Origin of the sequence: Galbibacter sp., assembly GCF_048266365.1 — a bacterium.
Lineage (GTDB): Bacteria > Bacteroidota > Bacteroidia > Flavobacteriales > Flavobacteriaceae > Galbibacter.
In genome coordinates this window covers 1-57671 of the sequence record NZ_JBLWZP010000013.1, presented here as the reverse complement: position 1 = coordinate 57671, position 57671 = coordinate 1, and the positions used below count along the sequence as shown (strand labels likewise).

The 57671-nt window shown below is 38.6% G+C and carries 47 protein-coding genes, 1 tRNA gene and 2 pseudogenes (1 of these 50 running past the window's edge); 25 read left to right on the top strand and 25 right to left on the bottom strand.

The window, feature by feature from the left end:
- Together ACN0TV_RS15050 and ACN0TV_RS15045 are read left to right on the top strand one after the other, a co-directional pair.
- Nucleotides 1-1416, top strand: the end of a protein-coding gene (locus tag ACN0TV_RS15050; protein ID WP_417363856.1) for a DUF4450 domain-containing protein. 2202 nt of this gene lie to the left of the window's left edge; only the last 1416 of its 3618 coding nucleotides appear in the window; its start codon lies off the left edge, out of view; it ends in the stop codon at nucleotides 1414-1416.
- Nucleotides 1417-1423: 7 nt separating this feature from the next.
- Entirely contained in the window at nucleotides 1424-3565 is a 2142-nt protein-coding gene (locus ACN0TV_RS15045; protein WP_417363854.1) for a hypothetical protein, read from the top strand.
- Nucleotides 3566-3620: 55 nt separating this feature from the next.
- On the opposite strand, the gene ACN0TV_RS15040 is transcribed toward ACN0TV_RS15045, so the two are convergent.
- On the bottom strand, nucleotides 3621-5405 hold the full coding sequence (locus ACN0TV_RS15040) for a rhamnogalacturonan lyase (protein WP_417363852.1): 1785 nt from the start codon (nucleotides 5403-5405) through the stop codon (nucleotides 3621-3623).
- Between the two features lie 355 nt (nucleotides 5406-5760).
- Here ACN0TV_RS15040 and ACN0TV_RS15035 point away from each other — a divergent pair, with 355 nt between their 5' ends.
- The 4 genes from ACN0TV_RS15035 to ACN0TV_RS15020 all read left to right on the top strand — a co-directional run bounded on the left by ACN0TV_RS15035 (nucleotide 5761) and on the right by ACN0TV_RS15020 (nucleotide 10658).
- Complete coding sequence (locus ACN0TV_RS15035; RefSeq protein WP_417363850.1) at nucleotides 5761-6582, top strand: 3-keto-disaccharide hydrolase; 822 nt, start codon at nucleotides 5761-5763, stop codon at nucleotides 6580-6582.
- A 16-nt stretch (nucleotides 6583-6598) separates the two neighbouring features.
- Nucleotides 6599-8035, top strand: coding sequence for a Gfo/Idh/MocA family protein (locus ACN0TV_RS15030; protein ID WP_417363848.1), 1437 nt, complete (start codon nucleotides 6599-6601; stop codon nucleotides 8033-8035).
- Between the two features lie 482 nt (nucleotides 8036-8517).
- Complete coding sequence (locus ACN0TV_RS15025; protein WP_417363846.1) at nucleotides 8518-8679, top strand: hypothetical protein; 162 nt, start codon at nucleotides 8518-8520, stop codon at nucleotides 8677-8679.
- A 65-nt stretch (nucleotides 8680-8744) separates the two neighbouring features.
- Entirely contained in the window at nucleotides 8745-10658 is a 1914-nt protein-coding gene (locus ACN0TV_RS15020) for an ATP-binding protein (protein ID WP_417363844.1), read from the top strand.
- A 15-nt stretch (nucleotides 10659-10673) separates the two neighbouring features.
- Here ACN0TV_RS15020 and ACN0TV_RS15015 read toward each other — a convergent pair whose 3' ends face one another.
- From ACN0TV_RS15015 to ACN0TV_RS14990, 6 genes are all read right to left on the bottom strand, one after another.
- Nucleotides 10674-13634 (bottom strand): DNA polymerase III subunit alpha, encoded by a 2961-nt coding sequence (locus tag ACN0TV_RS15015; RefSeq protein WP_417363842.1) that lies wholly within the window; start codon nucleotides 13632-13634, stop codon nucleotides 10674-10676.
- Nucleotides 13634-14848, bottom strand: a complete 1215-nt coding sequence (gene dinB / locus ACN0TV_RS15010) for a DNA polymerase IV (protein WP_417363840.1) — start codon at nucleotides 14846-14848, stop codon at nucleotides 13634-13636. The genes ACN0TV_RS15015 and dinB overlap by 1 nt, the downstream gene beginning before the upstream one ends.
- A 132-nt stretch (nucleotides 14849-14980) precedes the next feature.
- The gene (gene msrB, locus ACN0TV_RS15005) at nucleotides 14981-15472 is read right to left on the bottom strand and encodes a peptide-methionine (R)-S-oxide reductase MsrB (RefSeq protein WP_417363885.1); all 492 of its coding nucleotides are present in this window, start codon (nucleotides 15470-15472) and stop codon (nucleotides 14981-14983) included.
- 43 nt (nucleotides 15473-15515) lie between these two features.
- Nucleotides 15516-16160: a peptide-methionine (S)-S-oxide reductase MsrA gene (gene msrA, locus ACN0TV_RS15000; RefSeq protein ID WP_417363838.1), complete on the bottom strand. Its 645-nt coding sequence runs from the start codon at nucleotides 16158-16160 to the stop codon at nucleotides 15516-15518.
- Between the two features lie 199 nt (nucleotides 16161-16359).
- Nucleotides 16360-16869, bottom strand: coding sequence for a GNAT family N-acetyltransferase (locus tag ACN0TV_RS14995; RefSeq protein WP_417363836.1), 510 nt, complete (start codon nucleotides 16867-16869; stop codon nucleotides 16360-16362).
- A 23-nt stretch (nucleotides 16870-16892) separates the two neighbouring features.
- Nucleotides 16893-17327 carry a GNAT family N-acetyltransferase gene (locus ACN0TV_RS14990; protein ID WP_417363834.1) on the bottom strand — a complete coding sequence of 145 codons (435 nt, stop codon included), beginning with the start codon at nucleotides 17325-17327 and terminating at the stop codon, nucleotides 16893-16895.
- Between the two features lie 77 nt (nucleotides 17328-17404).
- Between ACN0TV_RS14990 and ACN0TV_RS14985 the strand changes: the two genes are divergently transcribed.
- On the top strand, nucleotides 17405-17848 hold the full coding sequence (locus tag ACN0TV_RS14985) for a MarR family winged helix-turn-helix transcriptional regulator (protein ID WP_417363832.1): 444 nt from the start codon (nucleotides 17405-17407) through the stop codon (nucleotides 17846-17848).
- Here ACN0TV_RS14985 and ACN0TV_RS14980 read toward each other — a convergent pair.
- From ACN0TV_RS14980 to ACN0TV_RS14935, 10 genes and pseudogenes are all read right to left on the bottom strand, one after another.
- Complete coding sequence (locus ACN0TV_RS14980) at nucleotides 17845-18861, bottom strand: LLM class flavin-dependent oxidoreductase (RefSeq protein ID WP_417363830.1); 1017 nt, start codon at nucleotides 18859-18861, stop codon at nucleotides 17845-17847. The two genes, ACN0TV_RS14985 and ACN0TV_RS14980, sit on opposite strands and share 4 nt — an antisense overlap.
- 290 nt (nucleotides 18862-19151) lie before the next feature.
- Nucleotides 19152-21686 (bottom strand): cellulase N-terminal Ig-like domain-containing protein, encoded by a 2535-nt coding sequence (locus ACN0TV_RS14975; RefSeq protein ID WP_417363828.1) that lies wholly within the window; start codon nucleotides 21684-21686, stop codon nucleotides 19152-19154.
- Between the two features lie 47 nt (nucleotides 21687-21733).
- On the bottom strand, nucleotides 21734-23314 hold the full coding sequence (locus ACN0TV_RS14970) for a carboxylesterase/lipase family protein (RefSeq protein ID WP_417363826.1): 1581 nt from the start codon (nucleotides 23312-23314) through the stop codon (nucleotides 21734-21736).
- A 765-nt stretch (nucleotides 23315-24079) separates the two neighbouring features.
- A complete protein-coding gene (locus ACN0TV_RS14965; protein ID WP_417363824.1) occupies nucleotides 24080-25447 on the bottom strand; it encodes an NAD-dependent succinate-semialdehyde dehydrogenase in 1368 nt (455 codons plus the stop codon).
- A gap of 9 nt (nucleotides 25448-25456) precedes the next feature.
- Nucleotides 25457-27115 (bottom strand): acetolactate synthase large subunit, encoded by a 1659-nt coding sequence (locus tag ACN0TV_RS14960; RefSeq protein ID WP_417363822.1) that lies wholly within the window; start codon nucleotides 27113-27115, stop codon nucleotides 25457-25459.
- Nucleotides 27116-27301: 186 nt separating this feature from the next.
- Entirely contained in the window at nucleotides 27302-28288 is a 987-nt protein-coding gene (locus ACN0TV_RS14955; RefSeq protein ID WP_417363820.1) for a BtrH N-terminal domain-containing protein, read from the bottom strand.
- A complete protein-coding gene (locus ACN0TV_RS14950; RefSeq protein WP_417363818.1) occupies nucleotides 28285-29631 on the bottom strand; it encodes an MFS transporter in 1347 nt (448 codons plus the stop codon). The genes ACN0TV_RS14955 and ACN0TV_RS14950 overlap by 4 nt, the downstream gene beginning before the upstream one ends.
- A 287-nt stretch (nucleotides 29632-29918) precedes the next feature.
- Nucleotides 29919-30132: pseudogene (locus ACN0TV_RS14945) on the bottom strand (helix-turn-helix transcriptional regulator); the annotation flags it as partial.
- A 433-nt stretch (nucleotides 30133-30565) separates the two neighbouring features.
- Nucleotides 30566-30639: transfer RNA gene (locus tag ACN0TV_RS14940), tRNA-Arg, on the bottom strand.
- Nucleotides 30640-30929: 290 nt separating this feature from the next.
- Complete coding sequence (locus tag ACN0TV_RS14935) at nucleotides 30930-31307, bottom strand: YidH family protein (RefSeq protein ID WP_417363816.1); 378 nt, start codon at nucleotides 31305-31307, stop codon at nucleotides 30930-30932.
- Nucleotides 31308-31617: 310 nt separating this feature from the next.
- On the opposite strand from ACN0TV_RS14935, the gene ACN0TV_RS14930 reads away from it, so the two are divergent.
- The 3 genes from ACN0TV_RS14930 to chrA are packed head-to-tail and all read left to right on the top strand — an operon-like array spanning nucleotide 31618 to nucleotide 33887.
- Nucleotides 31618-32259, top strand: a complete 642-nt coding sequence (locus ACN0TV_RS14930) for a putative quinol monooxygenase (RefSeq protein WP_417363814.1) — start codon at nucleotides 31618-31620, stop codon at nucleotides 32257-32259.
- A gap of 36 nt (nucleotides 32260-32295) precedes the next feature.
- The gene (locus ACN0TV_RS14925; protein ID WP_417363812.1) at nucleotides 32296-32751 is read left to right on the top strand and encodes a DoxX family protein; all 456 of its coding nucleotides are present in this window, start codon (nucleotides 32296-32298) and stop codon (nucleotides 32749-32751) included.
- Between the two features lie 20 nt (nucleotides 32752-32771).
- A complete protein-coding gene (chrA, locus tag ACN0TV_RS14920) occupies nucleotides 32772-33887 on the top strand; it encodes a chromate efflux transporter (RefSeq protein ID WP_417363810.1) in 1116 nt (371 codons plus the stop codon).
- Between the two features lie 130 nt (nucleotides 33888-34017).
- Here chrA and ACN0TV_RS14915 read toward each other — a convergent pair whose 3' ends face one another.
- The 3 genes from ACN0TV_RS14915 to ACN0TV_RS14905 form a co-directional block, all read right to left on the bottom strand.
- The gene (locus ACN0TV_RS14915; RefSeq protein ID WP_417363808.1) at nucleotides 34018-34509 is read right to left on the bottom strand and encodes a hypothetical protein; all 492 of its coding nucleotides are present in this window, start codon (nucleotides 34507-34509) and stop codon (nucleotides 34018-34020) included.
- Between the two features lie 417 nt (nucleotides 34510-34926).
- Complete coding sequence (locus ACN0TV_RS14910; RefSeq protein WP_417363806.1) at nucleotides 34927-35670, bottom strand: LytR/AlgR family response regulator transcription factor; 744 nt, start codon at nucleotides 35668-35670, stop codon at nucleotides 34927-34929.
- 51 nt (nucleotides 35671-35721) lie between these two features.
- A complete protein-coding gene (locus ACN0TV_RS14905) occupies nucleotides 35722-38847 on the bottom strand; it encodes a histidine kinase (protein ID WP_417363804.1) in 3126 nt (1041 codons plus the stop codon).
- Between the two features lie 350 nt (nucleotides 38848-39197).
- Here ACN0TV_RS14905 and ACN0TV_RS14900 point away from each other — a divergent pair, with 350 nt between their 5' ends.
- Nucleotides 39198-39572 (top strand): group I truncated hemoglobin, encoded by a 375-nt coding sequence (locus ACN0TV_RS14900; RefSeq protein WP_417363802.1) that lies wholly within the window; start codon nucleotides 39198-39200, stop codon nucleotides 39570-39572.
- 11 nt (nucleotides 39573-39583) lie between these two features.
- Entirely contained in the window at nucleotides 39584-40969 is a 1386-nt protein-coding gene (locus ACN0TV_RS14895) for an FAD-binding oxidoreductase (protein WP_417363800.1), read from the top strand.
- A gap of 230 nt (nucleotides 40970-41199) precedes the next feature.
- On the opposite strand, the gene ACN0TV_RS14890 is transcribed toward ACN0TV_RS14895, so the two are convergent.
- The 5 genes from ACN0TV_RS14890 to ACN0TV_RS14870 form a co-directional block, all read right to left on the bottom strand.
- Entirely contained in the window at nucleotides 41200-41730 is a 531-nt protein-coding gene (locus ACN0TV_RS14890) for a HipA N-terminal domain-containing protein (RefSeq protein WP_417363798.1), read from the bottom strand.
- Nucleotides 41731-41789: 59 nt separating this feature from the next.
- Complete coding sequence (locus tag ACN0TV_RS14885; RefSeq protein ID WP_417363796.1) at nucleotides 41790-41996, bottom strand: helix-turn-helix domain-containing protein; 207 nt, start codon at nucleotides 41994-41996, stop codon at nucleotides 41790-41792.
- Between the two features lie 362 nt (nucleotides 41997-42358).
- Nucleotides 42359-42925: a hypothetical protein gene (locus ACN0TV_RS14880; RefSeq protein WP_417363794.1), complete on the bottom strand. Its 567-nt coding sequence runs from the start codon at nucleotides 42923-42925 to the stop codon at nucleotides 42359-42361.
- Between the two features lie 237 nt (nucleotides 42926-43162).
- Nucleotides 43163-43603 (bottom strand): site-specific integrase, encoded by a 441-nt coding sequence (locus tag ACN0TV_RS14875; RefSeq protein WP_417363792.1) that lies wholly within the window; start codon nucleotides 43601-43603, stop codon nucleotides 43163-43165.
- A gap of 120 nt (nucleotides 43604-43723) precedes the next feature.
- Entirely contained in the window at nucleotides 43724-43963 is a 240-nt protein-coding gene (locus tag ACN0TV_RS14870) for an Arm DNA-binding domain-containing protein (RefSeq protein WP_417363791.1), read from the bottom strand.
- 740 nt (nucleotides 43964-44703) lie between these two features.
- Here ACN0TV_RS14870 and ACN0TV_RS14865 point away from each other — a divergent pair.
- The 13 genes and pseudogenes from ACN0TV_RS14865 to ACN0TV_RS14805 all read left to right on the top strand — a co-directional run.
- Nucleotides 44704-45111: a hypothetical protein gene (locus tag ACN0TV_RS14865; RefSeq protein WP_025743398.1), complete on the top strand. Its 408-nt coding sequence runs from the start codon at nucleotides 44704-44706 to the stop codon at nucleotides 45109-45111.
- A gap of 96 nt (nucleotides 45112-45207) precedes the next feature.
- Nucleotides 45208-46044, top strand: coding sequence for a DUF932 domain-containing protein (locus ACN0TV_RS14860; protein ID WP_417363789.1), 837 nt, complete (start codon nucleotides 45208-45210; stop codon nucleotides 46042-46044).
- Nucleotides 46045-46159: 115 nt separating this feature from the next.
- Nucleotides 46160-46597 (top strand): hypothetical protein, encoded by a 438-nt coding sequence (locus ACN0TV_RS14855; protein ID WP_025743396.1) that lies wholly within the window; start codon nucleotides 46160-46162, stop codon nucleotides 46595-46597.
- 94 nt (nucleotides 46598-46691) lie between these two features.
- Nucleotides 46692-47876 carry a TolC family protein gene (locus ACN0TV_RS14850; protein WP_025743395.1) on the top strand — a complete coding sequence of 395 codons (1185 nt, stop codon included), beginning with the start codon at nucleotides 46692-46694 and terminating at the stop codon, nucleotides 47874-47876.
- 17 nt (nucleotides 47877-47893) lie between these two features.
- A complete protein-coding gene (locus tag ACN0TV_RS14845; protein ID WP_081740528.1) occupies nucleotides 47894-48136 on the top strand; it encodes a hypothetical protein in 243 nt (80 codons plus the stop codon).
- A gap of 20 nt (nucleotides 48137-48156) precedes the next feature.
- Entirely contained in the window at nucleotides 48157-49659 is a 1503-nt protein-coding gene (locus tag ACN0TV_RS14840) for an efflux RND transporter periplasmic adaptor subunit (RefSeq protein ID WP_025743393.1), read from the top strand.
- A 12-nt stretch (nucleotides 49660-49671) separates the two neighbouring features.
- Nucleotides 49672-52755 (top strand): efflux RND transporter permease subunit, encoded by a 3084-nt coding sequence (locus tag ACN0TV_RS14835; RefSeq protein WP_417363785.1) that lies wholly within the window; start codon nucleotides 49672-49674, stop codon nucleotides 52753-52755.
- A 959-nt stretch (nucleotides 52756-53714) separates the two neighbouring features.
- On the top strand, nucleotides 53715-54050 hold the full coding sequence (locus tag ACN0TV_RS14830; RefSeq protein ID WP_008992779.1) for a single-stranded DNA-binding protein: 336 nt from the start codon (nucleotides 53715-53717) through the stop codon (nucleotides 54048-54050).
- Nucleotides 54051-54131: 81 nt separating this feature from the next.
- Nucleotides 54132-54512 carry a DUF6876 family protein gene (locus ACN0TV_RS14825; RefSeq protein ID WP_025743391.1) on the top strand — a complete coding sequence of 127 codons (381 nt, stop codon included), beginning with the start codon at nucleotides 54132-54134 and terminating at the stop codon, nucleotides 54510-54512.
- 11 nt (nucleotides 54513-54523) lie between these two features.
- Complete coding sequence (locus ACN0TV_RS14820) at nucleotides 54524-54721, top strand: hypothetical protein (protein WP_008992777.1); 198 nt, start codon at nucleotides 54524-54526, stop codon at nucleotides 54719-54721.
- A 531-nt stretch (nucleotides 54722-55252) separates the two neighbouring features.
- Entirely contained in the window at nucleotides 55253-55801 is a 549-nt protein-coding gene (locus tag ACN0TV_RS14815; protein WP_027126753.1) for a BfmA/BtgA family mobilization protein, read from the top strand.
- Nucleotides 55801-56829 (top strand): MobB family relaxase, encoded by a 1029-nt coding sequence (gene mobB / locus ACN0TV_RS14810; RefSeq protein WP_008992775.1) that lies wholly within the window; start codon nucleotides 55801-55803, stop codon nucleotides 56827-56829. Before ACN0TV_RS14815 ends, mobB begins: the two co-directional genes overlap by 1 nt.
- Nucleotides 56830-56831: 2 nt before the next feature.
- Nucleotides 56832-57671 (top strand): annotated as a pseudogene (locus ACN0TV_RS14805) (type IV secretory system conjugative DNA transfer family protein); the annotation flags it as partial.

The following is a 57671-nucleotide window of genomic DNA, read 5'->3' as shown; positions in this document are numbered from 1 at the left end:
TACTACAAAATTACCCCAAGCACACATAACCCTATGGCATTAAAATTAACCATAGCTGCAAAAAAACAAGAAATAGAATACATTAAAATAAACCAACAACTTAGCAGGAATTGGAGCGTAGACACCAATGCTCTAGTAACACCTAAGTTAATCATCTATGCGCCCTATCAACAGGAGTATACCATTGAAATCAAATGGAAAGGTGAAGACATCCATAGGCTCAACTACACTTCAAATTTTACCATCGGAAATAATTTTGATCTGTCGAATGATCAATTGACCTTTAAAGATTTTTATGATCCTCAGTCTGTATTTAAATCGAAACAACTTCAAAAACATCACCTAAGTGGAGCCCTTCAAAGTACCTTGGGTAACAAGACTTTCTTTTTAAAGCTCCAACAAGGAAACTTTCAGTGGTGGGAACCCATTGATATTCAAATCAACCAAGACATAGAAATAACAGCAACAACAGCAACAAACAAAGGATCCCTAATTGAGTATAAGAGCAATAAAACCTCTATCCCTGAACTAGAATTTATAGTAAACAAAAACACCATAAAATCATCCCCAGAGAAAGGGACGCTTTCCTTAGAGGCGGACGAACTCGTTTCTGGGACTAACAGCCTATATATTAAAGGTTGTACTGCACCAGTTTATAAAGTGCAAAATTGGAAAATTAAGGCAAAAGAAAGTGATGAATTTCAGACTATTGACCTAAGTTCGTATTACAACAATAAGGTAAATCGAATTTTTAAGGAGCAGTACAGCTCTCCAAGAGTGAACTCTCCTACCCTTCAACTACCGTTACAGGGTATTGGAAATTGGTGTTACCCTAATATACGGCCTGATATAGATGCTTCAGGACTGAAAGATCTGGCTGCAAAAAACAAGGGATCTGTATATTTTCAAAACATTCCGTTTGCCATAGCGCCGAAAGAAAATAATGATATCGTCTTTACATCGATGTGGGATAATTATCCCGAGAGTGTAACGGTTCCTTTAAAAGGAAAAGCTCGCCATATGTATTTATTAATGACGGGAACCACAAACCCAATGCAATCACATCTGACAAACGGGCGTATCACCATACATTACAAGGACGGGAGCAGCTCACAGCTCTTACTTAAAAACCCTGAGAATTGGTGGCCGATCGAACAAGATTACTACACCGATCACTATGCCTTTAAGATTTCAGCTGATTCTCCCCTTCGACTTCATTTGAAAACAGGAGAATTCCATCTTAAGTTTAAGGATTATACCAGTATAAAAGGATTTACCGACTACGCAATTGACGGAGGTGCTGCCACCGTACTGGATCTGAGTATTGATCCCTCTAAAGAGCTCGATCATTTAGAACTAACAACCTTAGCCAACGAAGTTATTATTGGCATAATGAGTATCACGCTATTAAAGTAAAAGAACTATGAAAACGTTATCTCGATTAACCATCAAAATCACCCTACTACTGTGTGTAGTAAGCTCTTGCTTTTACGCTCAGAAAATTGACCGAAAAGCACTGGTGAGCCGGCACAATGTAAAAATAACTTCAGTCGATACTCTAGCCTCGCTTAGTGTTGGCAATGGTCAATTCGCCTTTACGGTGGACGCCTCAGGATTACAAAGCTTCCCAGAACATTATCAAGCGGGAATCGCATTGGGAACACAATCCTCTTGGGGTTGGGATCGATTCAAGAACCCCAATGATTATACCTTTGACTTGACCAATAGAGCCTATGATCAATACGAAAGAAAGGTGCCGTATTCCGTACAAATTAAAACTCCGGAACGACGAAATAATGCAGTGAATTGGTTTCGGGAAAACCCCCATCGCTTGCAGTTGGGGAACCTCGGTTTTGAGATTACCAAAAAAGATGGTCAACCCGCAACACAAGAGGATATACAAGAAATTCATCAAAAACTGGATTTATGGACCGGAATTATCCATAGCGAATTCAAGGTCGAAGGATCCTTGGTACAAGTTGAAACCACGGCCCACCAAAACCAGGATCTTGTTGCCTTTAAGGTCACCTCCGATTTAATTTCAAAAGACAGACTAAAGGTGAGATTTCGTATCCCTTATCCCTTTGGAGCTTGGAAAGATACTGGAGTGCAATGGGAAGCAGACTTTAATTATAAATCCACTTTAAAGAAAAGTGGCAAAAACGAGGCACTTATTACACATCAAATGGACTCGCTCACCTATCATGTGCAATTTCAATGGGATGATCCAGAAGCTAAAATAGCCAAAAAACAGGCCCATTATTACCTTATAACACCAGAACGTAATAGTTTTTCCATGAGCGTCTATTTTGGCACTGCTGTTTCAAATGAAGCCCTCCCTGATTTTAATCAAACCAAAACAAACAGTACTCAAAGCTGGGAAGCCTTTTGGAAAAGTGGTGCAGCGGTCGACTTCTCAAAATGCAACGACCCAAGAGCTTTTGAGTTGGAACGTAGAGTTGTCTTATCCCAATATTTGACAAAAATACAATGTACTTCTAATCAACCTCCTCAGGAAACAGGCCTTACCTACAACAGTTGGTATGGTAAGCCTCACCTCGAAATGCATTGGTGGCATGGTGTTCATTTTAGTTTGTGGGATCGTAGTGATTTGTTAAAAAAATCAATGCCTTGGTATGAAAAGGCTAAACAAAAGGCGTATACACTCGCAAAACGGCAGGGATTTAAGGGACTTCGCTGGCAAAAAATGACAGATCCATTTGGCAATGAAAGCCCCTCTTCGGTGGGCTCTTTTCTAATATGGCAACAACCACACTATATCACCTACGCCGAGTTATTATACCAAGAAGATCCATCAAAGGCCACCTTAGATAGTTACAAAGACAAGGTTTTCGCAACTGCAGAATTTATGGCCTCTTTTGCACATTACAATAAAGAATTAGATCGTTATGAACTTGGACCAGGGGTCATTCCCGCACAGGAACGCTTTAAAGCTACTGAAACCTTCAACCCCACCTATGAGTTAAACTACTGGCATTGGGGATTAAAAACCGCCATCGCGTGGAAGAATAGATTAGGGGAAACACCTCCAGCAAAGTGGTTGGAGGTAGTAGATAAACTTTCCAAACTTCCTGTTCTAGGTGATGTTTACTTGGCTACAGAAAGTGCACAAGACTCTTATACAAATCCAGTTTTTAAAACAGATCACCCATCAGTACTCGGTACTCTAGGTATGCTACCACGTACTGAAAAAGTCGATTTAGAAATTATGAGAAACACCTTTGACCTTGTGTGGGATAAGTGGAGTTGGGAAGATACATGGGGCTGGGATTTCCCAATGACAGCGATGACCGCAACCCGATTACATCTGCCGGAAAAAGCAGTAGAAGCCTTACTCATGGACATTCAAACCAACACCTATCTTCCTAACGGCCATAATTATCAAGACGAACGATTGACACTCTACCTCCCTGGGAATGGTGGCCTACTTACAGCTGTGGCATTGATGTGTGCCGGTTGGGAGGGTAATACTGTAGAAACTCCAGGATTTCCAAAAGATGGAAATTGGGAAGTACAATGGGAGGGGTTCCATAAAATGTTTTAATCTAATTAAATCTTAAAACTGAGCCTTTGATATCAAAACTCACTATTTCAAAGCTTCACCATTTCAGTGACATTCCACTACCTATGTAGAAGGACGGCCAAGGCGGTTGGTTATATCCTGAATTCTGCCAAACCACTGCCATACGATATTGAAGATCTTGCATTAATGTTGGGATACGAAATTCACTTATTTCGGGATTCATGTAGATCCGAAGTGCATTATTGTCTTGAGTTCGAAAAATGACTTCCTCTCTCCAGTCTCCAAATAAGTCAGCCTGAAGACAAGGCGTAGCTTTGGTCCAATTATTCGAGAGGCATTGCTCTGCTGTGAAAATTATTCCAACACCATATTTACTAATACGATTTCCATCTAGGAGTTCGCGTTGTAAATCACCATCCCACCATATCGCAAAATTAATTGGTGGAATTTTATCAGAAATCTGCCCTCCCTTAACATTATATACCCCCATATCACCTTGGGCCCAGAACTCAGCACCTACGTGACTTGAATCAATGTCAGCAGCCAACCCTCTTCCAACGTCTATCTTTTTTCTGTGTTGCCATATAACCTCTCCTGTTTTAGCTTTTCGAAAGGTGATCCCATCGCGTTTATTTTCATGCGGCATAAAGACTTCCAGACCTGGAATACTGGGATCAAAATCAGAAACATGCAAAGCGTCTCCATGCCCTAATCCAGTGGTGTATAATCCCTGTCCATCATCATCCACGGACATGGAACCATAGATAATCTCTTGTTTGGAATCCCCGTCAACATCTGCAATACTTAAGTTGTGATTCCCTTGACCTGCATAACCCTCATTTCCTGGGGAATCCGAATCAAATACCCAGCGTTGTTTTAGCTCTCCATCAACCAAATCCCAAGCAGCAATAACACTTCTTGTATAATAACCACGACACATAACTAAACTTGGATGTTTGCCGTCCAGATAAGCCACTGCCGCCAAGAACCGGTCTACCCTATTGCCATGAACATCTCCCCAAGCCCCTACATCTCCCCTCTCAGGCACATATAGGACGGTGCTTAACGCCCCTCCTGTTAGTCCATCAAAAACACTTAAATATTCAGGCCCTTCTATAATCCTACCAACAGCATTGCGATAATCTGCGTTGCCATCACCCAAAATATTACCTAAACCATCTTTGGTTCCATCCGCAGTTTTGCAAGCCACTTCAGCTTTGCCGTCACCATCCAAGTCATACGCTATAAATTGTGTGTAATGAGCACCGGCTCGAATATTAACACCTAGATCAATACGCCATAATCGTTGCCCGGAAAACTTATAGGCATCTATGTATACATTTCCTGTATAGCCTTCGTGAGAATTATCTTTACCATTAGAAGGAGCCCATTTTAAAACGATTTCATATTCCCCATCTCCATCCAAATCAGCTACACTTGCATCATTAGGACTATAGGTGTGGTCCACACCATCAGGAGTTGTACCTCCTTTAGGTCTATCCAGTGGTATTTCTAAATAGTTTTGACTCCAGAGTTCAGCACTGGCTATGGGTTTGCGTTCAGCTTTTGAGTCCGTAGCCGTTGCAATTTCTAGGGTATATACCCCATCTTGCTTTGTTTTATCTAGGTAGTTCGTAGAATTGACAATGGGAGCATCATTGAGTAAAACCCCATCCCTATACAGATTAAAACCAACCCCTTTGGGATCATCCTTAAAAAGCCTCCATCCTAAATATACCTCTGAATCGCCAGTGCGTATCGCTATCAATGCTCTGTTAAGTTTTTCCATCTGTACTTGTGAAGTAGCTACAGACAATCCGATTAATAAAAATAAACAAGTTACTGAAATGTATTTTTTCATGACAAGGATGGATTAGTTTGAGAATAGGCCAGTGGCATTCTATTGTATAATACTACTGTATTTCCAAGTTATATTTATCCCCCTGTATCCCTGTATACCAATAAATTTGCTAGCACATAGCATCATAAAACCTAAGGAAACTCCTAATTAAAGCCTAAAATCAGGAGTTCTCATAGCCTAATAACATGCAATTTTGCCGCAAGCAAAATCACAATTAATAACTAGATTTCCTCAAAAGAAAGGAAGTGAAACCTATATAATTATGAAATAATCCAGAAAAAAATTTCAAACCTTATAATTGATGACTATATTAGTTCGCTTCTTTAAAAGAATCAAACTATAAACAATGAACTCAATGAAATTAAAAATTAAATTACGGCAGCATACCTTAATAATGTTATTAGGTGCAGCCATGGTTTTTTCTTGTAAAAACAACACAGAAAAAAAAGAAACTGTCCCTACAGATAAGCCTGTAGTAGAGTCCACTAAAGCGTCCGGAGAATGGATTTATCTATTTGACGGCACCAATACAGAAGGGTGGCGTGGTTACAATATGGATTCTCTTCCTCCTGGATGGATCGTAAAAGACAGCACCCTTACCTTTGACACCGAGCTCGGTTTGGAACAAAATTACACCGGGGGAAAAGATATCATATATGCCAAGGAAGAGTTTGATAACTTCGAATTATACCTTGAATGGAAAATACCTGCAGGTGGTAATAGTGGTGTATTCTATCACGTAAAAGAAGGATATGACGGACCTCCGGTAGTGTCACCGGAATACCAGTTGATCGATGATGAAAATTATGAAAATATCCACGATCTTACCTCATACAACCTTTCTCTAGGGTATACCGAGAATCCGGAAGAATTAAAACCATTACAATCTACAGCTGCAGATTACGCTATGCATCCACCAAAAGCAGATAAAATCTTAAACCCTGCAGGAGAATGGAATTCTACTAAAATTGTATTCACTCCAGGGCGAGTTGAACATTGGCTCAACGGAGAAATGGTGCTTTCCTTTGTACCATGGGATGAGGCATGGGTAGAAAAGAAAAACTCGGACAAATGGAAAAACAGTCCTGATTACGGAAAGTATAAAACTGGTTTTATTGGACTTCAAGATCACTCCAGCCCAATCTGGTTTAAAAATATAAAAATTAAAAAATTATAATCAAATTTCTCTCATCATGAAAAAAAGAGAATTTCTCAAAAAATCAAGTTTAGGTGCTCTAGGTGTAATGTTAATTCCTACACTGGCAGATGCAGCACTAAAAGGTAAAACCGTCAGAACCGCACATATTGGATTAGGTGTAATGGGGCGAGCAGATTTAGAAGCAATTTCCTCTCATAAGTCTGTAAAAGTAGTCGCACTTTGTGATGTAGATTCCAAATTATTGGCTGAGGCTCAAGCAATGCATCCGAATGCAAAAATATACTCGGATTATCGCACCATGCTATCAGAAATGGATAAACAAATAGACGCAGTTGTGGTATCCACTCCGGATCACACCCACGCACCTGCCTCTATGTTAGCTATGGAATTAGACAAAGCAGTTTATTGTCAAAAACCACTGACCCATTACGTGTCTGAATCTAGGGCAATGAATAAACTGGCTGCTAAAAAAGGCCTAGTTACTCAAATGGGGATACAAGTACATTCCTTTTACGATTACAAACTTGCTACCCTTTTAATTCAGTCTGGAATAATAGGCAAGGTACATACGGTAAGAGCTTGGTCTCCTAAAAATTGGGGATACGACGGTGATTCTCCTGTAGGAGAAGATCCGGTACCAGCAAATTTAGATTGGAATCTTTGGCTTGGAACCTCAAAAGAAAGACCTTATAAAAAAGGTGTTTATCACCCGGGTAACTGGAGAAAGCTTGTAGATTACGGCTGTGGAACTTTAGGTGATATGGGGGTCCATATCTTCGACACACCTTATAATGCATTACAATTAGATGTGCCAAGAACCATTACTACCCTATGCAGACCTTCTAACGGATTCAGTTTCCCGGAGAACAATACAGTAACCTATGAATTCCCTGGAACGCCATATACCGCAGAAGCTTTAAAATGGGTTTGGTATGATGGCCCCGGAGCACCGGAGTCTCATGAAGATCTTATTTTACCGGGAGCTAAGAATGTGGCTAATAATGCCAAAGAAGAGGCTCAAGAATCAAAAAGTGTTAAAGACAAAACTTCCTTGGAAGTTGCAGCTGCAGAAAGCGGTAAACTTCCAGATCAAGGTGCCATGTTTATTGGAGAAAAAGGAAGGTTATTACTCCCACATTTCATGCAATTGCCACAAAAAATTGTCGATGGCGAATATGTAGACATCTCCAAAGAAATTGAAGAGGTAAGCAAGAAACACAATTTGGGTTCACCTATTAGAAACTACGAATCAGAAGGACCTAAACACTACCATCAGTTTATAGATTCTTGTCTAGGAAAAGACGAGTGTACAGCTCCATTTTCCTATTCAGCTCGTTTAACTGAAACCATTCTCTTAGGAACAATCGCAGGAAGATTCCCAGGAGAAACCTTGAATTGGGATGCAGAAAATGCACAGTTCAAAGAAGAAAAAGCCAATAAGTATTTATCTGGAGAGTACAGAGACTTTTAATTGACTTTAAAATTCATAAATCACAGATGAACATCTAAATCATCTGTGATTAAAACAAATAATTTGGACCGGCATGTATTAATTTACGTGCTGGTCCTTTCTTTTATACCCTTACCACAATCCGAAATCCTTTTTCAAAACACAGCTCGAAGCGCACCCCCTGTGACGGCAGCTTTTGGACAAAACTGGCAAGGACAGTTCGCCAAAAATGGCGGGGTTTTGTCAACAATTAATTAGACTTTCTACACTTCATTTGCCACTGAGTAATTGATACAGATGGTGTCAAGCTAACATCATCGAAGCGCAAAATCATGCTTACAAAAATTCTCAACGCGATTCAAAAGAGCCATTGGGAAGTGACTCCAATTGATCGCCGAGAATTTTTACTTCCCACGAAATAAAAGCGGAAAACCCACGGCCATGGAATCACATATCTATTGAGCCACAGGGAATCCATTTGTCGAATTTTTAATCACAAAATCATGAAAAAATTATTTTTGGGAGTCATACTTTTGGCTACAATTCTTGGTACGTACTCGTGTAGTAATGAAGATATTTCAGACACAGAAAGCCTTTACCAACATCAAGCTAATGATGATGGGGCAACAAATGGAGGAGATCCGGATGAGCCGGATGGCAATTAGAAGAAATTAATTCATAAATTTGAGGAATGCGAACTACCCTATTCACATTCCTCTTATTACTAATAATGATATCTCTACAGATCTCTTGTGAAGGAGGAAGTGTACCTGCCGATCAGCAGGTATCCGTCAGCTATGTAGACTCCTTATACAAACAAGCTGATCAATTAAAGGCATCTTCCAATATCGATGCAGCGCTACATACAAACTTCAGGGCATTACGACTTATTGAGTATCGATCTGATTCTACCTATAGTAAAATACTTCGACAACGGATTATACTTTTTGGAAATAAAAGACCCTTGGATAGTGCGCTTCATTATTCCAATAAACTGCTTTTTGCTCATCACAAGTCCAAAGACTCATCCGGCATGGCAGATGCGTTTTATCTAAAGGCATTTTACTTTAATAAAAATCGTCAGATGGATAGTGCTCTATTCAACGGCTATCAAAGTGTTGAACTATACAAACAATTAAAAGATAGTTCAAAGGTTTACAGTCGCTCAAGATTACTTACTTTAATTCTACAAACAATAGGTAACTATGAAGAAGCTGAATTAACTGCGATTGAAAGTCTTAACTATTTAAAAGAGAATTCAGCTAATAATGAAAAACGCTCCAGCATCTATAACGACATTGCTTTAATCACTAAAATGAGAGGCAATTTCAATGAAGCCTTGTATTGGTTTAATAAGGCACTCCAATTGTCCTCTAATAAGGAGTATCAAAACAATATTAAAAACAACATTGCGATAACTCAAATAGAAAGACACAACTACAAAAAGGCCTTCGACATACTTACCGAACTTAGAGCAGACTCTATTTTTGACTTTTCTAAAGAATTAAGATACAAGTCCCGAATACTCAACAACTGGGCATTGGCTAAAAGTAAACTTGGGCACCCGGATGCCGAATACTATTTGCTAGAAGCCTTGGCGATGCGCAAACAAAACAATATAGCTTATAGATTAAACGGGAGTTATGTCAACCTAGCTGAACACTATGCAGATCGCTCAGATCCCAAAGCCGTTAAAATGGCAAGCCTGGCCTATGAAACAGCGAAAACCTATAACAATCCGGATGACCAGCTAAATGCCCTGTCTATCCTTGTAGAGACTGCAGCAAACCCTAGAGAATATGCTATGCAATACATAGAACTTAGTGATAGCATCCATAAGGTCAGGGAGCGAAATAAAAACCATTATGCCAAGATTATATACGACGTTGAACACAATAGACAAGAAAATGAAAATTTAAAGGCAAAAGCAATCATTCAGGAGCTCGAGGTAACGAAAGCAGAATCACGTAATATCATATTAACGCTCATTGTTATAATCATTTTAGGGGGAGGCTATCTGTTCTACAGAAATCAAATTAAAAAGCATAAAAGGGAAAAAGAAGCTGCAGCTTACCAGGCGGAACTCTATATTTCAAAAAAGGTTCACGATGAGGTTGCCAATGATGTTTTCAATCTTTTGACACGTATTCAAAAAGACACCTTAAACCCTTCATTTAAACCCATACTTTTAAGTGACATAGATAAGCTCTATCGAAAAACCCGTAATATCGCCAGAGATTACAGTGATGTCCTCGTGGGTACAGATTTCCCAGAAACCTTAAAAGAACTTCTATCCAATTACAACAACGACGGATCCCGAGTATTGAGCAAAGGTGTTAAAGAAATCCCTTGGGATGACTTAATAGAAAACAAACAAAGGACCTTGTACCGAATTCTACAAGAATTATTGATCAATATGAAAAAGCACAGTGAGGCAGGTTTAGTCATGCTCAATTTCCAAAAGGTGGGTAACCAACTTGTTGTGGAGTATTCAGATAACGGTATTGGAATGACAGTAGAAAATATTGAAAATGGACATGGAATTAAAAATATGGAACAACGTTTAGAAGGAATTGACAGCAAAATCAGGTTTGACCCATCTAGCGCTTCCGGAACCAAAGCAACGATCAATATACCGATTTGATCATCTTAGTTACTGTCAACTAGAGAATCTTGGATCCTGTACATAGGGCTCCTTTCTCATCTTGATCACCTCAAGGGTAAAGCACCCAAATTCTTCCACTACCTTAGCATACAAACGGTAAATCCCCTTTCCTCTAAGGCTGTATTTCTGCGCGATCTGAGGGAACAATACTGCATCAAAAACTTCTCCCTCTTGATCCAAAAACGTCGCGAAATACATCAGATCACCCTTCACAGTTCGAGAAGGTTTAATGGTTACTAGATAGCCATATATATCCACATGTCGACATACCCGTGTTTTAAAATCCATGGCGATGCGTTTATTTTCAACCGGATTTAAAAGCAGTGTAAAAGGAGATGATAAACAAAAACCCAGAAGTTCAATCTGATCAAAAGCAGCTTCTAGCGTAGTAGTTTTCAGTACCGGAATGGTATGCGAAGATTGCTTGATTACAAAGAGGCGTTGCTGTGTTTCAAAGCGCTGTAAGTGCCCTAAAGCAAAGTGCGCTTTCCAAAGTAACTCATATTTATCAATCCCCGTGAAACTAAAAGCACCGATTCGAATCAGAACAGAAAGTGATTCTATGGAGATGGTTACCCTGTCAAGAAAATCCTCCAAAGACAAAAAAGCCCCTCCAAAGTCCCTTTCTTTTAGAATCCGCAGTCCTACCCTATTTTCTAGCTCCCTGAGATGATCCAGACCAAGATAGAGGTCTTTCCCATAAATCACATTCTCAATGCGACTCCGATTAATGCACGGCAAATGAATACGAGCACCCTGCATCCGAATTTCATGAATATAGATTTCTGTTTGATAAAATCCACCACCGTTATTCAAAACAGCAACCATGTATTCCAACGGAAAATAAGCCTTTAAGTATAAACTTTGATAACTTTCCACGGCATAAGAAGCCGAATGTCCTTTGGCAAAACTGTAACCTGCAAAGCTCTCGATTTGATTCCACACCTCTAAAATAAGCTTCTCGTTATATCCCTTTTCTCGACAATTTGACATAAACTTTTGCTGTACATTCTGAAATTCTTCGCGGCTTCGGTATTTTCCACTCATCCCCCTACGGAATACATCAGCCTCCGCAAGACTTAAACCCGCAAAATAATGAGCCACTTTAATCACATCTTCCTGATAGACCATTACCCCATAAGTCTCTGGCATCAGTTTCAATAATACCGGGTGCGCTCCATAAGCCCGAGAAGGGTCGCGATGTCTAAGAATATACTCTCGCATCATTCCGCTTTGAGCGACTCCGGGGCGTATCACTGAACTAGCTGCCACTAATGTTAAATAGTTATCCACCTCCAGCTTCTTGATCAAAAGACGCATCGCAGGTGATTCAATATAGAAACACCCCATACATTGGCCGGATTTCAATAAGGTTCTAATCCGATCATCTTTTTTCAATTTAGAAACATCATGAATATCTGCTACTTCTGCTTCAGGTTGATTGTACCTGATCACATCCAAGGCCTCTCTTATTTTTGAAAGTCCACGTTGCCCGAGGATATCAAATTTATACAGCCCGACATCTTCGGCAATGTGCATATCAAATTGCACCGTCCAAAATCCCTTGGGCGGTAGAAAGGTTGCTGAAAAGTGCTGCAGTGGCCGTTCACTTATCAGAATACCGGAAGAATGTACACTTATATAATTTGGAAATCCCTCAATTAAACTACCGTACTTTAATACCAACTGCGAAGAACTATCAAGCTGAGAGGTGTTAAAATCACCCTTACTCAATCTGTCAATATCCTCCTTAGGCAATCCGAATACTTTTCCTAGTTCACGCACCACACCCCTGTAATTAAACGTGACGTAAGCTCCCATTAGGGCAACATTTTCAAAACGTTTAAAAATATAGCTGGTAACATCCTGTCTGTCTCGCCAAGAAAAATCAATATCAAAATCAGGAGGGCTGCTGCGGAAAAGATTTAAAAAACGCTCAAAATACAGATCCAGTTCTAAAGGATCCACATCGGTGATTCCTAATAAATAAGCCACTATACTGTTTGCTCCACTCCCTCTACCTACGTGAAAATACCCTTGAGATTTGGCATAGGAAACAATATCCCAATTGATCAAAAAATAGGAGACAAAGTCCATTTTATAAATCAAATCCAACTCTTTTTCTACACGTTCCAAAGCCATAGAAGTGTCCTCAGGATATCTATAAGAAAGATTTTCAAGACACAACTCTCGTAACTTATCACAATCCTCTTGCTTTGATTTAAAATAGATAGCTTGGTTCTGCGATTTAGCATTTGGACTAAAATCAAAATGAATCTGACACCCCTGCAGTAAGCGCTGCGTATTTTGCAAAATAAAGTCATATTCCCCAAAGGCTAAAGACAAATCGGAAACTGATAACATTCTCTCATCCATAGAGGCAAGCTGTGAAGACGGTAATTTGCTCAACAAGGTATTATTGTCAATAGCCCGAAGCAATCGATGTGCATTAAAATCCCGTTTATTTCTAAAGGTTACCGTTTGTAGCACAACCAATTTATCCCTGTACTGAAGATATCCTGAAAATGGTAATTTTCGTAAATCGTTGACAGAAATCCCTATATATTCATGCTCCTCAAAGTCAGTAAGCCCCATTAACAATACCTTTTCAAAGGGGTACACAAAACAAGTCTCCTTTAAATCAGGAGCTCTTTCCGGAAAATCCTTCTTTTGATGCAAATGCAAGGATAAAAAATCATTTAACTGCTTATAGCCCTGATTGTTTTTTGCGATCCCCACATAAAACTGTTCCACTTGGTTTCTAAAATCAATACCCACAATGGGACGAACCCCAAATTCAGGAGCCTTTCTGACAAAATTAAGACAGGCAGAGGTGTTATTAATATCCGTCAGCACCAACTCTCGAACGGTGTTTTCTCGAGCCAAGTCGAGTAAATCCAATTCAGAAAAGGTCCCGAACCGAAGACTGTAATAGGTGTGGCAATTCAAATACATTACTGCTTGCGATGTGCTAAAATGACGGGTGGGCCACCATTGAAGGGATTGGTCATCCGTCCAATACTCTTTACACCCATAGAAGCCGCTCTGATAACACTGCGGTCTCCATAACGTTCGCGTATGGTATCCAGGGCTTGATAAAGACGTATGCTTTGCTCGGTATCTTCAAAAAGATTGATCTGGTAGTGTCCATGGACCAGGTGCGTAAAACGCACACCGATAAGACGAACAAGCAGCCTTCTATTATACAATTGATTAAAAAGATCCTGAACCTTAGGGATTAAAATATGATCCGCACTCGTATAAGGGATCTTGATCTGTTTAGAACATGTTTGAAAATCAGAATACCGAAGTTTTACACTCACGCAGGCGGTCAGCTTCTCTGCTCTTCTAAGCTGAAAAGCCAGGTTTTCAGTCATCGCTGTGAGGATCGATCGCAGGCGGTAAACATCAATGGTATCACGATCAAAAGTTCGTTCTGTAGATATGGATTTACGTTCCGAATAAGGAATTATAGGGGTGTGATCCACCCCATTAGCCCGATTCCAGATAGTCAGTCCATTTTTGCCCAGAACAGTAGACATCATGTCCCTGGGCATTTCCTGTAGTGTTTTTATCTGCTTAATTCCAAGGTTGCGAAGTGTGAGGTATGTCTTATCGCCAACCATAGGGATTTTCCTAATGGACAGGGGAGCCAAAAAAGGCTTCTCTAAACCAAGACCAATTTTCAATTGGTTGTTTGGCTTAGCCTCTCCGGTGGCTACTTTAGATACTACCTTATTTACAGACAACCCAAAGGATATCGGTAAACCGGTCTCATTAATGATTCGTTTTCGAAGTTCAGAGGCGTACTTATAGGATCCAAAAAACTTATCCATTCCGGAGAGGTCCGCATAAAACTCATCAATCGAAGCCTTTTCAAAAAGAGGCACGCCCTCTCTAATAATTTCAGTAACAAGTTCCGATTGTTTGGTATAAGTACCTGCATTACCCTTAATCACAACAGCCTCAGGGCATAAATTTCGAGCCATTTTCATAGGCATCCCGCTATGCACCCCGAAAGCTCGAGATTCATAGCTACAAGCCGCTACCACCCCTCTATCAGAAACCCCTCCCACCAATATAGGCCGTCCATTTAAACGGGAATCTAATAAGCGCTCTACTGCAACAAAAAAAGTGTCCAGATCAAGATGTAGAATGGTTCTGTTCATAAAATTGGAATATTTCCAACAAAATTATGGAATATTTCCAACATCAACTATTCTTCGCTGTTAAATTTATGAACAAAATGACCCCTACAAAAAACAAAAACTATGGATTCGAAAACTACCGTCTAACCCACCTTACTTCGCAGTAAATGCATTTTCAGGTTCAAAGTCAAGACTGATAGAATTCATACAAAATCGTTTATAGGTTGGTGGTGGTCCATCGTTGAAGATGTGGCCAAGATGCGCATCACAGCGTCCGCAAAGCACCTCAATACGATGCATTCCAAGGGAGTTGTCCTCTTTATAAGTAACACTATTTTTTCTAAGAGCTTCGTAGAAACTCGGCCAACCACAACTGCTGGCAAATTTAGCATCCGATTTAAAAAGTGCATTTCCACAAGCCGCACAGTAGTAACGTCCTCTTGTATCACTATTCCAATACTTTCCGGTAAATGGACGCTCAGTATTCTGCTCTCTTGCCACAGCATAAAGGTCTTCCGGTAATATTTTTTTCCATTGCGCATCAGAGACCCGCAACTTTGTGGTGTCCGTGGTTGAATAGTAAGGATTGTTTTCGTGTCCCCTATCTGAACGTAGGTTCTGCTCATAGCTCCCCCCACTGATCATTGCCAGTAAAACACCTAAAATTATTGCTCTAACCATCATGGCCTTATTTTTTAAGTTTGTCTTTGAAAATTTCTTTGAATCGTTCCAGCTCCGGCTGGATCACATAACGGCAATAACTCTGGTTTGGATTATTTTTATAATACTCCTGGTGGTAATCTTCAGCGATGTAAAATTTTGTAAACGGCTTTATCTGAGTTACAATCGGTTTGTTGTAGATCAATTGTTGGGTTAGTCTATTGATGTAATATTCAGCTTTTTCCTTTTGAGAAGCATTGTGATAAAAAATTGCTGAGCGGTACTGGGTCCCTATATCATTACCCTGACCATTGAGCTGTGTTGGATCATGGGATAAGAAGAAAGCCTCTAGTAATTCGTCATAGGAGATCACACCGGGATCATAAACAATATTACAAGCCTCCGCATGCCCGGTAGTCCCAGACACGACCTGTTTGTAAGTTGGATTTTTCAGATGTCCACCAGTAAAGCCCGAAGTCACCTTCAAAACACCTTCGAGTTGTGAAAATTTAGCCTCCACACACCAGAAACATCCTGAAGCAAATGTTGCAGTATCTCTTTCTTTCACAAGCTCATTAAAGGGATAGACGATATCCTTTGAAAAGGGATGTGCCGCAAGGCTAGATACACTGTAAAGTAGTAATGCACCGAATAAAAGTAATTGATTTCTCATTGTTTTTGTTTAAGAGTTTTAAGACAAAGGACGCAGATCACTTCAAAAAACCAAGCCAAAAACATCCTTAAACACAAGCACCAACTATCATACCAATCTCATGATTATAGAAGGTCTTAACAAGCTCAAAATTACGGATATACAAGGAGAAAGCACTGTAAAAAGGGTCTAATTATTTGTGAATTACGTATATAGAGCCTTATAGCTTTATTTCAAACAAACACACAGGTGCGTTACTATAGTGACCTGGCAATCCATTAGCGTCTGAAAGATCCACTATTCCTAAAAAGTCAAAACCTGAGCGTTTATAATGCTCGATAAGTCCTGTATTGTTACCAGTGGTATCAAGTCGGACAAAATCTTTTCCGTCTTGTTTGGCATAAACCTTGGCCCAATCTACAATTTTGGCAACAAAGTTATTCCCTCTAAAATTAGGGTTCGTCGCAATCCTATGGATGTAAACCGCAGCATCATTTTGACTATTTTCCCAGATTTGGTCATCAGAAAATGTAACGGCCCATACACAAGCTACTTCACCATCTATAGTTATTTTCCACTGTCGATTTTCACGAATTTCACACCCTACAAGCTCTCGATCAAAATCCGGCCAAACAGTGACCTTTTTTTTAGCCTTCTGAAAATCTGAAGCTATTTTATATAGACGGAATATCTCATCTATATCCCCCATTGTACAATTCGTTATGGTCATATTTATATTATTTTGAATCCGTTTTACAAAACTATTCTCATATGTCTGTGTGGAATCCCCACTTCTTCAAAGGCTTCCCCATATACCTCAAAACCAAGTTTGACGTAAAAGTCAACAGCACTATCTCTGGAGTGACAACTGATTTCTTCAAATTTATTTTTGCTTGCAAATGAAACCATTTCTGTGACGATCAACTTCCCTACTCCCTTGCCTTGAAGGTTTGTATCCACCGCCATTTGCATCAATTGGGCACGTTTTGGTTTGTCTTGTAAAGGAACTAAAACAGCACAACCGATTACACGATCATTTTCAAGCGCCACAAAATGCCAAGATTCTTCATCCTGCATCTCCCAAGCACCATCTTTCAGGCCAATAGGGCGCAATAAAATTCTATTTCGCAATTCCCTCATCGCAGGGTAATGCGAATCATTAGTTGTAATTGTTTTAATTGTAATCATTTTTTGTATATTACTTGACAAAAGCAAATATAATTAAAAATACTTGACAAAGGCAAATAAAAATCACAATGGATGAAATGGAAATTATACATACGATTCGAGACTTCAATCGAAACTACGTGCGCAGCATAGGATTACTGGAAAAAACCATGCTCAACACTGATTATTCCCTAACCGAATCACAAATTCTATTTATCGTAAACCAGCAAAAAGTAACCACAGCTACGGATATCAATAAGATATTAAAACTAGATGAAGGCTACTTAAGCCGCATCATCAAAAAATTAATCTCAAATTCCTTGTTGACAAAGAAGCAGTCTCCCGTTGACAAGCGCAGTTATGAAATCACGTTGACCAGTAAAGGCATAAAAGAGCAACTGAAACTGGATCAACTCTCTACAGCATCGGTCCGATCAGTTATAGCCTCGCTTTCAGTATCAGAGAAACTGGAACTTGCTCATTTATTTAATAGACTCATGACGCTCCTCTATCACGATAAACCATCTACAAGCGCTAGTTAAACATGTTTTAGAAGAGGAATAAGCTCGGTTCCTATAAGATTAATAGAGTCCAGTAATTGCTGATGGGTCAATCCCGCATTATCCATTTGAAAGGTAAAGCGATCAACCCCTCCAAGTGCTTCACTATGTCGTATTAATTTTTCAGCTGCATGTTCAGCATCACCCACCACTAACACTCCCTTTGGTGCAATAAGGGCATCGAATTTCGCACGGGTTACTGGGGGCCAACCGCGTTCTTTTCCTAATTTTGTCCATAATTCTGCATATCCAGGATAGTAGTCTTTAATGGCTTTCTCATTACTCTTCGCAATATACCCAGGCGAATGCAATCCCACCTTTAATTGATCCAATGAATACCCTGCCTTAATCCCAGCCTCACGATACAGGTCAACTAGGGGGCGAAAACGTTCTGTTTGTCCACCTATAATGGCGACCATTAGCGGTAGTCCCAAGGAGCCTGCACGAACAAAAGATCCTGGGGTTCCACCGACCCCTAACCAAATGGGAAGTTTTTCTTGGAAAGCTCTTGGATATACAGGCTGGTTCTCCAATGCCGGCCTATACCTACCATTCCAAGTCACGTATTCCTGATCCCTTATTTGAAGTAACAAGCCCAATTTTTCTGCAAAAAGTGCATCATAGTCATTAAGGTCAAATCCGAAAAGAGGAAAAGCCTCTGTAGCAGAACCTCGCCCTACGACTAACTCTGCTCGGCCTTTAGAAATCAAATCAAGCGTTGCAAAGCGCTGATAAACACGTACAGGGTCATCGGTACTTAAAACCTTAACTGCACTACTTAGACCAATACGATTAGTCCTTGCTGCGGCAGCTGCGAGAATAACAGCTGGAGCAGAATCCAGAAATTCTTTTTTGTGATGCTCCCCAATGCCGTATACATCAAGTCCTACTTTGTCTGCTGCAACGATACGATCCAGTAACTCCTCCATAGCATCAGCGCTACTGAGCTCCCTTCCGTACATTGCAGAGGCAAAACTATCAATTCCTATTTCCATATGTTTTTTTACAGTTTTTATATCAATTACTACTTAGTCGTTCAATTTAAAAGTCCTTAACAAGTCAAGAGTATCCTCTAAAAGTCCCTTAGCTTTATCTTTGAATATACAAAAATTATATTCAGTTAGAGAAGTTGGTACAACTACAATAGATAAGTTTTTTGATCAAAATTGGTATAGCTAAACGCTTTCAATACGTTCAACAAAAAGTGAAACTTTTAGGTATAGAAACAGAAAACTACCCTTCCTCGATTAGTGAAAAGGGTAGTCTATGTCCATAATTGAATATGTTAATTTGAAAGGCTTTTTAAGGCAGATCCGAAAAATAAATAACTGGTGTTGCCAGCAATAGTGCCTTCGTTTTCCCCCCATAAAAATGGCCAATCATCATAGTTTTCAAAATGATCAGGTTTTCTGAACAATACTCCAGGAGCCACATTTCCGGGAATAAATGAAAAATCTGCGCGATTATTTCCGTAAAAAACCGCTTTAGGACGCGCAGCGCCAATTGCTGCTGCAAAGGAATAATTATGATAAGGATGATTTCCAAACAACCAACCAGCTGCCTTATAGGCATGATCCGAACCAACTATCTCCGGGAAGTATTTATTAGCCCAGATAACAGTTGTTCCAAAGTTCATGATCATTCCATTACCTGCCCAGTTACCAAGTCCAATTGGCACTCCATAAGGATTATCCTTTTCTAGATCCATAACATAGTCTTTGTATTTCAGCACATAGGGACGAAGTTTTTCTTTAAAGGCTTCATCCATATGAGGTATTCCTTGTAATGCTGAAAAAATAACAAAGCTGACATTTTTATCGAGTGCCGGCCATAGAAGCTCCAAGTACTTATCTGCGTATTGCTGCTCTCCAGTGGAGATGTACAATTGTAAATTAGAAGAAACATCTGCAGCTCCACCTCTCCATCCGAAACGACGAGAATCAGGCTGCTTTGCCAGCAATTCCGTAGCTTCTTTTAAAAGGCGTTTGGATTGAACTAATGCTCTTTCTGAAAGATCATCATTATAGCCTTTCAAAGCACGACTTACTGAGGCAAACATAGTTGCAGCCCACATATCGCGAGAAGGATCACGTGAGGTAAAGACCCACATATCGTCTTTAACTCCACTGGATTGTCCATCAGCGGCTACTTCATAAGGGCCGAGTTCTGAATTGTAAGGAAGGCCGTCGGTAATAGAGGCGGCATCTCCAAGGTGATGGTAATTATAAAGCACTGAATTAGAAAGCGTCTGAGCCATATGACCGAGAATTTCCGCCTGAGCTACCAGTTGTTCAGCACCATGTTCGATAAACTGCAGCATATCAGGAATCCCGTCTTGACGACGAAGCTCTACATAACGTTGCTTTTGGTCAACAAAAGTTTGATCTCTTTGTGGCTTAAAGCTTTCCCATATCCTTACAAAATTTTGTACTACACTAATGTTAGCACCGGTTTCAATATCAAAATCCCCAGCATCAAAATATCCTCCGACATTTAATCCAGGAACCAGTTCTCCACCTTTAAAATCTGTATCAGTGGTTGGTCCTTGCCAGTGCATATCAAAGTGATCCGTGTTTGGCGGAGCTTGGCGGTACCCTTCCTTAAAAGGCTCTCCGTGCCATACTCTGTATCCCTCTCTAACAAACATATGATTCATATGAATAGGAACCCAATTATCACTAGTAGCGTTTGTAATCTCATCATAAACGCTGGTGTCAATGATAAAGTTGTTGGTTTTTACATTCCCATATTGGATATAATAGATCCCTGGAGTTTTCACAGAAGAAAAGTCGAATTTTGCATAATTATATTTATAATAATCTCCCCAAAGTTTTACATCTCCGGTAAATACCTTAGAGGTGCTACCATCGGTGTTTATCTTAACGATTGAAGCCATGGCTTCTACCTCATCATTTTTGTCGAGTTCAATCACAGAAACTTTAGGTTGTGTTGGAAGATACCCTACCTGAGAAAAACCAACATTGGGTTCTCTTACCCAACCTTCAATAGCATTGGGTTCAATGGTCCAAGTCAACACCTTACCCGTTCTTCCGGTAGGGAGTATACTGCGTACCACATACCAACCGTTTTGTGCCAGTGCACGACCGTCAAATACCAATAAATCCGCATCTGAAGAAGTAATTTTCACAGTATGCTCTGCATCATCCGGTGCCAAAAGTAGCTCGTGACCAGCCTCTAGAGGTAGTGGCGTGATAAATCTGCCTGTCCCTCTATCATCAGTAGTAGAATACCCTTTAAATTGCTTTAATTTCTCACTATTAGGCAGGGTTGTATTGGAACCGGCTACGTAACGAGAAAAACGATTCAAACGTCCGTCCATCAGATACGTTTTACCCCAATACTTAGAAGGAAGAAACTCAAGGTTAAATCCAGCCTTTCCTTCAAGCTCTTTAGGAACAGGCTCATCTAAATAAACGGAAAGCTCAACGCCTTTTCCCTTTGCAGTAACTACAACTCGAGAGTCAAAGTTGTAATCTTCGAATCTCAAAACAGCTTCAATACTTTGTGATTTACGATCAACCTTTCGATCTAAAACCTCCGGAACCAAGTCCCACTGTTCAGGTGTACTGGAAAGTCTGACAGCACCTCCTTGGGTGGTTCTAACCCCGTGCATGATCATTTCTATCCCAGCGTTCTTTTCGTCGTTAAATCCTCCATTAAAAATATTACTGTACACCAGCACATTAAGTCCTTGCTTTTCAAAATACTCAAGGTCATTTATTTTTAGTTCTTGTCCAAAACTGCCAAAAGGTACTACCAGGAACAGCAGTACAAATGGCACAAAAATTAATCTCTTCATTATTATAAATTTCGATTACTAATTAGAATACAATTCTCACGATTCTATTAAAGACCCAATTCAGGTTTTATAAAACTCATTAATGCCCTGTCGTGATTATTTACAATCTTACTTTGATTGTCAAAATACATGGTGTTACCATTTTCTTCTGTATAGGTATCCCATTGGGGTAATTTGCCCGCTACGTTAGGATTAGCTGTTTTAGCAAAATTCAACCAGGCATCACTCATTTTGTCAGACAAATCCCAAGCTTCCTTTGTATCACCAGTCCAACCCGGTCTTAGATCAACAGTGTAAAAAGCTAGAGGAATATCTAAACCGTGGAAAGAGCCTTTAGATGCATTTTCCACTTGGCTTTTCCAAGCCAAAAAGTAAACATATAAAGGTGCTTCTGACTCCTCTGCTCTAGCATCCGCAGTACGAATGGTAAAAGGTCTAAACACTGTATCGATAGAAAGAAGATCCTGTGGGGTATAATCTGGGTAAGCTTGGGCAAATAATTCGATAAAATGATCCGTCTTGTCTCCATAGGCTTTCTCGAGACGCTCTTTTGCTTGTTCCATGGTTAGGTCCTTTTCTCCATATACCGTGGGCATCAACTCATTGAGCGTACTGCCGATCATCAAAGGAATATCCTTGGACATATCCGGAAATCCGGGACTGAAAGGCTGCTTGATCAAATCAACACCATCAACAGATGGTGCAAAACCAAACATTTGGGGAGATCCAGGCTTTCTCTCACCATTGATCTCAGCAACCGCTTCATGTCCGGCTTTTACCAAAGCCGCATAATCAATGGTATCTAGTTTCTCCGCATCCTGCGGCGAGAGTCCTAACTTATCCAAAACTGCCAAACCTAGCTTTTGAGATTTTTCTTGATCCATCACATTAATAAGGGTTCCACTTTGAATAATACTTTTGTGGAATAATCCTTTTGCAGCAGGCATACCCATAAGTGTACCCACTTTTCCTCCACCACCTGACTCACCTAAAATGGTGACATTATTAGGGTCTCCTCCAAAGGCTGCGATGTTTTTATTTACCCACTCTAGAGCTTTTACAATATCAAGCATACCAACATTTGCGGAGTGTGCATATTTTTCTCCACAAGCTGATAAATCAAGAAATCCTAGTATATTCAACCGATGATTCACAGATACGACAACCACGTCACCTTTTTTTGCTAAGGCTTCTCCGTAGGTCATAGGGTCGTTACTACTACCGACAAAGAAACCTCCTCCGTGTAACCAGAACATCACTGGACGCTTTTTAGCCTCTGAAATGCCTTGTGTCCATACATTGACACTAAAGAGTTTTTCTTCGTCCATATTGGACTCATCGATCCATTCTACTACCTGTCTGGCAACAGGACCAAATTCGTTACACTCCCGTACTCCATCCCATGATTCAGGATTTTGTGGAGGCATAAATCGTTCTGCTTGAGCATAAGGAATTCCTTTAAATGAGTAGACACCCTGGTCTAGTGTGCCTGAAACCATACCCGAATTAGTTTCAACAGTTGGAATTTGTGACTCGGCAGTCTTTTCCTTTGCTTTTTCCTTACATCCTGCAGCACAGTACAAGGACACCGCTAAAGTGCTTAAAATTAGTTTTTTTAAAATTTTCATACGTTGTTTTTATGGTTAGTAAAGGAAAATCATAGTGCTTTTATCTCAATTCAAAAGTTAAGCACCATTTCATTCTGACCGTATATCATTTAACAATTGAAAATGATATACCTTATCCCGAGGGGAACTCCCCTGGAATAGCAGTCATGGCGGATCTCTTCCAATTTGCTTAATTGTTTCCATTTCACATCCATCTTCTTAGTCTGAAATAACCGTTAAAGATTTGCGCGGAATTCTAAAGTACAACAGGCCTGAAAAAAGGACTATACGCATATGATGAAAAAAGCCCAAAGACCTCATCAGAACAGTATGCGGTAAGATGGAAAGTGATTGAAGTGGATTTATCCAGTTTATTAAAAATGGATGGTAAACAAGAATTCTGAATCATTCTTGCTCGACAAACTTATCCAAATGCATCACAGATCTCCATGCCAAACTTTTAGAATTCAAACCCCACAGTCCTTTGACTATGTAGAATGCAATTCACTTTACTGAATTAGAAATCAGGCAGGCTCTAAAACTACTTACGTAGTTTGTAAACACCGCCAGAATTCTAAATCAAAACGATATGGATGCTAGTTTGGATTGATTTAACAAATGTAAAGTACACACTTTAATTTGAGAAAAACTAATCATAGCCTCAGAATTTCTTCAGATAAAAGAAATAGACACTAAAATTATTGAATAATAGTCAAAACATTTTCTAATTCATTATAGTAATTGCGTTTTAGAAGTGTTGTTTTGAGGCGTATTGGCAAAAGTATACTACTCAATCCAGATGGACTTAATATTTACAAATTCATGGATCCCATAACTGGAGAGTTCTCTTCCATAACCGCTGTTTTTAATACCACCAAAGGGAAGTCTGGGATCTGAAACCACGAGTTTGTTGACAAAGCTACTACCGGCTTCGAGCTGAAGTGCAATTTTTTCACCATGCTCAATATTGGTGGTGAGAACACCTGATCCGAGACCAAATTGTGATGAATTCGCCAATACAACAGCATGTTCTTCATCCATGGCGCGTATTACGGAAGCTACTGGCCCGAAGAGTTCATTATCAAATGCCTCCATACCTGGTTTTACATCGGCCAATATAGTTGCCGGATAATAAGCTCCTTTTCCTTCAGGAATATTGCCCCCTATTACCAGACGTGCTCCTTGAGAAATACTTTTTTCCACCTGTTCATGCAGTTCTTCCCTCAAATCAACTCTAGCCAAAGGACCATAATACGTTGTCTCATCCATAGGGTCTCCCATTTTGGCAGCTTCCATCTTTTTACTAAAGAGCTCTAGAAACCTATCATAAATACCATCAAGCACGATGAAACGTTTTGCAGCGATACAGGTCTGCCCGTTGTTCTGCAATCTACCAAGTGTAGCCAGGCTAGTTGCCTCCTCTAGATCTGCATCCTCCAATACCAAATAGGCATCACTACCACCGAGTTCCATTACCGTTTTCTTTAGGTTTGCACCTGCAATAGAAGCCACGGAACGTCCAGCAGCATCACTACCAGTAAGCGTTACTGCAACCACATCTGGGTTTTCAATAATTCCTTTTACATCACCGGCACTTATATTAAGATTGGTAAAAACACCCTCAGGGAATCCTGCTTTACGAAAGGCTTCTTCCAAAGCGAAAGCACAACCCTGTACATTGGAGGCGTGTTTTAATATCCCTGTATTACCCGCCATAACAGCAGGCGCAGCAAAACGTATTACTTGATAAAAAGGGAAATTCCATGGCATTACAGCCAAGACTATGCCCATAGGTAAAAAGTTAACATAGCTATTTTGAGCCTCTGTTTCAACGGGTTTGTCACTCAAGAATTCCTCAGCATGTTCAGCGTAAAAACGACTGATCCATGCACATTTTTCGATTTCTTTCCTAGATTGCCCGATAGTTTTCCCCATTTCGCGAGTGGCCAATTGAGCATACATTTCTTTGTTGTTCTCAAATTCATCCCCTAAGGCATTCATCAGTTTCGACCGCTGTTCAAAACTAGTGTTCTTCCACTCTTGATAAGCTGTATTGGCCTGTTTTACTTTTTCTGAAGCCTCTACTGCTGTAATCCGAGAGTATTCATCTATTTTTTCCCCGGTTGAAGGGTTAATAATTGTTACGCTTGCCATAATTTCAGTTTATTTTTTGATGTTTTTTGAATATTCTTTAATCAGCACATTAAGTATTTCATGGTTTAAGGAGTAATCTATTGCGAGATCAATAAGGTGAATGCCTTTGGATGTCAATGCCAACTCCAAGTTCTCTTTAAACTCTTGTACAGAGGATGGGCGGTATCCTCTGGCTCCAAAGCTTTCAGCATATTTCACGAAGTCGGGATTAGTATAGTTTAATCCAAATCTTAAAAATCCATCGTCCTTCTGTTTCCATTCAATCATTCCGTATGCATCGTCGTTCAGGATAAGGATAACAAGATCTAAATTCAGTCGTGTAGCCGTTTCAATTTCCTGGGAATTCATCATAAATCCACCATCACCATTTATAGAAATCACTTTTTTATCTGGGTTCAGTTCCTTTACCATCATAGCCGATGGAAGACCAGCGCCCATAGTAGCAAGAGCATTATCAAGTATAAGACTGTTTTGCACATAGGCCGGGTAATTTCTAGAAAACCAAATTTTATACATTCCATTATCCAAGGTAATTATCCCATCATCAGGCAGGATATCCCTCACTATTTTAACAATACGCTGTGGCAGTACCGGAAAACGATTGTCGTTTTCATATTTGGACAGATGTTTAGATACATTTTCCTTAATCCTTTTAAAAAATCCAGAATCCCAACTCTTGGCCAATGGCTTAAGGGCAGCAGTTAGTTGTCTAACACTATAGGCTATATCCCCAATCACATTGAGTTGTGGGAAATAAACCTGGTCAATTTCTGCTGGAAAAAAATTGAGGTGGATCACTTTGCGACGATCTCCCGGGTGCATGAAAAACGGTGGTTTTTCAATAGTATCATGTCCAACATTTAATATCAAATCAGACCCATCTATAGCTTCATGAAGAAAATCATCATCAGATAATGCTGCTGTCCCCAGATATAAGGGATGACGCTCATCTATAATCCCCTTCCCCATCTGGGTGTTAAAAAAAGGAATCCCCGTAGCATCTACAAAAGCAGTCAAAGCAATACTGGCTCTTTTTCTATTTGCCCCTGCACCAATTAACAAAAGAGGTCTTTGAGCATTTTTAAATAAATCCACAGCCTGACCAATAGTTACATCTCCTGCATAGGGAATTTTATAATCGACAACATCAAACAAGCTCGGGCTCTCTACTTCCTCGCGTGCAATATCCTCAGGGAATTCAATGTGAACAGCGCCGGGTCTTTCCTGCTGGGATAAACGAAAGGCTTCCCTGATCATTGCAGGAATATTAGCACTATGTGTGATCTGTTTGGTGAATTTCGTCAAAGGTTGCATCATCTCGACAATATCCAAGATCTGAAATTTCCCTTGTTTGCTTTTCTTAATAGGTTTTTGACCGGTAATTAGCACCAAGGGCATAGCTCCCAATTGCGCATATGCGGCCGGTGTCACTAAATTGGTAGCTCCCGGTCCCAAGGTAGAGAGACAAACACCCGACTTACCCGTAAGTCGCCCATAAGTAGCTGCCATAAATCCGGCACCCTGCTCGTGGCGGGTGAGAATAAATTTAATTTTCTTGGATTTGCGGACAGATTCTAAAAAATCTATATTCTCTTCGCCCGGAAGACCGAAAATGTATTCCACACCTTCGTTTTCCAAGGCTTTTATAAATAAATCTGATGCTTTCATATAATTTTTTTTGAATGTAATTCCCACCAATTAAGGAGCTAATATATTTCGAGATTAAAAAGTAAATGCGAAGTTTAAGTATTGTATAATATAGTTCGTCATTTTTTTAAAGAACATTATCGGTTAAAAAGTTAACTTTCCATACCGGATTATTTCGTGATAAGGTCATTCTGACCCTATTAAATATTAACCTAAAGAATTATTCAATTCCACCATGATATTTCTTTCACGCTCAGCTATTTCAATCAATAACTCTGAAGCTTGGTCGATATATTTAATTTCATGTGTATTCCCAACTTCATAAAATAGTTCAGAAACTCTTTTCCATAATTCAGCAACTATTGCGTATTGAGTATGAGCTTCTTTGATGTGCTTACACTCTAATAACTCCGCGCTTTCCAATAGAAAATCGCGATAGAGGTTTCTAAATAATGATCCACCTGTACCCGCTTTTTCCATAAGCATTGCTATGGTTTGAAAATCTCTTGAAATAGTGTTGGTCGATTTGTACCATTTTTTAATTTCTGAGGCCGTCTTTAAAATCCCTTTTAACCCTATGTTTTTTATTGGAGGGTTCAAAAAAGAAATAGCATTGTTCCGTATTGTTTGTCGTAATACTTTTTGAAGGTTAACACTTTGATTGCTTCCAGTTATGGTAAAGCTTCTGTTTTTTGAAGACATCGGCCCTCTTTCATCCCTGGCAAGTGCCAAACTATTAAGGGTTGTTCTGGCTCTTCCACCTTGCTGGTCAGTGTCGATCAAATATGCAAACTCATGGTCATAACCATAGATCGCCACGTAATGGCCTGCAAAGTGAATCTTATTTGTAAAATAATCCAAATGGTAGCAATCTAATTTTAGTCCTACTGTTTTCCCCCTATCAATTTCGGCTTTGACATTTGTCCATGCTTTCTGCCTTGAAGAGGTCTCTTTTACTACTAAGTTAAGGTTCAAGTTTCTGCACAAGTTCTTGGTAAGCAAATCGGCTTTGACACGTCCACCGATAAATGGAAAATCCATGGATTTCATATACCAAAAAATATACCCTAAACCTTCTCCCAACCCGAAAAGCATGGGTTCGGATAATTCAATACCGATTTGTTTCAAGAGATTTCCCGCAGCGGTGGTCTCACAGTGTTGACCTGTAAAAGGCTCAAAATCCTCGATTTTCATTTGGTTTTATCAATATAAAGATCGTGAATATATTCAGATTTAGGCATCCTTTTTAATATGCTTTTTAAGGCAAAAGAAATAATAGCGCTTAGAATACTGAGGACAACAAAAACGATAAATCCACGAGCATAACCTATTTGACCGTAAGCGTCTACAAAAAACCCTAAAAGAGGTATAATAATAAGAGTGCCGGCACCTCCAACCCCACCTATCCAACCGGAGGCACCACCAACAGCATCAGGCACGTATTTTGGTACTAAACCAAATACTGCAGCATTAGCTACACCCATTCCGGTACCTGTGATAATCATTCCAATAAATGAAGGATAAAAGGATGATGATAAGGTCAATACTAATGCTCCTATTGCCATGATACTGAAACTTATTCCAGCCATTATTTCCCCACCATATTTATCGGTGAGTTTTCCACCCGGCACTCTAATTAAAGAACCGTAAATGGTAAATATCGCAGCTAAAAGACCCGCATTCAATATATTCATACCGTGAAACAGTGTCCAATAGGTCGGAAACCATGCCGTAAGTGCAGTAAAACCACCTCCAAAAGAAATGGTATAAAGAAATACCAATATCCAAGTACGATAATTTGAAGCCGATTTTTTAAGTGATTCCCAAGTGCTTCCAGATGGAAACATATTCTGGCCTAAGTCCCTTCCGATACGTTTTGCATTCTCATCGCTTTCACCCTTCTTTTTGAGTTGAAAATAGTAGGAGTCCATTGCAAAGTAAGCATATACTATGGTAGCGAATATTAAAAAGAGTAGCCAGCTTAAATATGCCGCAGCTAAACCTATTACTCCAATTAAAACGGGTATCACATAATTTAAAACGCCTGGTCCTATATTGCCAAGGCCTGCGTAGATGCCTAATGCATACCCTTGTTTATGTTTTGCGAACCAATAAGATGTCTTTGGCGCTCCAACGGTAAAGGTGGCCCCTCCTGCCCCGCCTAAAACACCAAAAAAAAGTAATATTGGAAATAAACTGGAGTCAAACTCGTCGGGATAATATAAGTAAAGTAGGGTGGTTATTCCTGCAAGGCCTAAGATGCTGCACCCTAAAAGGATTAAAAACGGTTTTTTTCCACCGACCTCATCTACCCATGCACCAAACGGAATTCTCAAAAGGGCTTTACTAAGATGAGGAGAGGATAATAGCACCCCAAGTGCTGCGCCGGAAAGTCCCAAGGATTCTTTGAATTCAGGACCTGCAACTCCGTAGAGTACAATGGTAGTCAGACCCGCAAAAAGTCCTAGCGTTGAAGTCCATAATCCCAATATTGGTGTTCCAATTAATCCATGTTTCTTTTTAAGTTGTTTATGCATTTAATCTATTTAGAACTTTAAAGATAAAAATTAAATTAGAGCAAGAAAATTATCAAGAGGCTAAAGCTTAACACATACTGTGATACATATACGCAAGTGGAAACAAGTTGTTTAAGATGATATTTATAAATCTATCGGTACTGTTTAGATTGAATAGTGGAACTTATTTGATAGGAACACTGTAAAGAATCTCTTCTGTGGTTATTTAGACAACAACCACCATCAACCCTAAATTATTGATAAACGATGAGCTAAATCGAAAATACTATTTCACCTCGATTTCGATCCTAATTGAAGCTTGCCCTAAATTCCATTGGTGACAGGTTGGTCTTTTTTTCAAAATAACTTACTAAAGGATTGTGAATGTTCAAACCCTAATTCAAACGCAATTTCACCAACGGACAATTCTGATGCTGATAGTATTTCCTTGGCTCTTTCAATGAGTCACTGATGAATATGTTACTGTGCACTCTGACCTGTATGTGTGCGAAGCATAGCGCTTTGATTGCTTTAAAGAAGCTGTTAAATGGATATCGAATCGGAGTAAAATACCAATTGTCCAGCTAATACATTCCAGAATTATTCTCGCCTTTTGTCTATGGATTGCCGAAAGAAACATCCTAGGCCATAGCCACCTATTGGTTGGACTAAAAGATTCAAAATAATTGTATCAACCAAATAGATTTTCAAAAAAGTATAAGCTTCTATTACAGCGCACAGAAAAAATGTGCTTGTGGAATTAAAAATCCACCCGAAGAAAAAACCGACACTTGAAATCAACACAACGAAATAAAAAGCGGCAAAATATTAGGTAGGATGAAATTCGAATCCCATCCCGTCTTTAGTATGGGAGTTAAATGAACCCCTTAAAATTATAAAACCTTGCAATATGTATGATTTGCAAGGTTTTAATACTTCTTGATAAGCTCTTAAGTGATCGCGCCAGGATTCGAACCTGGGACCGTCTGCTTAGAAGGCAGATGCTCTATCCAACTGAGCTACGCGACCATTATCCTATGTTTTTAAACAACTAAAATTAGTCATTTGCTTTACTCTAAAAGCGGTGCAAAGATAATATCCTTTTTTTATAAAACAACTAAATGATATTTTTTTATTTGCCCTTTTTTCACGCCAAAGGAAGTCCATATTCTGAAATCACTGACTAAAAGACACATACGCCAATATAAACATAAATTCCACATACAATTCTCGTCCGAGTTTGAACCACAAATAAGCTAAACCATCCTAAAACCAACCAGAATTACGATCAAGATGTATTGGTTAGTCTTTCTAAATTATCATATACTTCGATACAACAACCAAATCAAAAAGATACTAATAAGCACCATACCAACGGTGAGAAAAGTAGTAAGTGGATTGGAACTCGAATAGTTTCCTGTTTGAAGCTGCCTTTTAATTCTTTTGTAATTGATTAGAGCTAATATTGCAGTTAATACACCTATGATAACCAAAAGCACTCCTATTATTCCAGAATCATTCATTTCAGATATAGTTATCCGTCCTTCGATAAGCAGCGTAATGTGTTTGATAAACATTGAAAACTTAACTACGATAAATCCAAACCCCATAATGCCTATACTAGTTCTCATCCATGCTAAAAAAGTTCTTTCATTAGCGAGATGATCATTGGGTTTTCCATTTTCAATACTATTCATTTCGTTTAGGTTTTATTTTTGCCCCTTAAGAACGAGAGAATTCTTCGCTGCTGTACAACCAAATATAAGTCTTAACGCTGCATCTATTCGTCCATAAATTAGCTATTCTTCACAATTTTATACAGAATAGTAAAGTTGCCTAAAAAATATCAGAAGGCCAATATTATTTAATGAAATTGCTATGTAAGCACCTAAATGGTGTAACTATAATTTGTAGCTTTACTACTATGATTTGCACTAGTAATTAGAAGAAATTTGAAATAAAACATCTTGAGCTGACAAGCTTATCATCACCTTCAAAAAATTCAAAATGAAAACAATCCATTATATTATTGTCACTGTAATAATTTTAACGAATCCTTATGCAAAAGCACAAACACTCGATGGTCAACAACAAAGTATAGCCATCATTTCCGCACTTGCCTCCATAGGTGATTTAAGCAGTCTAGAAGCTGCTTTAGCCCATGGAATGGACAACGGATTAAGCCCTGAACAGGTGCAAGGAATATTTAGTACAGTATCCAAATATACAGACGCCGGATCACAAGCCGGTGCTCAGGAAATTCTAAAATCCCTTTTGAACAATGGGTATTCTTCCTCCTCCTCTCCAAATAAAGTAAACACTTCAGAGATGATATTTAGAATCTCTGAGATTGAAGTGTATCCAAAGTATTTAGAGCAGTACAAAGGAATTTTTAATTATGAGGCAGAAGCCTCTGTAAAATTAGAATCAGGTGTCATTGCCATCTTACCTATGCATCAGAACACCCACCCTAATCAATTTAGAATTTTAGAGATCTATTTGAATCATGATGCTTATAAAGAACATCTTCAAACACCTCATTTCAAATATTATAAAGAATCAACCTTAAAGATGGTGAAGTCCCTTGAATTAGTGGATATGGATGTGCTTAGTCAAGAAAGTATTCCGCTGATATTCAAGAAATATTAATAGTGTTCCTTTGACTAACATTAATTAATAGAAATTATGTTCCAGAAAATTATTCATTCGAACTCCTCTAAAACCACCATTATCATTCGTTTAATTGTCGGTACAGTTTTCCTTTCCGAAGGCATTCAAAAGTTCTTATATCCGGCCGTTCGAGGTGCAGGAAGATTTGAAAAAATAGAGCTTCCTTCTCCAGAGTTTCTAGGCACGTTTGTCGGATCTTTCGAAGTTGTTTGCGGTGTATTAATTTTGCTCGGTTTACTGACTAGATTAGCGAGCATTCCAACACTTATCATAATGTTAGTCGCCATCGCAACAACAAAATCAGAAATCTTGGCCAATGATGGATTTTGGGCGGTGATGCACGCAAGTAGAACAGATTGGGCAATGCTTTTGGGAAGTTTGTTTTTGATTATACAAGGTGGTGGAAATTGGTCCGTCGATAACTACATCCAACAGCTGAAGAGCAAAACAATTCCCCAAACACCACTATAGCCCTTCTTTCAACAAACACTATGGGAACAAAAAGTAATTTAAAAGAAGTAGCAAAATTATTTTTCAAATTAGGAAGTATTGCCTTCGGTGGTCCTGCGGCTCATATTGCAATGATGGAGGATGAAGTTGTAAAAAAGAGAGAATGGATGACCCAACAACATTTCTTAGACCTCGTTGGCGCAACTAATCTTATCCCCGGTCCTAACTCTACAGAAATGACTATGCATTGTGGCCACGAAAGAGCAGGTTGGAAAGGGTTGATCGTTGCAGGAATTTGTTTTGTATTTCCGGCAGTTGCAATCACCATGGTTTTTGCTTGGTTGTATCAACAATACGGACAATTACCAAACGTTGAACCATTCATTTACGGAATAAAACCAGCGGTAATTGCCATTATCCTTGGTGCTGTTTACAGACTTGGAAGAAAAGCGTTAAAGAATGCCCAATTGGGAATCCTGGGCGTATTGACTCTAAGTGCCTGCCTTCTTGGTGTTCATGAAATTTTAGCCTTATTCTCCTGTGGCCTTATCGGCATAGTGTGGTACCTCATTCAAAACTCAAAAAATAACTTAAACAGTTTCTCCCCTATGCCTCTACTCCAGGTAGCAGTATCTGCAAGTACCTTAAAAATCCTATGGATCTTCTTAAAAGTAGGTGCTATATTATACGGGAGTGGATATGTATTATTTGCCTTTCTCGATGCAGAACTCGTAAGCACAGGATTATTGTCCAGGCAAGAATTGATTGATGCCGTTGCAGTTGGTCAATTTACACCAGGTCCTGTTTTATCAACCGCTACTTTTATCGGTTGGCAGCTTGGTGGCTTTTGGGGTGCGATTGCTGCCACAATTGGAATCTTTCTTCCATCTTTCATTTTCGTTACTATATTAAACCCATTTGTCCCTAAAATGCGGAAATCCAAGGTTTTTACAGCATTTTTAGATGCTGTTAACATTGCTGCTGTGGCCGTAATAGTTGCAGTTTGCGTGGATATGGGAAAAGATACACTGACTGATTGGAAAACAGTGATAATTGCACTAATGAGTATCATCTGTGTATTTGTATTTAAAAAAGTTAACAGTGCATTCATTGTGATAGGAGGAGCAATAATAGGATACCTCTTGACATTTATATAGTGAAGTGGCATCGAAGGACACTTCTCAAGTTTATAGGTGAATATTACTCGAATATTTCAGCTGTAAATCACGCTAAAACCTAAGCAAAGGATCTATAGATTCTAACTGACACCCAAAGTAATCTTTCTAATTAATTATAAATCTCTAAATCTCCTACAAATTGCAGCGAACGAAATTCGCTTAATTCCAACGTTTGGTTTTCATAAAGACCATTAATAGGTTTAAAAATGGTGATATCGCATGGAAGTCTCATTGGTTCAGCAGTAAAACCTATAGTAAAGGTTTCATCAATATCAGCCAAAATAATAGTGTATTGAAATGTTGTTTTTCTGGGAATAAATAGCCTTAGCGAGTTATTTAATTCTCCTTTATCAGGATCAGAGGCAGCAAATTCGTTTACTGGTACAATTTGGAAGTTTGCTCCTGAAAAATCGCCTTCAACGCTAATATTCTTTGTGTCTATGGTTCCATTATCTATAAGGTTTGCCCCTGTGCCATCAACAACTCTTATATACAATGTAGGAAATACAGGGTCAAAACGTGAGCAATCAATTTTTTCATCGTCATTTGAACAACCCACAATAATTGTAAGTGCAATTGTTAAGAACAATAATTTTTTCATGTCATTAGGAAATTAAACCAAACACATCTAATCATTTAAAGGTTCTACAATATAATAATAATAATCTAGCTCAGCCCACTCTACCATGCATGACTTTCAAATATACCTCCTACTTCCTCTTTTCCCTTTTTGGCACATTAAAGGATAATTCCTCGGCTTGAATCAACATTGCGTCTTACATCGAGCCCATAGCTCTTCCATAGAAATAAGCAAATCCAACCATACAGCCATATTAATTTAATTGAACTCGCGTTACTTGGTATAAACATTCTGCACATTTCCTGTACTGAGGGCTATAAAAAGAATATTATATATGGATGGTGATAATGTTGATTTGTAGGCTTCCGCAATTACCATTAACATTAGCCACAAGGCGAGATCGTTGGTAACACGTTTCTTAGGTAGGCTTTAAGGTACTCACTTCATTTGGCGTTTAAAAAAAAGCTCATGTCTGCGACGTGACAGCGGTATAAGCGTCCCATCTTTCATTTCCAGTTGACCGCCATCTCTACGAAGGAAGCGCACCACGTCTGGCAAACTGACCAGATGGCTCTGATGGCATCTAAAAAAATAAAAATCAGACAGCAAGTCTTCAAAAACTCTGAGGGTTTTGCTCGATAACACTTTAAGGCCTGAACGCATATATAGGGTTGTATAAGAAGAACTTGCTTCTAAATGCACAATGTCTGAGACCTTGATAAACTCCACTGAACTCTCAGTACTTACGGTGATAGTTGGGTCTTCATGGTTGAATTTCAATAATCGGTCTATGATAGGTTTTAATTCACTTTGTGACAGGGACTTGGAATTAATGATTGCTTTTGATACAGCAGCCTGAAGTTCTTCAAGGTTGATGGGTTTCAGCAGGTAATCAATAGCACTAAAGCGAAATGCCCGAATGGCATATTCATCATACGCTGTTGTGAAGACCACTTGAAATGTCCTTTCATTCAACCGCTCCAATAATTGAAAACCAGTACCGTCTCGCATTCTAATATCCAGAAAGATAAGTTCAGGCCTTAATTTCTTTACGATGGTTATACCAGATTCTACCCCGTCAGCTTTGCCAATCAATTGAACGTCCTCGCAATATTTATTGATTAAATTTGCAAGTGATTTCCGACTGCCTTTTTCGTCATCGATAATGAGTGCGGTGATCATATTTTTTATTAATGGTGAACAATCTTAAAGTTACAAAAAAGGACTAGTCCTTCAATTGGGTTTCATAGGTATTTTAATATCAACGCGTGTTCCTGAGGGATATCCGCCAGGATCTTCGAGATCAGTAATGCGAATACTATCTCCCGATTTATTATCCTGATAGATGCTCAATCTGGCTACTACAAGTCCAACACCCTTGGATTCTTGTTTTATGGTTAACGCCCGTTTTTTAACCTGAGATGCTGAACGCCCAATCCCATTATCTTCAATAGTACAGAGAAGCTCGTTTTCAATATCTTTCATCCGGATAGTTAGATGCCCTCCAGAACCTGTTTTTTCTGCCAATCCATGATGAATGGCATTTTCTACAAAAGGCTGAATCATGAAAGGCGGTATCAGTAGCCGTTCCTCTTGTAGGATAGGATCGACCTCTATGGTATAGGAAAATTTATGGCTCAAGCGCAACTGTTCCAATTCTATATAATTTTCAAGTACGAGCAATTCATCAGACAATGGAATGTAGTCTTTAAAAGTTGTGTTGAGGATCGTCCGAAGGAGTTTTCCGAATTTATTGAGATAGAGCATGGCCTTTTTTTCGTCTCCGTCAGAAATCAGATACTGAATTGAATTCATGGCATTAAACACAAAATGTGGGTTCATTTGGGCATGCAAGGCTTGTTGTTCCAATTGTAACAACTTTTTGTGGATTTGATTTTTCTCGTTTATATGGGCTATTCGTTTTCGATATAAAATATATAAAATTAAACCTAATAGTAGGACTAGACTTGCTTGAACCCACTGGCGTTGGAAAAAAGGGGTAGCAATAATAATATGCAGTGATTTGATTGGGCTTTGCACTCCTGCTCCGTTTGTCGCTTGGAGGAGAAATCGATACTCACCACCAGGAAGATGGGTGTATGTGGTGTTTCGCGAGGTCCAATCTGTTTCCTGCCATTCGCTATCAACACCTTCAAGCATATAGCGGTATTGGATACTTTTTGCATTATCATATCCGATATTTGAAAACTTAAAGCTTAGGGTATTTTCTTTAGCAGATAGACGTATACTTTGTGTATTGAAGAGTCCGAAATCCAATTTGGCAGGGATACCATTGATTGCCAATGCGGTTAGATAAGCGGTAGGGGCGATACTATCACGTACCAGATCTGATACCCGGAACAACGAATATTCTTTGCGCCCTCCTAGAATAAATTGATTATTAGTGATTGGCTCGAAAGCTTCATAACCGTGTCTCCCTGGATCAATCAATCCATCTTCCCCGTCATAGTGTATCACTTTGCCGGTATTTTGGTTTAAATGTGTCACTTTTTTCCCTGTGAGCATCCAAATATTGCCTAAATCTATATGGCCGATATCGTTTACACCACCATCATATATTTTTTCCATTCTACTTGCCAAAGGATTCATTAAAGGGACTCTCCACAATCCGTGGTCGCCGGCTATCCACATTTCTTCTTCTGTAGCATACAACGAATGGATATCTGGACGCCGGCCTTGTGGTAGTTGAAACCCTGATGTTAGATTTATGAATTTATTATCATCAGGATGTCCGTACCATAGGTTCTCATTGGTAGCAATCCAGAGGTAACCTTTTGAATCCATCATCATATACCGTCCCTGATCCCGTAATAATGAAGGGTGCTCAAGATGGAGCGAATCATGTGACCGCAGTGTTTGTTCATGAAGATCGACAATAAGAATCCCTGAGTTTAGTGTTTGCACCCAAAACCGACTGGGATTCACTTGTATAAATGCGATGAAGTCATAATATGTTTTTTCAGATATAAGCTGCGTCCGAACCAATGATCCAGATCCTATTTTGTGAGAATAAATGTCCGCTTGATCGAGTAACCATAGGGTATCTACGGACAGGTGTAGATCCAGCGGTCTAAAGGATTGATTTTCTGTCCATGATTTGGAACGTATGACTCTCCATTTCTGATTTTCCATATCGAAGATAAATAAGCCATCACTATCGTACACCCCAAAATAAAGTTTGTCTTCATAGCATATTATTTTTTTCAGAATATACCATAACGGATTCTGCATCAAGGGGCAATAGAGCGTATTGACCGTGGAGGAATTGGCATCTATCATGTTCAATCCGTGCGAATATCCACCCCATCTTCGACCCTGATTGTCAATATAGTGTGGCCCTGTGTCTAGTTTCTGAACTGAGTTTACGCCTTTTTGATGCCATATAACTCGGTCTTCCGATCCATCGTAGAGCATGGTGCCCAATGTAGAAGAAAACCACAATCGCCCTTGTACATCCGGGACAATAGCAAAGATATGGTCCACAGGAATTCTTGATGTATCTGGAGTTCTATCTTCTACAAAGCGTTGTAGATATGTTTCGGTTTTCTTATCAAATATAACCACGCCCGAATGCCAGGTGCCAAGATATATGCGATGATCAACCGGAACCACTGTTGTTATGGTGTTAATTGAAGAAACTAGAGGAGGTTGTTGGCTTTCAAACAGGTATTGTTTTTGCTTGTGGGAGGCAAGTTGGTATCTGATCAAGCCAGAGTTGGTACCAATCCACAGTAGGTCCGGGTTTTCTATGTCTCGAACAATTTCGGATATAACGATGGTCTGCGCCAATTCACTTTGAATAGGGTGAAATGTAAAGCTTCTTGAAGAAGGGATGTACCGTGTAAACCCTTCCCTGTGACCAATTAACAGACTACTGTCGGTATCAAAGAATGTACATTGGATGTCAATATCCAATTGGCCAATATCCCGTTCCGTGATGTGGGTAGAGGTCTCGTTTTCATAATCGTAGAGATAGACACCCTTGACATGTACAAAAGCCAGTGTGTGTGTTTTTTTATTCAGTTCAATAGCTCTAAAACGGCCTGCAAACACTTCTACCAATTCAGTACCATCATAGCGGTAGAGACCATTACTGGCAGCTATCCAGATAAATCCACGCGGGTCTTCCTTGATAGACTTTATGGTCTGATTCTTCAAGATGGACGTCCCTTCAGGTACTGTCAAACGACTCATATTCGGACTTGGTTGTCCAATTATCACGGCAGATATCATAAATGTCAAGACACAAGCCAACATATAGTCACACCGAAATCTGCTTTTATTTTTCGATGGAGTTTCGATACTAGCGATTGCGGGTACTAATGGTTTTTTGTTCATGTTAATATCGCTATAATTTATGGTATCGGTGTATTTGCCTTATCTCCTGTCCATAAATCCCATGTCGAATCACAGATATGAAAATTGGACCATAGCGCTTTATATTATAAATATAACCAATTTTCAGTTTGTTATAGCAGACAAACAGCGTTCGGTGAGGTTGGTAAAGTAAGCGGTAAAGAGCAATCAAGATTTAATATTTTGAAACCATTAAAGGGCTATAAGTGAATATTTTACCAAAGACATACTCCATTGTGCCAAATTCTTTATAGACGCTACCGAATGTTAGTTGATGGTTTATTGGAAGCTGTAGTTTTCATAAATTACATAAACTTTAAAAATCCAATATTATGTCAATAACACTTTTTGATCGGTTAGGCGGTAGAAATGGTATTTCAAACATTGTGGATGACACGATTAAAAACCACATGAACAATCCAAAGATTAACGCACGATTCCTTCCTTTTAAAGACAAGCCCAAAGAGTTAGCCGTTATTAAACAACACACAATAGATTTCTTTAGTGCTGGTAGCGGAGGCCCAGCAACATATAAAGGAAAAGATATGGTAACTACACATACGGGTATGAATATTAATCCATCAGAATATATGCATGTGATAGATGACATTTTTGAAGCTTTGGATAAAAACAATATTGATGAAGACACAAAAAAAGATGTCCTTGCAATTCTATGGTCCTTAAAAGGGATGATAATTTCGAAATAAATCTAACGAACATGAAAACTTTAATTAAAAACTTAGACTCTTCAATCATTGAAACCTTTTCTTCACAATTAAGGGGAGAACTTATCAAACCTACAGATACAAGCTATAATGAAACCCGAAAGGTGTACAATGGTATGATTGATAAACATCCGGGGCTATTTGCAATGTGCGTGGATGTTGCCGATGTAATAGCTGCAGTAAATTTCGCCAGAGAAAATAACTTGTTGCTTGCTGTAAGAGGAGGAGGCCACAACGGCGGCGGCTTGGGTATTTGTGATGATGGATTGGTCATAGACCTATCAGGAATCAAATTTGTACGGGTCAATACACTTGACAATACGGTACGAGTTGGCGGAGGCAATCTTTGGGGTGAGGTGGATCATGTAACACATGCTTTTGGGCTTGCAGTTCCTGCCGGAATTATTTCTACTACTGGCGTTGGAGGTTTAACACTTGGTGGTGGAGTTGGCCATCTATCACGAAAATACGGACTTACAATAGACAACTTATTAGAGGCCGATATGGTGTTGGCAAATGGTTCTTTTGTAACGGTAAACGCCGATCAAAATAAGGATTTGTTTTGGGCTATTCGTGGTGGAGGTGGAAACTTTGGAATTGTAACCTCTTTTAAATTTCAGGCACATGAGGTAAAAACTGTTATTGGTGGTCCTACTTTATGGCCCATTGAAAAAACAGAAGAAATAATGGAATGGTATCACAATTTTATAAATAATGCACCGGATGAATTAAATGGTTTTATTGCAACTATGATTATTCCGGGAGCACCATTTCCAGAATTTTTACATGGAAATCAATATTGTGGAATTGTATGGTGTTATACCGGTAGCCAGGAAGAATTTGATAGACTCATAAAACCTGCTATGGATTTAGCTCCTGTTTTTCAACATGTTGGAGAGATGCCTTATCCTTCTATTCAATCCATGTTTGATGGCTTGTTTCCCCCGGGAATGCAATGGTATTGGCGAGCCGATTTTTTTAATGAACTAGGGCCTGAGGTGAGTGCTCGGCATTTAAAATTTGGATCCAACATACCAACTCCGCTTTCGACAATGCATCTTTACCCCATCAGCGGGGCGGCCGGCAGGATTGCAAAAGACGCAACCCCCTGGGCCTATAGACATGCAAAGTATGCAGGGGTAATCGTGGGGGTTGACCCCGATCCCACCAATGCTGAAAAAATTACGAAATGGTGTAAAGATTACTGGGGAGCTTTGCATCAATATTCTGCCGGAGGTGCGTATGTGAATATGATGATGGATGAAGGAGAAGATCGCGTGAAAGCCAGTTACAAACACAATTATGACCGACTAGTGAAGATCAAGAAGTCATACGATTCCAAAAACTTATTTAGGGTAAACCAAAATATTCAACCATAATTTTAAAATCTGTAATCATGGAAAAAGCAACTTTTGTAAAAACAATTGAGATTGCTGTATTTATTTTAATTTGAATATGAGCCAATGCCCAAGATCAAAGCATGCAAGTTGCTTCAGAAGACCAAGCTGCTTTGAAAACCTATATTATAGGGCGTATTACTCCTAATGCAGGAAAATTGTGAATAGCCGACTTAAAAGGGATTTTCCCCTGTTTTTTTTATGTTCTGATATTAGAATTTTGGTCTTGCTCCACTAGCTAATGTTCCTATTTTGAATACATTGAGTAATGATAATTCACTGATATTTTTAGCTGTAGTGTCTTCATTTAGTTTAAGAACCTTTACTAAGACAGTAATTACCTCATAAATATTTACATTTGTAACATCGGGCAATTCTGTGATAGGTTTATATTCTAGCGCACCCATACCACGATCTGCCACATAGGCCAATTGCTCCAGAGGTGTTACCTTTTGTATTCCTCGTGTAGTCAGCCACTCCTGAAATATAATATTACCAAAAGTATCGGGTAAGGAATCTGCTATCATAGGAGGTAAGCCTTGAAACCTATCTTGTTGGTATTCTGTTAATACCTGTGCTTGTTTTGAGCGTTTGAAAATAAAGGGAAATAGTTTTGAGAACTTTCCAGAATCTAAGAATTCTGGATTGTATTGAAAAAAGGATTTTCTCTGATCTAGGTTAAAACCTAATTTTCCAATTTCTAAATCAAAAGCAATTATATCTATGATTTTATCGCTAGCCATTTATTAATACAGGGAAATATCGTTTTGATTTATAATAGTCTTATCTATTTATTTACCGATCACAGCAATAACCCAAAATGATCTGCTACTTTTAAAACATTGTCAAGCGTAGCATTTTTACCATTCTCTATGTTTTGAATGGTTGTACTGGAGACACATAGTGCCTCTGCTAAATCTTCTCGCGATAGAGCATTTGATTTACGAAGTGTCTTACACGCTTCTCCAATCTTGACTTTTACATCTTTTATTGTGATTATCTCTAACATGTTTACCAATATAATGGCTAAATACAAGTGTTTTAATCCATATTAGCCATTATAATGCCAATTATATTATTATTCGGAATAGACATTCTAAGCTATCCCCTATAAAAGAAAAAGAATTCAGTTATAAACTTTCAGTGCAAAACCCGGTAAAAACGGACACCCATTCCGCTGGAAAGCTCAAAGATTTTGATTTTAACTCCTCATAAAGAGGGGAACAACATACTCCAGAATGACACAATCTAAAAAACCTATAAAATTTCAAAGGGGGTCAACATCCGCCAGAATGGCAGTGCTGAAAATGACCTCCAATAGGGGGTCAACATGCTCCAGTGTATCCAACTAAGGCAAAATATTAAATTATTTTATTCTTTAAACCGCACCAAACCCAAGGTCTTTATTATTTCTTTGTCAATTATTTTTGGATCAATAGCATCAGTATAAAAATAATATATCCTCGCAATCCCCCTATCTTTTTTGTGGGTTATTACATATTTACATTTGGTATATTTATCGTGATAGGGGTTTGTTATTTTCATGGGAAATACCACTACTGTATCTGTATTGCTTTTCCGTTCATAAAATTCACACATGCCTTTAGCTATGCCTTGTAAACTATCAATATTTACTTTTATAATGTTCTTCCATTGATTTGCCAAATCGCCAAAATCCTCACGTGTTTTTTGGTTATTAGGATTGGCAGCATTATACATTTTCAACATTAATTTCTTCCTTGATTCACTAGTTTCCTTGTAGGGAGTGAAAAACAATCCTATTAAAATATCCCTTGTATTATTGGTTAGATTAACTGGTATCAACCCCATAAAGTTTCCTGGAAATGGTACATACATTTTTTTTAAAGAATCAACTTCAGTATAGCCAAAAGGTTCCTTGTAAACTGCTCTTGCATGTTTAAGGAAGTCATTTGTCATACTATCCCCCGTTTGAGCAGATAATGAATATGAAAAAAAAAGACAAATACAAAGAAATAATATTCTCATAAAATGTTAAAAATATTTTCTGATGAATACCTCATTGGAATGTAGTTGAAGATTTATTTATAAACAAGTAAGCACCTTTTATTCACTAGTTTAGATGTTTAAACTAAGTAAAGTTTGTTTTCTAAATATAATATTTTTTTCAACAATACAAAATTCTATTCATACTCTTTATGCTATGTCTACCATAGACAGTCCTGTATAGCAGGAAAACACAAAACAATCCTTTATCCGTTGTAAACGCTCACTTGTAAACTCTGTACTTTCTAACAGTTCCAATTCCCTTTCGCTCAGGTAAGCCCTATCATATTTCTGATACTGCAATTGAAATTGGTTAAATGGGTTTTTGTGCATCCATTCCAGTTTAACGGCAAGGTTTACCATTTTTTTAAACCATTCCAAATACTTCATAACCCCATTGTTACTTAACATAAGCTGTTTCCTGGAGTTCCTGTAATTGCGAAGGAAGTGTTCAAAATCAGTAATAAATTCGTAGTTCAACTGTTTTAGGTAGATGTCCTTTAATCTTCTTTTCTTTAGCAGGAATTTGTACAAGTATTTCTCGGTAGTATAATAATTTTTAATTGTCCCCCTTTTCAAAACAAATGCCATATTTCCGTGATGGTAGGCAACGAGTTCCCGTAGGGTCTTACTATTATCGTCTTCTCCCAGATATCGGGATTTGATGGCTTCCGAAGATATAAACTTATCTTCCTCCAGGAGTTCTTTATGTCATTCCAGTAACCTGTTATATACCTCGTCTAAATAGACGTTTAAGGTTCTTACCTTTTGGGAACTGCCCCTGCCACGGTTTTTGTTACTGTCCCAATCTTTGTTGGAAATGGCACTCTCTAAACTGATTTCTGCACGTTTTCCATTAATTGTAATACGCACATAGATGGAAAGTTGTTTGGGATTGCTCCTTGATTTTCTGGTAAATAAAATTACCGTAAAAGTGCTTTTTGTCTTCATTTTCAATGACTTTGAATTAAACAATACGTTGTTAAATCGAAAGTCAAACCATACCCGAAAGCTCTTTAAAGATAGTACAATTTTAATGAAACATTGCACACCGAATTGCACACCTTTTATATGGTTTTAAATGAAATCAAACAAATGCATGAAAAACAAAAAACACTGAAAATCATACGATTAACAGTGTTTTGTTGTGACCTATTTCTAAGTTTGTCGGGGTGGCAGGATTATACCCTTTCCCCATAATATTATATATATCAATCAGTTACAGATTCCGGAACCAAACTGTTAGCCGATTTGTTGACGATATTATAAATGAACTTAAAGTAAAATGCTTTACTTTCTGATGGTGCAAATATATAATTTGTATTATTTCAAACCAACATAAAAAGTCATTTATTTTATGACTCTTAATACTGCTTCAAATTTGGTTCATTATGCCTTATCATTTCTACTAAATATCTTTAAGTTAATCATTCTGGAAACACATTAAATCGAGTAATCAACTATTTCATTATAGGTCTTTTAAGTGATGAACTTCTATAGAAAAATTTGAGGTAGAGAGTATTCATACAATATTACCGAAATATAAACGTCGCAAAATATTTTTCGGAAAAGGGACGGCATAAAGCCATCGCTTCTTCCCTCGCTTATTTATTCCGTTTCCTTTCCACTCTAAAATTTTGTCTTCCGTTTGGGTTTTGCTCAAATATTGTTTAATCTAAAATCATTTAATTATGGAAACAAAAGTAAAATCAAACGGAACAGCAAAAAAAGTAAATGCAACCGTTAAAAAGGAAGTTCAAAAGAAGTTGACCGAGGAAGCTATCGGAAAAGCTGTTACACCGGAAAAGCTCGTGGTAGCCAAAAAACCAGAGATTAATTTGGATGACAGAATTCAAAAGTTTGAAAAATTGAGAGGTTTGGCCAATCAACGTGAACGGTTGACGGAAACATTGAACGAGCTTACCAAGTTCAATTACAATCAGGATGGTTCGAGTTCCTTCCATATAAGGGACTCACGTAATCTGGAATTCAAGACGACCAACACGAATTTAATCAAGTTGGTAACTACACATTTACAGTCCACTTTGGAACAACGTAAATCAGAGATTGAAGAACAGATTCTAAAATTTGAACTTTAATGAAGCTAATGTCTTCAAATGTGAAAGCCTGCTCGCAAGAGTAGGCTTTCTTTTTTTAATCATATCTGTCTTCAGACAGGTCTAAAATCAAATATTATGTATTTAAATCGTTTACAACAAGATGAAATTTTCGTTTCAAATGAAATGAAATCGTTAAAAATTATTACTGGTATGGAGTCTCGAAGAGGACTTGAAAATGTCGTTATTTCCAATGACAAAATTGTGAATGTGGTCTCGAACAGTTATGGCCATATTCCAAATGAATTGTTTTTCAAAAAAGCCGAACAGCTATTACTGGATGCCAATCTGAAATATCATAAACGCACGATTAACAGAAATGACAGGTCTTTCATTGCCGACTTTATAATCGAGGACCATAATCAGTTTTCGTTGAAGAATGAACAGGATAAGATATTACCGATGTTGCGTTTCAAAAATTCCTATGACGGAAGCGAAAAGACTTCCGGGCATTTTGGATTTTATAGAGAAGTATGCACCAATGGCTTGCACGTTGCTCAATCAGAAATAGCATTTTCAATAAAGCACAGCAAAAACAATACAGATTTAATAATGCCGAAATTGAATTTTCTATTCGAGAAGTTCTTGGATAACGAATACTACGAAATCACAAGAAAATTCAGGGAAATGGAAGAAATCGTACTTATCGACACCAAAGCATTCGTAAAGGAAATATTGGAAAAAACGAAACTGTTCCGATATGAATGTAGCGACAAAAACGATAATCCTTCAAAGAAATCCAGGGAATTATTGGATATGATAGCCGAAGAAGGACACGATTATTATAAAACGCCCACATTATGGGATGGGTATAACGCCTTTAATTGGATGCTTCACAATACCTTGAAAAAAACTTTTTCGCAACAGGAAAAATTTGATAAGATATTGTTTGATGAAATATATGCAATGGTTTAAAGAAACATTATAAAAAGGTTCATCCAGTACCTTAAACTGGATTTTCACCTTTTCTAAAAGAGATTGAAGTACTCTAAATTTTCACAAATAAGAAATAATGGTATCTTTGTACCTAATGCAAAAACCAAATAAAATAGCGGCATTTTTCTTTTTAGGCTTGTTTAGCCTAATGATGCTGCATCAGGTTTTTCCGCATTTGCACCATCAACACGAGGACGCTCATTCCCATTCAGATATTGCCCATACTGGCGAACATCATCATCACGATGATGATTCCCACGAAGAAGAATCCCCTTATGGGTTTTTTGGGTTCGTTATGGATATGCACATCCATTCCACGGTATCCAGCGATATAGTCTTACTTGAAAGGAATACAATCGAGCAACAAACCGTTGTTGAAAAGGATGTTGCAAAAAGTTCTTTTGAAACCCAAAATATCTTCTTAATTGATTACAGGCAAAATAGTAAATCGCCTGTCTATCATCCACCCAATAAATACTTTAATCCCTACCTCTCTTCCCTCGACTCACGAGGCCCACCATCTTTAGGTTAATCGTTTAGGACTACGGTATCGCTACGGTACTGTTTCCTTTTATAAATGTAGACCTGTCAGCCGACAGGTAAGATTAAACCTAAAATTTCACACAATGAATAAACACATCGTGTCCGCAATTTGCGGATGCCTGTTCTTTGTTAGTGGTTTCTCACAGGATAAAAATATAGAGCAACTACTTAATGAAATAGAACAGAATAACACGGAGTTAAAAGGCTATCAATCATTCATTGAAAGTCAGCAACTCGAAAACAGGAGCAACAATAATTTGCCCGACCCACAGCTTTCTGGCTTTTATTTGCCATTTGGCGACAATAGAACTGGAGATTATACCGAATATCAACTATCGCAATCTTTTGAATTCCCAACGGTATATGCTGCTCGTGGCAAATGGAACGAGTCTAAATCGCAACAGTTAGCATCAGCCTATGCTAACAAGAGACAGGAAGTCTTGTTGAAAGCGAAGAACACGCTTTTGGAACTTGCTTACTTGCAAAAACAAAAAACTGTTGAAGCAGAAAGAAAAACCCAGAGCAAGCAGGTTTTTGACCAAATCCAAAAACTTTTTGATACCGAGCAAGTAGGCATTTTAGATTTGAATAAAGCGAAAATTGCTTGGATTCAAGAGCAGTTTGCCGTGGAACAGATTGAAACCGAAATTCAAATTTTGCTGTCAAAACTCAAAACGTTGAACGGCGGTAATGAAATTAGTGGCATTTCGACAGGACTTGCATTGCCTATTGAAGTTGGTGCGGAGGAAAGTCTTTGGCAGGAAAAATTATCAAATGACCCTTTACTGCAAGAATTAAAGGCTATTGAGACATCTTCACTTCAAAAAGTAAAACTGGAAAAAAACAAAGTACTACCAAACGTAGCACTTGGCTACAATTATCAAGGCGTTAGCGGTAGTCATTATTCTGGTTTTTATGGCGGTGTCTCGATTCCCCTTTGGAATAGCAAGAACAAAGTAAAAGCTGCCGAAGCCAATTATGAGTATCAGCAGTCCAATACGCAAGTAATTAGCACTTCGCTTTACACACAGTTTCAGGAAACTTATAATCGATACGAATTGATGCTCAAAAAATACAATGAGTATCAAACAACAATGGGCAATTTAGAAAGTGAGGATTTACTTTTTAAAGCCTATATGTTGGGCGAGTATTCGTTTATGGATTACTATGTAGAACTTCAGTTTTACAGAAATGCTTCAGATAAAATGTTGCAAATGGAAAAGGAACTGCAACTGCTTCAAGCACAATTATTAAAACATCAATTATAAATTTTAAACATACAATTATGAGGATTTCCAAAATAATATTCGCAATTCTAACAGTTTCAATTTTCACAATGACATCTTGTAGAGATACGAAATCAAAAACAGAAACCACTGAAGAACACGGTCACGACCACGATGCAGACGGCAACCATATGGGCGATGAAACCATAGAGCAAGAAGAGTTTCAAGTAGAAAAAGATTCTATGGAAATGAAAACGGATAGCCATACCCACGATGAGGGGAAGGAACACCAAGACCACTAAAAAACAAATAGATATAACAGATGAAATATATACTCATAGTGCTTGCCTTTTTGGCAATGTCTTGTAACAACAAGGCAGAAGACGCACACGCACACAATCCCGATGGTAGCCACGAAGGAGAAGAAATTCCACGCTTGGACCACACCATTTGGACAAACAAAACAGAATTATTCGTAGAATTCCCTGCTTTAATAGTAGGCAGTCCAAGCAGGCTTGCAGCCCACTTTACGGTGTTGGACAAGCATCAGCCCGTTCGCGAAGGTTCGGTTACGCTTAGTTTGATTAAGGGCGATAAAGGCATTCGCAATATCGCAGATGCACCTTCATCACCAGGCATATTCTCGCCTACCATTCAACCAAAAGAAGCTGGTAGTTACCAACTTGTTTTTGAATTGAAAACGCCAGACTATTCAGATAAAATAACGATTGACGATGTTACGGTCTATAGTAATGCAGATGAAGCCATAATGGCATTGGGTACTGCCGAAGATGATGGAAGTATCTCGTTCTTAAAAGAGCAGGCTTGGAAAATCGATTTTCAAACCGCACCTGTCGTTACGGGTAAAATTTACGATGTTATCAATACGTCCGGTGTTTGGATGCCATCGCCAGGTTCTACAAAGTCCTTGGCGGCAAAATCCAATGGTGTGGTAGATTTTAAAGTAAATAACCTAACCGAAGGTACAGCGGTAAAACAGGGTCAGTTGTTGATGAGCTTGAACAGTCAAGGTTTGGCATCCAATAATTTAAGTACGGATATCGCTTCCGCGAAAGCGACATTCCAACAGGCCAAATCGGAATATGAAAGGAAGAAAGAGCTATACGAATCCAAAATAGTCCCGAAATCTGAATTTGAAAAAGTAGAGAGCAGTTTCGAGATAGCCAAAGCCAACTATCAATCATTGGTGTCTGGTGTCTCGGGCGGAAGCAAACAAATACGTGCACCTTTTGATGGTTTTATCAAATCCATAACTGTTTCAAATGGCGATTATGTAGAACAAGGTGTTACACTTGTAACCGTTGGGACGCATCAATCCAGAGTTTTAAAAGCGCAGTTAGCACCCAACTACGGACTTACGATGGGTAATTTACAAGGTATATGGTATCAGGATAATGATAACCAATGGAAAGACGTAACTGATGCCGAGGGCAAAATCCTTTCGATTGGTAAGGACGTGGAACGTGAAAATCCTTTGATTTCTGTTTTTACAGAAGTCAATGCCACCGTCGATATGCCAATAGGAAGTCTAACACCTGTTCAGATAGCGATGGGAAATGCAACACAGAACACAATGATTCCTGTGAATGCTCTCTTGGAAGACTATGGAAGCTATTCCGTTATCGTTCAACTATCAGGCGAAAGTTTTGAAAGACGACCTGTTAAGCTTGGAAAGCGCAATGGCGAAAATGTAGAGATACTGGAAGGTCTGCAAGTTGGCGAAGTGGTAGTAACTACAGGAGCATATCAAGTTAAAATGGCTTCAATGTCGGGTTCAACACCTGCACACGGTCACGAACATTAAAAACGAAGAGAAATGTTAAACAAAATATTATCAATTTCACTTCAAAACAGATTGCTCATACTATTGGGAGCGGTTGCATTGAGTGTGTTGGGCGTGTATTATGCACGTACAATGAACGTCGATGTATTCCCAGACCTTACAGCACCAACGGTAACAATCCTTACCGAAGCGCACGGAATGGAATCTGAAGAAGTAGAAAAATTAGTGACCTATCAACTGGAAACTGCCTTAAACGGTTCGCCCAATGTGAGACGCATCCGTTCGTCATCGGCAGCGGGAGTTTCCATTGTTTGGATAGAATTTGAGTGGGGAACCGATATTTATCGGGCACGACAAATTGTAAGTGAACGTATTCCAATGGTACGGGAAAATCTACCCGAAGGAATTGGAGCACCAACAATGGCACCTATTTCATCCATTATGGGCGAAATAATGCTCTTGGGAGTGACATCGGATAGTCTTTCGCCAATGGAACTGCGAACCTTATCCGACTGGACCATCAGGCCTCGTATAAAAGCCATTGGCGGTATTGCAAACGTGGTGGTTATTGGTGGCGATTACAAACAATATCAAGTATTTGCCAATCCCGAAAAGATGAAGTATTACGACGTGAGCCTCTCAGAATTGGTAGAACACGTTAAGGAAGCAAATCAAAATGCGCCCGGTGGTGTCATCAATCAATATGGCAATCAGTACATCATTAAGGGAAGTGGTAGGGCGTATGCGCTGGAAGACTTACAGGAAGCGGTTCTAAAGGAAGTGAATGGTCAAACCATCAAGATTAAAGACGTTGCAACCGTACAAATTGGTGCAGCTGATAAAATTGGCGATGGTTCATTAAACGCAAATCCCGCTGTGATTCTTACTATTTCTAAACAGCCCGATGTGAATACATTGGAGTTGACAGACCGACTGGATGAAGCCATTGCCGATTTGCAAAAAACCCTGCCCAAAGGTGTCAACATCAAAAGTCAAATCTTTAGGCAGTCTGATTTCATAGATGCTTCTATAAGTAATCTAAATATGACTCTTTTAGAAGGTGCGTTCTTTGTAATGATTATCCTTTTCATTTTTCTGATGAACTGGAGGACTACCGTTATTTCCTTGCTGGCTATCCCAATTTCTTTATTGGTGTCCATCATCATTTTAAAATGGCTGGGTTACACTATAAACACAATGAGTTTGGGTGGTATGGCCATTGCGATAGGTGCGTTGGTAGATGATGCCATCATCGATGTGGAAAATGTATATAAACGCTTGCGGGAAAATATCAGAAAACCGAAAGCGGAGCGGGAATCGACCATAAAAGTAGTGCGTGACGCTTCAGTAGAGATTAGAAGTTCCATCATTATTGCAACCTTAATTATCATCGTATCATTTGTTCCCTTGTTCTTTTTAAGCGGAATGGAAGGTCGATTATTGCAACCGCTGGGCATAGCCTTTGTAACATCGGTATTGACCTCATTGGTTGTTGCCGTAACGGTTACGCCTATTTTGTGTTCCTATTTATTGGATAACGAAAAGCTTTTGAACAAGCAGGCAGAAGGTACACGCGTGGAGCGATGGCTACAGAAACATTATGGCAACCTTTTGGAACGGGCAACACGAATACCCAAAACCATTATTGGCGTAACTGTGATTGTTTTTCTGTTAAGTCTTTTAGTGGTCACACAATTGGGAAGGAGTTTTCTTCCTGAATTCAACGAAGGCTCTTTGGTAATTAGTGTGGTTGGTCCACCGGGAATGTCTTTGGAAGAAAGCAACAAGACAGGTAAATTAATCGAGACTATACTATTGGATATGCCCGAAGTAGAGGTTGTTACAAGAAGACAAGGCCGTGCCGAACTGGACGAACACGCGCAAGGTGTCAATGCTTCGGAAATTGATGTGCCTTTTGTTCTTGAGGACAAAACAAAAGAAGAATTCTTTGAAGAAGTCCGAAACAAATTGAGTGTTGCACCAGGTGTCAACATTACCTTGGGGCAACCCATCGCCCACCGTATCGACCATATGCTTTCCGGGACACGCGCCAATATTGCCATCAAGATATTTGGTTTCGATTTACAACGACTGTTTGAAGTAGGCAAAAGCGTAGAACAGAACATTGAGGATATTGATGGACTGGCAGATGTTGCTGTTGACCAGCAAATTGAAGTGCCTCAAATTCGTATTAAACCCAAGCGCCAGATTCTCTCGGCATATGGTATGACGGTTGGTAATTTGATGGAACAAGTAGATATCGCTTTTGCAGGAGAAGAAGTGGGCGAGATTTATGAAGGACAGCAATACTTTGATTTGGTAGTGCGCTATGAAAAACCGTTTCGGGATGATATTGAGAATATCAATAAAACCTTGATTAGTTTACCGAAAGGTGGACAAACTACGTTGGGCGAATTGGCAACAGTTCAATCGGTAAGTAGTCCAAACACTATCAATCGTGAAGATGTACAACGAAAAATTGTGGTCGCTGCCAATGTTCAAGGTAGGGATTTACGTGGTGCAGTAAACGAAATAAAGGAAGTCGTCGCCAATAACGTGAATATGCCAGAAGGCTACCGTGTACAATATGGCGGACAGTTTGAAAGTGAGTCCAAAGCATCACAATTGCTTTTGATAACAGCCATCATCGCGATAGCCATCATTTTCCTGTTGTTGTATTATGAATTTAAGGTCATAAAACTGGCGTTCGTAGTTTTAATCAATTTACCTCTGGCATTGATTGGTGGTATCTTGATTGTGTACTTTACATCAGGTATTATCAGTATCGCTGCGACCATTGGATTTATTAGTCTTTTTGGAATAGCAACCCGTAATGGAATTTTATTGGTTTCTCGTTATGAAGATTTACGAAAAGAAGGAATCCAAGGCTTTCAATTGATAAAGAAAGGAGCTTTGGATAGATTAAATCCAATCTTAATGACAGCCTTTACAACAGGATTAGCATTAATTCCATTAGCCTTAAAAGGTGGCGAACCGGGTAGTGAAATACAAAGCCCGATGGCGGTTGTAATTTTAGGTGGTTTGTTGTCAGCTACGATATTGAATTTGGTGGTAATTCCTTGTGTGTATCAATTAGTTCTGAAAAAAGAAAAATAGTAAATTGATTATAACTGTAAAACCTTCTTACTCTGGTAGGGAGGTTTTTTATGCCATTAGATTTATAATCCCATTCAGCACATTCCCCTACATTCCGCGAAAGCTTCATTCCGGGAAAAGCGCTTCACTCAAAAAAGGTCTTGGACACAACTTCAAAGATTCCGATTTCCATTCCACTTGCCTACTCATTCCCGAGAAAATTCGGGAAGTGGTCAAACTCTATTCCAATCTACATCTTTAAAGTCAAGTCCGCTTTAAATCCTACTTCAAAAGAATAATTTGGTTCTATAATCCGTTCAGCACTTTCCCGCTACATTTCGCAAAAAGCTACATTTCGGGCAAAGAGCTTCTCTATAAAAAATCTTGGACCCAATTCCCGTTTTTGGTTTTCCATTCCGCTTCCCCTTCCCGCTTCGCTGGGAAGGAACGCTACATTCCCAAACCAAAACCGTGAATCCAGTCCGCTTGTAATCGGAAAGTCAAAGCCTCGATTTTCTTAACAGAATTAACGGCAAAGCCTACTTTGGTCTTTACTCGATAATTCTTAAAAACCGAACCTTTGCCTCACACATTTTAAGGGGTTTATAATAGATGAAGCCTTTATTGTTTTTCGGGACAGCGAAAAACAGGTATGGCATAACCAATTCTAAAATAAAGCCATTTGCTCTGTTCGCTTAACTGTCGGTACGCTCTCGTCACAAATGGCTTTATAAGAATTGCTAATACCATTATGGAACTTGTCAAGACTGTACAAGTTTTAGGCAAAAATAAGGTTTCTACTTCCTTGAAAATCCAAGGATTTTACTACGTCGCAAACACACCTGATTTATTCCCTAAAAGTCTTGACAAAACCCACTTCATCCATTGTGCGGAGCACGAAAGAAATCATACAAACACCCCTTAAAATTTAATTCAGTTTAAATCAAAAAGGGAAATATTAATCTTTTAAATCTTTTATTATGAGTACTATTAAAAATCACGTACAGTTAATTGGAAATGTTGGGCAAGAACCAACTATTACGAACCTTGAAAGCGGTAAGAAAGTAGCCCGTTTATCATTGGCAACCAATGAATACTACAAAAACGGCAAGGGCGAAAAGCAAACGGATACCAATTGGCACACCGTTGTCGCTTGGGGCAAAACTGCTGAAATTATCGAAAAGTATGCCGAAAAGGGCAAAGAAATCGGAGTTGTTGGAAAACTAAAGACCCGAACCTATACCACGGACGATGGCAATCAACGCTATGTTACCGAAGTGATAGCCGATGAAATCCTATTATTAGGTAGTAAGTAAAAAGTAAAGAGGGCACTAATACCAGTTTTCAATTAGTTTGTGCCCTCTTCTTTTCATCATTAATTCTAAAAAGATATAACAATGAAAGCACAAGTTAACGAAATAAAAGAAGGATTGCAACATTTTCACGGTTCTGAAATGTTCTATCAAATCCCATTAATACGCACCCGATTTACAAACGGACTGAAATATTTAGCCAACGTAGCAGAGTGTTTTTGGCTCATTACCGATGTTTCAGTAATCGCCAAAAGTTTGCTAAACCGAAGCCATTTTATAACAATAGATTTTAAAAGGCTATCGGAAGAGGAACAGGATTATACAGGCTATGAAGCTGAAATAATTTACAGCGATGGAAATGGGAATATATTTGAAATACACCGATACAATTTTACCGATTTTCCTTTGGATGAACTACGGTTGTATTTTGTGGATAATACGTTGATGCTTACAAGCGAATATTAAAAAGTAAGGCTATGATTTATCTAAATTATAACAACCTCGATGACGAAACCCAACAACATCTACTTTCCGTTTCAAAAGAAGATATAGAAAGCAAATTTGGGAACGACCTTAAAGCCTACGCCAATGAACATCATATGGATTATGATAAGATATTGGACGAAGAAGCGATAAAAAATCTATATTCATATCAGTACGTTTTTAACATCTAAAATAAAAACAAGAATTAAGACCTTTGAACTTTCAGAGGTCTTTTTTTGTGCTTTACTTTTTTCAAATTTACAAGAGCCAATATTCAAAAACTCGACGTCTTAAATTTACTTTTTTATAAAAATCCTATTTTTTGGTATCAAAACTAACCATTTGGAAACAATCTGTATTTCAATATTATATCTAAATAGAATATCTTTAAAAGACTGTTAGCAGTATCAATTTAAAGTATCGTTATCCCATTTTGATTTGACTTTCGCCGATAATGATACCCATCAAAAATTAAACATATCGGAATTTTTTATTCCGAAAAAAAGCAACTGACTTTTCAGTCAGGTTGTTTGAAAAATTTTGTCCCTGCGGGACGAATTTGAGAAGCAAGAGGGTAACACGCCAAGGCGATGTTAACGATTGGTTTTTAGTTGTAATTATTTGATATTCAAATAATTACTGGTTATATAAAATAGAGAAATAACAAAGTTTTACAGTAAATCCTTTTGAAACCCCTATAAAACGGCAATTTTTTACAGTAAATGAGTTCAAATCATCAAAAGAAATACAGTTTTTCTGCCATTAGTATTAAACCTAAAGTGGCAACTCGCTTTCGGAAATTTTCCAAGGAAATTACCCATTCACATACTGATACGTTGGAAGCAATGATGAACTTTTTCGATTTGAACGAGCTATCCCCAAATGAATCTTTGGGTGCAAATATGAAGACTTTAGAGAATAGCTTAAAAAAACGAATCAATGCACTTGTAGCCATTATTAGGGATATTGAAAAAAACCAGACCAAACCCACCAATGCAATGTTGGAACTGCTCTTTCAGGAGAATCCAAAAGAGGAAGAAGCACAAGAAGAATTATTTGAATTTGAACAACAGGAATTGATTACAGAAAATGAGGAACTGAATCATTATCGAAATCGGTACGAAGAAGTTCAACAACAATTCCATTCCGTAAAATATGATTTAGAAAAAATCATTGATAAGACCACTTATGTTAAAAGCAGTTTTGGAGGTGGCTATTTAAAACTGGATTTAAGCAAAGATGAATTTGAAAACATTAAACAAAAATTATAATGTATATCACAGTAACCAAACAGACATTAGATGGCAATTATGCACAGAGCGTTTCCGATTTTGTCGCTTATCTCGAAAAAGAAAACGATGACAAATCCATTGATGAAATGGAACATTTTTTCAATCAGTATGGCGAAGAAATATCAGGTAAGGAAGTCATTAAAGAAATTGACGGAAATACGGCTAAACTCAAAAAGACCGAACCAAAGTTTTATTCCATTACAGTCAATCCGAGTGCTTATGAATTGAAGCGATTGCAAAATCATTCCGAGGAACTGAAAAAGTACACCCGAGAATTGATGAAAGAGTACGCTAAATCTTTTAATCGGGAAATAAACGGACGAGCTGTTACTGTAGATGACATTATATACTATGCCAAAATTGAGCATCAGCGTACGTATAAGGGAACGGATAGGAAAATTCAGGAGAACCAACCTTATGCCACCAAGATACTTCAAATTAAGAACGATATCCGGAAAATTAAAAGTGGCGAATTAGAAGGCAACATCAAAAAATTACAGCAAACGATGTCCCGATTGGAAAAAGAAGCACCACATCAACAAGATGGAAAACGCATTGTTAGAGGGATGCCTAAAGAAGGCTCTCAAAGCCATATCCATATTATTGTGAGCAGAAAGGATATGTCCAATAAATACAGTTTGTCCCCTGGTAGCAAGTACAAAGCTTCGGAAACCGTTTTTAATGGCAAACCTGTAAAACGTGGTTTTGATAGGGACAAATTCTTTAAGGCTTCTGAAAAAACGTTTGACACTCTATTTCAATACAAACGAAACTATGTTGAAACTTATAAGGCACGTAAAACATTCCTGAAAAATCCAAAGTTGTATTTCTCAATTCTTTCGGGATTGCCAACCAATGAAAAGGCAACTGCCTATAAAATACTTGCCAAATCTGGTGTACCCATAATGAATATTCCAACAAACAAAGTACAGTTGGCATTAAAGATAATCAACAAGTTTAAAAAAGGGATTGACCGAGCAATACAGTCGGGTTCTATTGGGATATGAGTATGTCAATACCACATATCATCCTTTTTATTGTTGTTCCGGTATTGTTTGTCAGTACAGTTTTATATGTGTTTCTTCATCAAGAAGAGCCCAAAAACGGAGATAAGAAATATCAGGTACGCTTTAAACTTCGTCGTGGAAAATTTCAAATCGAAAATATCAAGCGAGGTGCATCGATTATTGGCTCTGCGGGAAGCGGTAAAACAGAAAGTGTTATCTATAATTTTTTACAGCATTTTAGTACCCATCAATTTTGTGGTATCATACACGATTACAAGGATTTTGAACTTACCGAAATTGCCTACCCATTATTTAAAGAAAAGGATATTAAATTCTATACCATAGCTTTTGACCAAATCCATTATTGTGTAAACCCAATTACCCCAAGATATTTGCCCAATGAGGAAAGTGTGAATGAATTATCCAAGGTACTCATTGAAAATCTTTTGGAGTTCAACGAATCCAGTACAAACAGTACCACAAAATTCTTCAGTGATGCTGTTGAAGGTTTGATGGGTGGAATGATTTGGAAACTAAAAACGTCCTATCCTCAATATTGCACCCTGCCCCATTTGATTGCTATTTTTCAATCGATGACTACCAAACAGTTGGTTACTTTTGTGAGCTCAAATATCACTTCCCGAAGTATGGCAAGTGCTTTTATCAACGGAATGGATTCTGACAAACAAACGGCAGGTGTGAAAAGCACATTGGCCAATGCCTTTAAAAAGATAGGTTCACAACAGTTGTTTATGGCTTTGTCAAAAGATGAAGTACCATTGAATATCAACAGCAAGGACAATCCTGCTGTTATCTGCATCGTGAACCATCCCAAATATGAA

Bases quoted from the DNA above. Each gene is read 5' to 3' on its own strand.
- ACN0TV_RS14965 (WP_417363824.1), bottom strand. From the start codon at position 25,447: ATGGCAAGCGTAACAATTATTAACCCTTCAACCGGGGAAAAAATAGAT.
- ACN0TV_RS14820 (WP_008992777.1), top strand. From the start codon at position 54,524: ATGATTTATCTAAATTATAACAACCTCGATGACGAAACCCAACAACAT.
- ACN0TV_RS14850 (WP_025743395.1), top strand. From the start codon at position 46,692: ATGAATAAACACATCGTGTCCGCAATTTGCGGATGCCTGTTCTTTGTT.
- ACN0TV_RS14845 (WP_081740528.1), top strand. From the start codon at position 47,894: ATGAGGATTTCCAAAATAATATTCGCAATTCTAACAGTTTCAATTTTC.
- ACN0TV_RS14935 (WP_417363816.1), bottom strand. From the start codon at position 31,307: ATGAATAGTATTGAAAATGGAAAACCCAATGATCATCTCGCTAATGAA.
- ACN0TV_RS14825 (WP_025743391.1), top strand. From the start codon at position 54,132: ATGAAAGCACAAGTTAACGAAATAAAAGAAGGATTGCAACATTTTCAC.
- ACN0TV_RS14900 (WP_417363802.1), top strand. From the start codon at position 39,198: ATGTCAATAACACTTTTTGATCGGTTAGGCGGTAGAAATGGTATTTCA.
- ACN0TV_RS15045 (WP_417363854.1), top strand. From the start codon at position 1,424: ATGAAAACGTTATCTCGATTAACCATCAAAATCACCCTACTACTGTGT.
- dinB (WP_417363840.1), bottom strand. From the start codon at position 14,848: ATGAACAGAACCATTCTACATCTTGATCTGGACACTTTTTTTGTTGCA.
- ACN0TV_RS14985 (WP_417363832.1), top strand. From the start codon at position 17,405: ATGGAAATTATACATACGATTCGAGACTTCAATCGAAACTACGTGCGC.
- ACN0TV_RS14980 (WP_417363830.1), bottom strand. From the start codon at position 18,861: ATGGAAATAGGAATTGATAGTTTTGCCTCTGCAATGTACGGAAGGGAG.
- ACN0TV_RS14865 (WP_025743398.1), top strand. From the start codon at position 44,704: ATGGAAACAAAAGTAAAATCAAACGGAACAGCAAAAAAAGTAAATGCA.
- ACN0TV_RS14950 (WP_417363818.1), bottom strand. From the start codon at position 29,631: ATGCATAAACAACTTAAAAAGAAACATGGATTAATTGGAACACCAATA.
- ACN0TV_RS14975 (WP_417363828.1), bottom strand. From the start codon at position 21,686: ATGAAGAGATTAATTTTTGTGCCATTTGTACTGCTGTTCCTGGTAGTA.
- ACN0TV_RS14905 (WP_417363804.1), bottom strand. From the start codon at position 38,847: ATGAACAAAAAACCATTAGTACCCGCAATCGCTAGTATCGAAACTCCA.
- ACN0TV_RS14860 (WP_417363789.1), top strand. From the start codon at position 45,208: ATGTATTTAAATCGTTTACAACAAGATGAAATTTTCGTTTCAAATGAA.
- ACN0TV_RS15040 (WP_417363852.1), bottom strand. From the start codon at position 5,405: ATGAAAAAATACATTTCAGTAACTTGTTTATTTTTATTAATCGGATTG.
- ACN0TV_RS14815 (WP_027126753.1), top strand. From the start codon at position 55,253: ATGAGTTCAAATCATCAAAAGAAATACAGTTTTTCTGCCATTAGTATT.
- ACN0TV_RS15020 (WP_417363844.1), top strand. From the start codon at position 8,745: ATGATATCTCTACAGATCTCTTGTGAAGGAGGAAGTGTACCTGCCGAT.
- ACN0TV_RS14890 (WP_417363798.1), bottom strand. From the start codon at position 41,730: ATGGCTAGCGATAAAATCATAGATATAATTGCTTTTGATTTAGAAATT.
- ACN0TV_RS14990 (WP_417363834.1), bottom strand. From the start codon at position 17,327: ATGATTACAATTAAAACAATTACAACTAATGATTCGCATTACCCTGCG.
- ACN0TV_RS14830 (WP_008992779.1), top strand. From the start codon at position 53,715: ATGAGTACTATTAAAAATCACGTACAGTTAATTGGAAATGTTGGGCAA.
- mobB (WP_008992775.1), top strand. From the start codon at position 55,801: ATGTATATCACAGTAACCAAACAGACATTAGATGGCAATTATGCACAG.
- ACN0TV_RS14915 (WP_417363808.1), bottom strand. From the start codon at position 34,509: ATGAAAAAATTATTGTTCTTAACAATTGCACTTACAATTATTGTGGGT.
- ACN0TV_RS15015 (WP_417363842.1), bottom strand. From the start codon at position 13,634: ATGTATTTGAATTGCCACACCTATTACAGTCTTCGGTTCGGGACCTTT.
- ACN0TV_RS14875 (WP_417363792.1), bottom strand. From the start codon at position 43,603: ATGGCATTTGTTTTGAAAAGGGGGACAATTAAAAATTATTATACTACC.
- ACN0TV_RS14880 (WP_417363794.1), bottom strand. From the start codon at position 42,925: ATGACAAATGACTTCCTTAAACATGCAAGAGCAGTTTACAAGGAACCT.
- ACN0TV_RS14970 (WP_417363826.1), bottom strand. From the start codon at position 23,314: ATGAAAATTTTAAAAAAACTAATTTTAAGCACTTTAGCGGTGTCCTTG.
- ACN0TV_RS14995 (WP_417363836.1), bottom strand. From the start codon at position 16,869: ATGACCATAACGAATTGTACAATGGGGGATATAGATGAGATATTCCGT.
- ACN0TV_RS15025 (WP_417363846.1), top strand. From the start codon at position 8,518: ATGAAAAAATTATTTTTGGGAGTCATACTTTTGGCTACAATTCTTGGT.
- ACN0TV_RS14910 (WP_417363806.1), bottom strand. From the start codon at position 35,670: ATGATCACCGCACTCATTATCGATGACGAAAAAGGCAGTCGGAAATCA.
- ACN0TV_RS14895 (WP_417363800.1), top strand. From the start codon at position 39,584: ATGAAAACTTTAATTAAAAACTTAGACTCTTCAATCATTGAAACCTTT.
- ACN0TV_RS14870 (WP_417363791.1), bottom strand. From the start codon at position 43,963: ATGAAGACAAAAAGCACTTTTACGGTAATTTTATTTACCAGAAAATCA.
- chrA (WP_417363810.1), top strand. From the start codon at position 32,772: ATGGGAACAAAAAGTAATTTAAAAGAAGTAGCAAAATTATTTTTCAAA.
- ACN0TV_RS14855 (WP_025743396.1), top strand. From the start codon at position 46,160: ATGCAAAAACCAAATAAAATAGCGGCATTTTTCTTTTTAGGCTTGTTT.
- ACN0TV_RS14960 (WP_417363822.1), bottom strand. From the start codon at position 27,115: ATGAAAGCATCAGATTTATTTATAAAAGCCTTGGAAAACGAAGGTGTG.
- ACN0TV_RS14835 (WP_417363785.1), top strand. From the start codon at position 49,672: ATGTTAAACAAAATATTATCAATTTCACTTCAAAACAGATTGCTCATA.
- msrA (WP_417363838.1), bottom strand. From the start codon at position 16,160: ATGAGAAATCAATTACTTTTATTCGGTGCATTACTACTTTACAGTGTA.
- ACN0TV_RS14885 (WP_417363796.1), bottom strand. From the start codon at position 41,996: ATGTTAGAGATAATCACAATAAAAGATGTAAAAGTCAAGATTGGAGAA.
- ACN0TV_RS14840 (WP_025743393.1), top strand. From the start codon at position 48,157: ATGAAATATATACTCATAGTGCTTGCCTTTTTGGCAATGTCTTGTAAC.
- ACN0TV_RS14955 (WP_417363820.1), bottom strand. From the start codon at position 28,288: ATGAAAATCGAGGATTTTGAGCCTTTTACAGGTCAACACTGTGAGACC.
- ACN0TV_RS15030 (WP_417363848.1), top strand. From the start codon at position 6,599: ATGAAAAAAAGAGAATTTCTCAAAAAATCAAGTTTAGGTGCTCTAGGT.
- ACN0TV_RS14930 (WP_417363814.1), top strand. From the start codon at position 31,618: ATGAAAACAATCCATTATATTATTGTCACTGTAATAATTTTAACGAAT.
- ACN0TV_RS14925 (WP_417363812.1), top strand. From the start codon at position 32,296: ATGTTCCAGAAAATTATTCATTCGAACTCCTCTAAAACCACCATTATC.
- ACN0TV_RS15035 (WP_417363850.1), top strand. From the start codon at position 5,761: ATGAAATTAAAAATTAAATTACGGCAGCATACCTTAATAATGTTATTA.
- msrB (WP_417363885.1), bottom strand. From the start codon at position 15,472: ATGATCAGTGGGGGGAGCTATGAGCAGAACCTACGTTCAGATAGGGGA.